Below are 54,809 nucleotides of genomic sequence, written 5' to 3' on the forward strand. Positions count from 1 at the left end.
GGTTGGCACCACACACAACGTTCTTCGGGAATTCCCCGACGAGCTGCCACATGTCCTTGTCGTTGGAGTAGATCGCAACGAGGTGGCCCCTGGCGGCGTAGCGGCGGGCGAGGAGGGCCAGCACGTCGTCGGCCTCGTAGCCGGGGACCTTGATCTGAACCGCCTTCGAGTGCTCCAGGGCTTTTTGGGTGAGGTGGAAGCCGTTGTAGATGCCGGAGTCCGGTGCCTTACGGCCGACCTTGTATCCCGGAAAAATATCGCGGCGGGTCTGGCTTCCCTTTGGACCGTCCCAAACACAGATCACTGGGTCGGGACAGGCGAACACGTCCTGCATGAAGTTGCGTGGCGCCAAGCCGGAGACGTCAGTCTCCAGCTCGACGCGCAGGTACGAGTTCATGTCGTACAGGCGGATCACCCGAAGAACTCCAGGTGACCCTTGGTGAGGTTGATATCCATGCCGGGGGCGTGGAGCACGCCGGCATGGATCGTGCCGATCTGCAAATCGCGTAGCAACACCGTCTTGACGGAGGTGTCGTCGGCGGCGCTCGAAACCAGGGGCTTAGCCGCCGGTTTGGCGACGGATGCCGCCGCCGCCGGCAAGACGGCGGCGAGCCCCAACGCCTTGAGGAAGGAACGGCGCTCCATCACTCGGCCTCGGCCGTCGCCATGCCGAGCGCTTCCTCGTACAGTTCGAGGATGCTGTCCTCTTCTTGGCGCTCCGCCGCGTCGAGCTTGCGACGGGCGATGATCTTGCGCATCGCCTTGGTGTCGAAGCCGGTGCCCTTGGCCTCGGCGAAGACTTCCTTGATGTCGTCGCTGATCGTGGATTTCTCTTCCTCGAGCCGCTCGATGCGTTCGATGAAAGCACGCAGTTGTCCAGCAGCCACGACTTGGCTGTTTTCATTCTCGTCCATGATGTTCTCCGGGAGTTGAAACAAAAAATCGGGCGGGAGTTACCCCGCCCGATCACTAAGCCGGGGAGCTTGGATCAGAGGCCGACCCCGGCTGGAGGGGTCAGCCCACGACCTTGTAGTCGCGGAAGTCGAGGATGCCCCAGGTGTTGCCGTTGGAAGCCTGCTCCAAGTAGCCCACCGTGACCTCGATCGTGTCGCCGGCCGGGTCAGCACCGTCCTTGGTCATCTGCTTCACGAGCTTCGCAAAGCTCTTGAAGCCGGTCGTCGAGAACGAGTGACCGAGGATGGTGCCGGCCGAAACCGTCTCGTCCTTCAGCTTGATGTCGTCCAGGATTTCCATCTGGATGTCAGCGGACTTGTACGGGCGGGCCTTCGGGTCCACCGCACGGGCTTCCGACAGGGCCCGGGCCCAGGTCGCGCCGTCCGTGGTCATCACGCGGTCGTAGGTCTTCCGGTAGGTGGCCGGGTTGCCGTACTTGACCGACTCGCTGTAGCCGACGTCGGACAGGTCGATCCGCGCCCTGAACTCTTCCAGAAGCGGCTTCTTGGCGCCGATCTGCAGGCCGTGTTCGTTCACCTTCAGCCATTCATCGACCACGACGGCACCCGCCATTGCGTCGTCCAGTCCCATCGGGCGTCCGGCAGTGGCGACAGCACCCTGGTTCTGCGAAGCGGCAGCGACGGCGGTGCCGACGTTGTTGTTCGCATTTTCCTGGGGGATGTTGGCGGCGGCGGCGGTGGCCTGGCTGATGGCAGCGTCGATATTGTTCATTCACAGTTTCCTTCGTTTTGCGTTTTCATCACCGCGGCGTGCGGTAGGCTTGAAATAAGAAAGGCCCGCCGAATTGCGACGGGCCTTTTGTTCTTGTCCTAGAGTACCGCGTTCTTTTTATGCGGCCTCTTTCAGCTCTTGTTCTCCTTCTATGTTGTGCTCGTAGAGCTTCAGCACCTCGTGCGTCGGGTCCACCTTGTGAGCGTCCAAGCTCTTCTGGTAGATGATGAACGTGATGCGGTTATCTAGGCTGTCCTCGTAGAGCAGGACCGTGATGCGCAGCGGAGAGCCACGCTTGCCACGGATCGCCCGCCGGTAGGCTTGCAGAACCGTCGTGTCGAGGAAGTCCAGCGAGGCGAAGATCATGTGATCGACCTCCTGGTCACCGCAGAACTGCCAGTTGAAGCCCACGTCGGCCACGGCCGGCGAGGCGATGATGCAGTTCAGGCGGCCCTCACGGAACGCCAAGTCGATTTCGCCTCGTTGCTTAGGCGAGACGTCACCATTCAGGATGTCAGCCTTCAGCCCGTAGGCACGGGCCATTTCCAGGATCCGGTACTGCTGGGGCTTGAGCGCGGCGTAGACGATCAGCGGCTTGCCGGTGCGGGCGTGGTCCTCGAAGTGGATGTCGAGGCGTTCCTCCTTTCCGCAGCGGGAGCCCTTCATGATGTCGATGGTGTTCCCGCTCTCCGGGTCGGACAGATCCGGGAACACGTTCGGATGCTCCATGATCTGGCGAGCGCGGATGAAGCCCACACCTGGCTGGGTGCCGTCGAGGTAGAACTTTTCCAACTCGACGAAGGCTTCGTCCTTGAACTTGTTGTAGATCTCGCGCTGCTTCTCGGACATCTCCACCCACTCGGGGATGATGACCTTGGCCTCCTTGCCGTAAACCATCTCGAAGGTCCGGCGGATGCCGTGCTTGCCGAAGATGGCCGACAGCTTCTCGTGGTTGCGCCACGCCTTGAGCTTCCCGGTGATCGGGTCCTCGATCGAGTGGTAGTAGTAGAAACCCTTGTAGGAGGGGTAGTAGCGCGGCTCGATCACGCGGATCGCGGGGTAGGCGCTGTCCAGGCGGCCGGAGACCAGCGTGCCCGTCATCCCGCCGAAATACTCCATCGGACCCCTGAAGAAGGAGTCGTAAAAGCCCTGCGTGCGCTGCGAAGCATCGCCCTTGTAGCCCTTGTGGATCTCGTCGACCTGGACCGCCTTGACGAACCGCGGCAGTGCTTCCCAGTGGGTCGAGAAGGCATCGAACCCCATCAGGAACACCTTGGTGTTGCCGGGGTTGGCGAGCTCGTACGGCAGCTTGGTCCTGGCCGTGAGCATCCGCCGGTCGATGGTCATGTCCTTGCGGGCCACGCCGGCGGTAAGGAGTGCCTTGAAGGTGACCTTCTGCGAGCCGAACAGCTCGTACTTGCGTCGGGTGTGGTCCCACTCGAGCAACGTCTCTGCGAGCTTCTGTTGGGCGGGTGACAGCGGCCGAAGGCCCGTGACGATCGTCACTTCATCGGGTTTGAAATTCGTGAAGCGGAGGATCTCGTCCCGGTTCTTCTTGAGCAGGGAAAGGGGCATGACGAACGCAGAACCGACGCCATGCTCCTTCCACAGCCACCACTGATATACGCACACCGAAGGGGTCTTACCCGTGCCCGGGTCGGACAGGTTCAGCCACTTCGGGTTGCGGATATAGTAGGCGAGGTCGGCGATCTGGTAATCGCGGAGCGAGACGCCGTCATCCATCGGTCACCTCGTGCAAAGCCTCCAGAGCCGCGGCCATGCGAGACATCGCGGTGCGCGCCGCCTGGACTGCGAAGCCCAAAGCGTCTTCAGGGTTCTCAGCGGCTTCGATGATCTGGATGACATGGTCGGCGATCACGACACCTGGCTGGATCCATGCCGAATACGAGCGGACGGGATAGCCGGCTTGGGGGTCGAACGGCGCGTTGCGGTCCTCGTTGACGTGGATCGTCACGTGGCCTTTTTCCACCGTGTAGTGCCAGCCAAGGTTCTCCCAGATCTTGACCTGCCAGCCGTCGCCCATCCGGGCGGCAAGAGCCTCGGCGTTGCGCTTGGCCGCCACATACCATTCATGGCGACAGAACTTGCCACCACCACACCGGGGCGAGCAGTAGAAGGGGCCGTTTCGTACGGGCACCCAGGCTTTGTCGTTGGTGCTACCCATTGAAGAATTTCTCCGCTGCTGTGAGCACAGCCACGGCGTGCTCAAGATAGATTTTCAGGTGCTGGACTTGCCGGCGCTTGCGGATCAGGAAGGACTCGCGGGCGAGCTCGATGGTCGGGTAGGCCCAGCGCTTGTTGGCGTCCTTCAGGACGAACCGTTCCCGGCTCCAGTCGTCCAGCCAAACGCCCTTCGGCGTCTCGCGGAGCACCCGGAACCGGCGCAGGTGGATGGAGGGCGTGGACGACGAGCTGTCCTCATAGCGATACCATCCATCCTCGACCAAGCCGGGGCTCTCGTAGAGTTGGATTTCGTCGGCGTTCTTGACTGCCTGCTCGAAGAAGAGGAGGTCAGCCATACTTCTTGTCGAGCTCCATGAGCTGTTTGGCGGCGAAATCTTTGAACTCCCAGATGATGTCCTTCATCCGGCTCTGGCTGAGTTCGCCCAACAACTCCATGAGCTCTTTGTAGCCGGTGCAGCATGACGCTATGTGCCCACTGAAGACCGGCTTGATGTCGTTGCCCTTCTCGTGTTCGTCCAGCCAATGGAGTGCCTTGTGGAGCTGCTCGTAGCGGGCAGAGGCCTTGGAGATGGCTTCAGCCTTGTGGCTGAACTCCCGAATGGTCATCATGTCAGTACCCTCGTGCAGGATTGTCGCAGTAGCCCGTGCGATCGCGGTGCTCGTGGAAGCGGTACCAGCCGTCACGGCTGGCGTTTCGGACGCGCCGGAGCTGGCCTTCGAAGCTCTCCAGCTTGCCGGGGATCTCGATGCCCTCGGCGCGCAGATAGGCCCAGCCCTTGTCGGTGAGTATCGGCGCCATGCCCCGGGTGACGTAGCCGGAGCCCTGCAGATAGCCGAGTGAGGCGCCGACAGCGGCGCCCCATCCGTCGATCGCGTCAGGGTCGCCTGCGATGGACCGCAGGACTTTCAGGTCGTGGTCGATCATGAGTTGATCCCCAGGGTGTTTTGGATTTCACGGAGCTTGGCGCGCTGGCCGAGTTCGTAGGCCTGGCGCAAAAGGGAGACGAGACTCTGGATCTGGTACTCAGAGTTGGGGTCTCGCTTGAAACGCTGCTCGCCGTAGGGGGAGTAGGTGCTCAGTGGCCCTACCACGCACTCGTCCCAGTCCTCGTCCTTGGAGGAGGAACTGAGAAAACCATCTCCGTTCCTCTTCCAGTACCTGATCCGGCAGAAGCGATGGTGATCGCTCATGCCACCAACGTGTCCAGCTCGTTGACCAGCTGCCTGACGGTCGGGTCGACCGCGGCGAGCTGCTTGAAGAACTGGAGCTTCGAGTACTCCTTGGCGCGTTTGTCGAGCGCGGCCTCGATCTCGGCGATGCGCTGCTCGCGCTGGGCCGCCGCCTTGTAATCGGTGTCGTCGACCACCTGGATGACGCGCTTGGTCGCCTTGACCGAGCCGTTCGGGAGGATGTCGACGACCTTGACGCAGGTGTAGCCGCCATACGGGCTGTCGACGATGACGTGGTCGTTCACGGCGACTGGGTACGGGCAGAAATAGTGGTACTTCTTCGAGCGATTGTACTCGGAGGTGTGGAAGACGGCGGCGATGACGTTTGACTGTTTCATGTTCAGTGTCCTTTTGAAAGCATGTGCTGTTTGAGCAAATGGGCGCCGTACGCCTCCCAAGGTAGGGACACGAGGTCGGCGATATTCACTTGCCCTAGAGTACTGATTGTTCGTCTCGCCTCCGGCCGGAGGACGAGGGTGGGTTCGCCCTGCAAGACAAGCCGGCGGGGCAGGTAAGGAGCGGCCTCCAGGACCTGATCAACGAACCGCTTGTCCTTGGCCCGCACGCCGGTCAGGACGAGAGGCTGGACATTGGTGTATCCGAGGGATCTGATGATCTTGTCGGGTCGAAAGCTCCAGAACGGAGCGATCGGGAGCCGCGTTGGGCCCGACATCCTGGCGAGTGTCGCGAGGACGATGGAGAGGTCTTGTTGCGAGGTGAACACCGCCTGGTCCCCCATGTTTTGGGGAACGGGTGACATGGCGTCTACCAGCGGGTCGGCGGGAAAGCGGGAGGGATCGACTTCAGCTCTGAGATCGATGCGATGATCGCAGGGGTTCTTGCTCGGCTCGAACGGACTTGGGATCTCAAAATTGAAGGCGGTTGTTATCCTCTCGCCTTGCAGGAGAAAGGCGATGTCGCCCTCCCAGTGTATGCCGTTCACGCTGCCTTCTTGACCTCCTCTGCGAGCTGGACTTCGACCTTCGCCTTCGACGCCCTTGTATAGGTGGTCTCGGTCTTGAGAATTCCAAGCTCGAACAGCTTGGCTTTCAGTTTTCGGTCGGCCGTCTCGAGTTTGACGGGGTCGATCACGATCTCCGAGCCCTTAACCCGGCGCTCAACCGCGGCCGAGACGATGACCTTGCCCTTGCCGGGGATGTCGTAGGTGTCGGCGCCGGCGGGGCGGATGAGCTCCTTGAGCTGCTCGTATCGAGCCTCCAGCGGCTCGATCTTAGCCTTCAGCGACAGCAGTTCGTCGATGGTTGGTTTCAGGTTGTCGTTCATTTCGTTTTCCCAATAAAAAAGCCGGCACTAGGCCGGCTGTTTGATTTCCGTGTTGTGGATGCTCATGAGCAGGGCTCGGAGCCTGGGGTCCTTCTCCAGCGTGATAGCCAGCTGGAACGGGCCTTTGAGCCAGTCTGCCCTGCTCTTGGCGCTGGGGGACGTCCGCAGGCCGCGGACGGCGCCCCAGTAATTTTTCATGCGCTCGTCGATCATGATGCGAATGGTCTCATCAACTCCTCTATCGTGGTGCTCATCACGGAAGCCAGGTTCTGCAGCTCCCGAACGGTGAAGTCGTGGAGCCCGAGCTCCATCTTCCGCACCGTGAGTCGGTTGACCCGGATTTGATCAGCCATCTCCTGGTAAGTGAAGGCGTGATCGATTTCCCGGAACTTGTTGAGGCGGATCCCGATCGAGTGGTGGCCATAGCTCAAAGGCTTCTGGCCGGCGAGGGCCAACCGGCCGCCCCTGCGCCTGCTCGATGTGATTTCGATCCGCTTCGTCCCCATTTCCTTGGCTCGACGCACAAGCTTGACGACCGTGCTGTACGATCGTCCGTACTTGTCCGCGAGCCACCCATAGCTGGCCCCTTGCTGCCAGTCTTCGATGGTGCCTTCAGGCCAGGGCTTTTTCGACCCGGCACCCATTGGTTGTATGGACATATTTCCTCGTTGACCCGAGGGTGTGTTCGACATCGTGCTGCCGAACACACCCGCTATTTCCGACTTTGTCGCTCTTTGGCGATCGGAATGACGAGGTTTTTCAAGAGGCTGCTAGCGATTTCAGGTACTTACACCCGAAAGTCCCCGCTAACTCTTAATCAGCGGGTCCACAGTTCAATCCTGTGCGCACCCACCAAATTCTTCAAAGACTTGGTGGAAAGACCCTGAATAGGCCGGTTCAATTGCCGCGCTCGTTCATCGGCTGCTTTCGCCGCCGGGCCGCCTTTGGCCAGGAGAGATGTAGGATTTTGTAGCTTGGTCAAAGACTACGATTGGCCGCGCCGAAAAACGCGGCTCAGAAACCTGCCGAACCGAAAAGCCATGCCGTTGTCCGCGCTCCGACCGTCGTCGGCATCAATGGCGGCCTTTCCGCCTGAGAAATCGCTGATGAGCCACCAGAAGAAAATCAGAAAAACAACGAGAATTGCGGTGTCGATCGGGCCGTAAGTTGAATATCCACTGTGCCGAAGCACACCAGCAAGCAGCACGGCGATAGTCATAGCAGCGGCAGCCGGGTGAAGCTTTTTCATCCACCAGATCTATTCGAGAATCGCTACAACCGGAAGATGTTACTTCTCCGACACGCCGGCCTCGGCAAAGCTCGCCATCCTCGCATGGCACTCCAGCGCCGAGCGGACGATGTTGACGGCGAGGCAAGCGCCGGAGCCTTCGCCGAGCCGCATGCCGAGGTCGAGCAGCGGCGGCAGGTCGAGCGCTTCGAGCAGGCCGCGGTGACCCGATTCAGCCGAGACGTGGGCGGCGATCGTATGAGCAAGGCCTGTGGAGTGCAGCTTTGCCAAAGGTGCTGCGGCTGCGGTGCAGACGAAGCCGTCAAGCAGCACCGGTATGCCCATGTGACGGGCGGCAAGCGTGGCGCCGAAGATGGCGGCGAGTTCGCGGCCGCCGAGCGCCGCGGCAACCCCCAGGGGGTCGGCAAGAATGGCGGCGTGGCGCTTCAAGCCCGATTCGATGGCAACCACCTTGCGCTCGAGGCCGGCATCGTCGACGCCGGTGCCGCGTCCGGTCCATTTTTCGGCATCGCCGCCGAACAGCGCCGCCGAGATCGCGGCGGCCGGCGTGGTGTTGCCGATACCCATCTCGCCGAAGCAGACGAGATCGAGATCATCAGTCACCGCATCGTAGCCGGCCGAGACGGCGGCAAGAAATGCCTTGTCGTCCATCGCCGGCGTTTGCGTGAAATCGCCGGTCGGATGGTCGAGATCGAGCGGAATGACGTCGAGTTCGGCGCCCGCGATGCGGGCGAGCTGGTTGATGGCCGCACCGCCGCCGGCGAAATTCGCCACCATCTGCACCGTGACTTCCGAAGGATAAGCCGACACGCCTTGCGCGGTAACGCCGTGGTTGCCGGCGAAGACGAAAACTTTCACCCGCTCGAGCCTAGGCATGTCGCGGCCCTGCCAGCGCGCCAGCCACGCGGCGATGGACTCAAGCCGGCCGAGGCTGCCCTGCGGCTTGGTCAACGTGTCCTGGCGGCGAGCGACCGCGCTCGCGGCGGCGTCATCGCCATCAGGCAGGTCGAGGCAAGCAGCGCGCAATTCATCTAGGGATTTGAAAGGCATGGAAGGAAATTCTCCGAAACAGAGTCAGGAAAGGGCTACGGAAGCGACGAGCAGCACCGCGATTTCGCTCACCTGTTGCATAGCGCCGATCGTGTCGCCGGTCTGGCCACCGATCTGGTTGAGGCAAAGCGCGTGGAAGGCGGCAAAGAGCAGGCCGAGCAGGATAAGCGCGGCGATGGCGCCGCCGATTCCAAGCAGGAGGAGCGGGATGGCGCCGAGCACGGCGCCGGCTATGGCGATTTCCCGCGAGACGGTGCCGGCGCCGGCCGAGAGGCCATCGTCGCGCGCCGGCGGCAAGAGATGCATGAAGGCGCCGAATACACCGCGCGAGGCGGCATGGGCGGCCAAGAGGGCGAAGAGGGCCTGTGTGGGATCGACGAATTCCGACAGAGCGCTCCAGCGGATGAGCAGCGACAGCGCCAGCGCCATGGCGCCATAGGCGCCGATTCGGCTGTCGCGCATAATCTCCAGTTTGCGACCGCGCGTGTTGCCGCCGCCAAAACCGTCGGCGACATCGGACAGCCCGTCCTCGTGCAGGCAGCCGGTGGTGACCGCGGTTGCAACCAGGGCAAGGGCTGCCGCCGACCCGATGGCAAGGCCAAACCGTTCCGCCGTGGCAAAGACGATGGCGCCGATCAGGCCGACGACGAGGCCGGCGACCGGGGCGGCCCAGATCGCGGCGGCAAGGCTGCGGCCGCGAAAGTCGATGACGGGCAAGGGCAGCCTGGTGAAGAAGACCAGGCAGAGGGCAACATCGCTGGGGATTTGCCGGGGCGAAAGGGTGACCTTCGGGAACTTCATGCCTCAGCCCCTTGCGATGGCATGGAAGAAGGTGCCGCTGACTTGGCCGCGCCGGTAGCCCGAGGCGCCGATCGGATTGCCTTGCCCGTCGGCGAGGTCGGCCAGGGGCTCGTCATCACCGGCCGCCGTCATCTGCGCATAATGGAATTCGTGCCCGCGGATCAGCGCGCCCCGCGGGCCGAGCGGACAGTCGGCGCGCAGCCGCGCTTCGCGATAGCCGAGGTTCATCTTGCGCTTGGCGAAGCTGGTTGAATGGCCGAGCAGGCCGAGCATTTTGTGCGTTTCGCCAGATGCATCTTCCAGAGCTTCGCCAAGCACCATGAAGCCACCGCACTCACCATGGATGGGCTTCGTCCCGGCGAACCTTGCCGTTCCTTTCCGAAAATTCGCAGCGGCGGCGAGACGGCCGGCGTGAAGCTCGGGATAGCCGCCAGGCAGCCAGCAGACGTCGCAGCTGTCGTCAGGCGCCTCGTCCGCGAGCGGCGAGAACGGAACGATCTCCGCGCCGGCCTTGCGCCAGTAGGCCGCGACGTGCGGATAGAGAAAGGTGAAGGCGGCATCCTCGGCAAGTGCGATGCGCTGGCCGGGCGGCTGCAGCGCATCGTCGAAGCTGCCGGGCTCCGGGGCGAGAGGTGTTGCCAGCGCCATGACGGCGTCGAGGTCGAGCGACTTTTCCGCCATGTCGGCCAACCGGTCGAGATGCGCCATCAGGTCATCATATTCACCGGCCTGGACGAGGCCGAGATGGCGCTCGGGCAAGTTGAGCGTGGGATCGCGCAGGATGGCGCCGACGACCGGCAGGCCGATCGCCTCGATGGCGTCGCCGGACAGCCGGCGATGGCGCTCGCTGCCCAGCCGGTTGAGCACGATGCCCGCCATGCGAACCTCCGGATCGTAGATGGCGAACCCCTTGGCGACGGCCGCTGCCGTGGTCGACTGGCCGGAAACGTCCAGCACCAGCAGCACCGGCAGGCCGTAGAGCCGCGCGAGATCGGCCGCCGAACCGCTGCGGCCCGGCGCGGCCGGAATGCCGTCGAACAGGCCCATGGCGCTTTCGAGGATAACAAAATCGGCGTCGTCGGCGGCATTTACGGCCAGTGCGTTGAGCAGCGACGGCGACATCGCCCAGCTGTCAAGATTGACGCCGGACAGGCCGGTGGCGGCGGTGTGGAAGCCGGGATCGATGTAATCGGGGCCAGACTTGGCGCCGCGTACTTTCAGGCCGCGCCGAGTGAGTGCGCGTAAAATGCCGATGGTGACGCTGGTCTTGCCCGAGCCGGAGCGCGGCGCGCCGACGATGATCGCGCGGGCGCTCACGATGCACCCGCCAGCGCCGCGCGCATGGCGACGATGCCGCCGACGACGATCAGCGCCGGTGCGGACAGGCCGGCGGCGGCGGCTTCCTCGGCGATGGTGGCCAGCGTGGCGACGACGATGCGCTCCTGCGGCGTCGTCGCGGCGACGATCACCGCCGCCGGCGTCGATGGCGCCAGCCCGCCGTCGAGCAATGCGGCCGATATCACAGGCAGATTGGCCATGCCCATGTAGACCACGACAGGCTGGCCGGTGCGCGCGATCGCGGCCCAGTCGAGATCGTCATCGGTGCCGGCGGCATGGCCGGTCGCCAGGATTACCGCCTTGTTGATGCCGCGCATGGTCGCGGGGATGCCGGTGGCGGCCAGCGCGCTGAGGCCCGAGGTGAGGCCGGGCAGGACGCGGAACGGGATGTTTTCCCGCGCCAGCGCCAGCGCCTCTTCGCCGCCACGGCCGAAAATATAGGGGTCGCCGCCCTTCAGCCTGACGACGCGGCGGCCCTGGCGCGCCAGCCGGACCAGCAGGGCGGTTATGTCGTCCTGTTTCATCGAGGGTTTTCCGCCGCGCTTGCCGGCAAAGAAAAGCTCGGCGTTTTCGGCAACCGCGACGACGTCCGGGGAGACCAGCGCATCGTAGACCAGCGCATCCGCCTCACTCAGCGCCGCCAGCACTTCCAGCGTCAGGCAGCCGGGATCGCCGGGGCCGGCGCCGGCGAGCCAGACATGGCCGGGCTCAAGCGTCCGCGGCTTGAAGTTCAGCCGGGCAAGCGCCTGTTGGAGCGCGGCGTTCTCGCCCTTATTTTTGGTGCTGTCGCTCACAATCCGTCCCGTCCGCGAAAACGCCGTTGGTAATGCGCGTCGTACAATGAACTCTCGCCAAAGCCTTCCGCCGCCAGCGAGCGGCCGACGAAGATGATGGCCGTACGCTCCATCGGGTCGGCGGCCAGTTGTGCCTCGATGGTTTCCAGCGTGCCGGTCAGCACGCGCTCGTCCGGCCAGGAGGCACGGAAGACGACCGCCACCGGGCAATCGCGGCCATAGAGCGGCGTCAGCTCGGCGACGATGCGATCGATGGCGTGGATGGCAAGATGAATGGCAAGCGTGGCGCCGGTGCGGCCGAAACCGGCCAGCGTTTCGCCAGGCGGCATTTTTGAAGCGCGGCCGGAGACGCGGGTCAGCACCAGGCTCTGGGCGACTTCGGGAATGGTCAGCTCGCGCCGCAGAGCAGCCGCCGCGGCAGCGAAAGAGGGAACGCCCGGCGTCAGCGTGTAGGGAATGCCGTGCCTTTCCAGCCGGCGGATCTGTTCGGCAACCGCGCTCCATACCGACAGGTCACCGGAATGCAGCCGCGCGACATCATGGCCGGCCTTGTGGGCGGCCAGATATTCGGCCTCGATCTCGTCGAGCGACATCGGCGCGGTGTCGATCAGCTTCGTTCCCGGGGCGCAATGCTGCAGCAATTCGGGCGCCACGATCGAGCCGGCATGGAGGCAGACCGGGCAGCTTGCCAGCAGCCGCGCGCCGCGCAGGGTAATGAGGTCGGCGGCGCCCGGACCGGCGCCGATGAAATGCACGGTCATGCCGCGTCTCCGCTGATGGCGATGGCGCAGGTGACCGGGCCGAGCACGATGCGTGGTCCCAGCAGCCTGGCGCCTTCGCCGGCGACGGCCAGCGCCGATGCTTCGGAAACCGACGGTGTGCCGGCCAGACCCTGCGAGAGGCTGGAGTTGCTGAGCGCCTTCGTCGACGCTGCTTTAAGCGCTGCCTCATCGACGACGATGACGGGAAGGTTGAGTGTGCGACCTGCGGCAGCGATCGCCTGTTCATCTTTCTTGAGCATGGCGGTGGCGAGCGACGAGAGCGCCGTCATCGCCAGCCCGTGCGCTTCGAGCGCGGTTTCTATCGCGGCAAGCACGTCCTCGACGCTTACACCCTTTCGGCTGCCGATGCCCGCGACCATCATGGCTTGATCCAACTCCATTGGGTAACCGGCATCGCCGGCCGCCAGGCCTGCATCGAACCGACAGGCGCGGCGCGGGATATGGCGATGCGGGTCAGATCGCCCCCGAGCTCGGTATGACGGGCAAGAAGCAGCGTCTCCATTTCCAGCGTCACCGCATTGGCAACGAGGCGGCCGCCGGTGCGCAGCGCCTTGATGGCGGCGGCCAGCACGCCGGCGTCGCTGCCGCCGCCGCCAATGAAAATCGCGTCTGGCGTATCGAGCCTTGCAAGCGCCTTGGGAGCGCTGCCTTCGACCACGATGAGTCCGGGAACGCCACACGCGGCAGCATTGTGGGCGATGCGGGCGGCGCGGATCGGGTCGGCTTCGATGGCAACAGCGCGCATCGAGGAATGGGCGAGCATCCATTCGATGCCGATGGAACCGGAGCCGGCGCCAACATCCCACAGCAGTTCGCCGCGCCTCGGCGCCAGCGCCGACAGCGTGATGGCGCGGATCTCATGCTTGGTGATCTGGCCGTCATGGTCGAACAGATGATCGGCGAGGCCTGATGTCAAAGGCAGGATACGCGCATCCGGACCAGATTCAATTTCGAGCGCCAGCACATTGAGCGGATTGATGTTTTCGAGGTTGAACGCATCGGCCCGGGCCGTGCGCAGGTTCTCGTTCGGCCCGCCCAATGCCTCCAGGATCGTCAACCGCGAGGCGCCGAAATCAAGCTCGGTGAGCAGGCGGGCGATTGCCGCCGGTGCATCGCCGTCGGATGTCAGGGCCAGGATACGCGCGTTGGGCTGCAGCAATGGCCGGATCAGGTCGATGGGGCGGCCATGCAACGAGATGGTTTCGATGTCCTGCAGCGCCCAGCCGAGGCGAGCGGCCGCCAGCGAAATGGCCGAGGGCGCGGGAATGACATGCATCTCCCGCGGCTTAACCTTGCGGGCGAGGGTGACGCCGACGCCGTGGAAAAAGGGATCGCCGGAGGCAAGAACGCAAACGCGCTTGCCGGCGAGCGACAGCACGTCGTGCATCTCGGCATCGAAGGGAACCGGCCATGGGCGCGGATCGCCCTTGGCGAATGATGAGACGAGCGCCAGATGCCGCTTGCCGCCAAAGATGATTTCAGCGTCGGCGATCCGCTGCTTGGCCTCGTCGCCGAGACCGGCTACACCGTCCTCGCCTATGCCGACGATGGTGAGCCATTTTTGGTTGGCGCCGCGTAGACTCTTAGCAGGCATGATGACCCACCGCATTCTGATCCTCGGCGGAACCACCGAAGCCCGGCAACTGGCTGGAAAACTGGCAGCCGGTCACTCGGTGACGCTGTCGCTGGCGGGCCGCACCGAAAGCCCGGTGACGCAGGGCGTGCCGGTACGCAGTGGAGGGTTTGGCGGCGCCGATGGTCTGGCCGCCTATCTCAAGGAGACAAGCATCGAGCTGCTGATCGACGCCACGCATCCCTACGCGGCGCGAATTTCCGCCAATGCGGCGCAGGCCGCGCGCATGGCTGGGGTGCCGATCGTCGCTCTGCGCCGTCCCGGCTGGGAGCCTGTCGAGGGCGATCGCTGGACGCAGGTCTATACGACAGGCGATGCCGTGCAGGCGCTTGGACCGGCGCCGCGCCGTGTATTCCTGGCTCTCGGCCGGCAGGAGGTCGCGGCTTTCGAAGCCGCGCCCCAGCACCACTATCTCATCCGCAGCGTCGATCCGGTCGAGCCGAAGCTGGCAGTGCCCGATGCCACCTATCTCCTGGCGCGCGGGCCGTTTCGCGAGGCGGAGGAACACACGCTGCTCCAGCGGCACGGCATCGACATCGTCGTATCCAAGAACAGCGGCGGCGCGGCGACTTATGGCAAGATCGCCGCGGCGCGGGCGCTTGGCCTCGACGTCGTCATGGTGCACAGGCCTGCGCTGCCGGAGATTCCTTCGGCTGCGACCGTTGATCAGCTTGCCGACATGGTCGATCATCTTGTCGAGCCTGCCGCGGAGCGCGGCGTGTAAACCAGCGCCGGCCTGTTACCGCGCCTGATGATCCGGGTTTCCGGCGAACCGATGATGATGCAGGTTGCCATATCCGCCTTGTCGGCATCGGCATCCGCCAGCAGGAACACCTCGATGCGCTCATCGGGCCGGCCTGCGGCACGGCCGAATATAACGGGCGTGGTGCCCGGCAGAATGGCCTTCAGACATTCGAAGGCGCGGCCAAGCTGCCAGGGGCGCGCCTTGCTGATGGGATTGTAAAGCGCGATGACGAAGCCGGCGCCGGCGGCCGCCAGCAGGCGCAGTTCGACCAAGTCCCATGGCTTCAGATTGTCGGACAGCGAGATGGCGCAGAAATCATGGCCGAGCGGTGCCCCGATGCGGGCAGCGACAGCGAGCATGGCGGTGACGCCAGGCACGATTGCGAGATCGATCGCGCGCCATTCGGAGGGGCCGGCTTCGATCGCCTCGCAGACGGCCGCCGCCATGGCGAAGACGCCTGGATCGCCCCCGGAGACGACGGCGACATTGTGACCTTCGGCCGCCTTCGCCAGCGCCTCGTTGGAGCGGGCAAGCTCTTCGCGATTGTCGGAGGCGATGCGGGTCTGGTCCGGGCGCAATTCCAGCCGGTCGAGATAGGGCTTGTAGCCGTAGAAGAAGCTTGCCTCGGCGACGGCGTGGCTCGCCTGCGGCGTCACCTGATCGGCGTTGCCAGGTCCGAGCCCGATGACAGTGAGGCGGCCGCTCATGCGCTACCCGCCGACGCGACAGGGCGTCCGGACCAGCCGGCAACGAGCACAATGGCGAAATAGGGCGCCTTGTCGTCCGGCTTGTCGGTGAGCCGCATCGAGACGCTGCCCGGCATGGTGCCGCGCTCGACATAGACGGCGCGTGTCAGCTTGCCGGTGGCCTCCAGCGCCCGCCGGATTTTGGGCAGGTTGCGGCCGACCTTCATGATGACGGCGGCATCGGTGTCGGCGAGGCGCCGGGTCAGTTCGAACTCGCTCATCGTGCCCGGCAGCACGGTCAGCACGTCGTCGCCCTGAACGATCGGCAGGCCGGTCGCCGACCAGCAGCCCGACATGGCGGTAACGCCGGGAATGACCTCGGTCGGAAAACGATGGGCGAGGCGCACATGCAGATGCATGTAGGAGCCATAGAAGAGCGGATCGCCTTCCGACAGCACGGCGACCATCCTACCGGCATCCAGATGACCGGCAACGGTCTCGGCGGACTCCTCGTAGAAGGCCGATATCTGCGCGCGGTAATCGTCGTGATCCTTGTCGATCTCCGTGGTCACGGGATAGAGCAACGGCAGCTCCAGCATGTCGGGCCGGAAGCGCGTCTCGACGATGGCGCGCGCATTGCTGTTGTTGCCGCGCTTGGCGAAATACGCCACCACATCGGCCTCGGCCAGCGCACGCGCGGCCTTCAGCGTCAACAGTTCCGGGTCGCCGGGACCGGTACCGACGCCGACCAGGCGGCCCCTCGATCCGGTTTTGGGGAGCGCGTTCACAGGCCGGGCCTCGCGAGAGAATTGAGGGCTGCCGCGGTCATGGCGCTGCCGCCAAGCCTGCCGCGCACGATTGCATAGGGTACGCCGTAGGAATTCTGCGCCAGCGCGTCCTTCGATTCGGCGGCACCGACGAAGCCCACCGGCATGCCGATGATGGCGGCCGGTTTCGGCGCACCGTCGCGCAGCTTCTCCAGAAGATAAAAGAGTGCGGTCGGCGCATTGCCGATGGCCACCACCGAACCGGCGATGCGCTCGCCCCACAGGTCGATCGCGGCGGCAGAACGTGTGTTGCCGATCGTCCTGGCGATTTCATGCGTGCGCGGGTCGCGCAAGGTGCAGATCACCTCGTTGCCGGCAGGCAGGCGGGCGCGGGTGACGCCGTGCGAGACCATTTCGGCGTCGCAGAAGATCGGCGCGCCGGCGGCAAGCGCGGCCCGTGCGGCGGAAACGAAATCGCTGGAGAAGACAAAATTCTTGGCGGCTTCCACTTGGCCGCAGGCATGGATCATGCGGACCGCGACATCGGCCTCTGCTTCGGAAAAGCGCGCGAGATCAGCCTCGGCGCGGATGATGGCAAAGGAGCGTTCGTAGATCGCCGTGCCGTCGTGGATGTAGTCGTAGGCGACCATTGTCATTCCTGTCGATAAGCCTCTGCGATGTCGGCCGGCCCCAGCCTCGTCAGGCAGGCGGCGGCGGTCTCGCCCTGATAGCGTGCGCTGCGGATTGCCGCCGCGACGCGGCCGATGCCGCGCGCGGCGTCATAGCCCGGCCTGTAACCGGCAGGAAGGGCCTTTGCCGTCGCGTTCACGACAAGTCCGGCTCCATTTTCGCCGCCGACCACGGTCAGCGCCGCTGGGCCGGGATGCGCGCAACCCTTGGCGCAGCCAGAAACATGCAAGGTGAAGTCAAGACTATCGGCGTTTTCGGTGGCGATCGCCTCGGCAATGTCGCGCGTGGCGATGCGACCCGAGGCGCAAGCCGGCGCGCCGGGACAAGCAGCGATGCGCGTGCGCGGGTCGGTGGGGGCGGTGACGAAGCCGAGGGTGGCGGCTGTTTGCTGGAGGGAAGGATTGGCGGCTGGTGGCTGGCCGAGGAAGAGCAGGGCGCGGCCCGGGGCGAGGCGGATTTCTGACGTCCCGAGGGTGAGAGCGCTTTGAGCGAGGGCGATGAGCCTTTCGGCGGGCATGCTGCCGTAGGGGAGACCGATGCCGAGGGCGCGGCCAGTGTTCAAGTCGAAAACGCCAATCGGCGAGCGAGGGTGCTCTACGGCGCCCCCCTCTGTCCTGCCGGACATCTCCCCCACAAGGGGGGAGATTGGCGGTTCGGGCGCCGGCTCTCCTTCTGCATCCCAGGAAATTGGCAAAGGCGAGCGTGAATGAGCAATCTCCCCCCTTGTGGGGGAGATGTCCGGCAGGACAGAGGGGGGCGCCGTAGAATGCCAACTTGCGAGAGACGCTATTTGCCTCTCCGATAAATCCCGTGTGTGCGCTTCGCGGCCTTTTTCAGCCACCATCCTAAGCGCTGCGACGGCTATGTCTCTAGCGGCATGCGCGTTGACCTTTGCCAACACTTTCGCATTCCGCCCGTCACCGGCAACCGACACCCGCCAGCGGATTCCCGCCTCGGTGCTCACCGCCTTCAGCCGCACGTCGGCCGTCACAGCATCCATCGTCAGTTGCCCGCCACCGTCGACAACGACCGAAACCTTCGGCCCGAGCCGCTGCGACAGCCCGGCGTCCTCGACCGCTTCCCTGATCCGATCAGCCAGCGGCCTGGGGTCGACGATCTCCTGCGGATCGATGCCGGCCAGTGGTCCGGTCTCCACTGGTACGCCAGTGCGGACCACAATGCCCAGCGCATCGACTTCCTTCGCCAGCAGGGTTGCACTTTGCGTGGTCAATCCGCGTATTTGCAAGCTGCCGCGCGCTGTCACTTCCATGATGCCGTTGCCGTGCCGCAGGGCGGATTCTGCCAGTCCGATCAGAAGCTTCGGCGACAATCCTCCGGCGACCGGGTTGAGCCGCACCAGCAGGCCGTCGCCGGTCTGCATCGGCGCCGAAAGGGCCGGGCAGGCGCCGCGGCGGGAGTAGGCGTTCATGCCGCCAACTCCCGTGCCTCGGCAATCAGTGCCGCGAGGTCGTCGTCGATCGAATTGCGCAAGGGATGCCAGAGGCCCCGCCGTCGCGCCGACAGGAGGCGTTCGGCAATGGCTTTTGCGGCGGCCGGGTTTTCGCGCAGGATGAAGGCGCGGACGTCCGCATCGCCGAGATAGGCATCGTGCACGGCCTCTATCAGCGCGCCCGGTATGGCCTGCGTGGTTTCGGCGAAGCCAACCAGCCGGTCGACGGTTTCGGCGAATTCCGAGGCGCCGCGCGGGCCGTGGCGCATCTGGCCCGCTATGAAGCGGGCGTTGACAGCGCGGGCGCGCACGACGCGCGTCACAGCCTCACTAAGTGAACGCGGCTTCGGCCTCTGCGGGTCCGTCGTGTCCAGCACGATAACGTCGGCATTCCTGCCAAGCGCTGCAAGGGCGGCCGAAAAGCCGCCGATAAAGGCGACATCGGCGGAGCCTTCGAGGATGTCGCGGCCGGGATCGTCGCCGGTGTGGACGAGAAGATCGGCCTCGGCGATGCGGTTCTCGAAAGCGCCGGGCGCGGCGATCCCTTCACCGCCGGCGCCGCCATAGGCATGCGATGTGGCATCGAGATAGGCGCGGCCGATTTCCTCGCGCGCCGCCCAGTCGCCGCTCGACAGGATTTCCTCGACGCCAGCGCCGTAAGTGCCAGGCGAGGTGCCAAAGATGCGCGGGCTGATCTTGCCCTCGGCGCGGGTCCTTGCGGCGAGCGGATTTTCCGAATCGTCCTCGTCGCGCGCGGCAACGGCGTTGGCAGCGGCATCGATCAGCGCGATCTGGGTCGGGAACATGTCGCGGAACAGGCCCGATATGCGCCAGGTGACGTCGACGCGCGGGTGGCCAAGCGCTGCCGGCGCCAACACCTCGATGCCGGTGACGCGGCCTGTGGCGGCATCCCATTGCGGGCGGCAGCCCATCAGCGAAAGCCCCTGCGCGATCTCCTCGCCGCCGGTGCGCAAAGACGCCGAACCCCAGAGGTCGATGATCAGCGAGCGCGGCCAGTCGCCATGCGATTGCATATAGGCGCGCACCACTTCCTCGGCGGCAGCCTTGCCGATGTCGTAAGCCGTCGGCGTCGGCATGGCGCGCGGGTCCGATGTGAACAGGTTGCGGCCGGTGGGCAGAACGTCGGAACGCCCGCGCGCGGGCGCGCCGGCCGGGCCCGCGGTGACATGACGACCGTCGAGCGCGGCAAGAAGGGCGGCCTTTTCGGCCTCGGCGCTTTGCCGGCGCATAAGGTCGGGCTCTTCGTCGGGCGCGCGGCCGTAGACATGCAGCCCATCCTTGATAGCGAAATCCTTCAGGTCGCAGAGCCAGGCATCGATGCGGCGCAGGGCCTCGTCCGGCGCGTCGGTGCGGGCAACGCCGGCCTCCGCGGCGAGGCCCGTCGTCTGCGCGGTTTCGACGATCAGACTGGCCAGACGGTCGCGGCGGCGGCGGTCGAGACCGTCAGCCTGGGCGTATTCGTCGACCAGCCGTTCGAGCCTGTGCTGGTTCTCGTCCAATCCGGCGCCGGTCAGCGGCGGCGGCAGATGGCCGAGCGTGACGGCGGCGATCCGCCGCTTCGCCTGCGCCGCCTCGCCGGGATTGGAGACGATAAAGGGATAGATGACGGGCAGGGGACCGGTGACGATCTCGGGGAAGCAGCTTTGCGAAAGCGCAACCGTCTTGCCCGGCAGCCATTCCAGCGTGCCATGCGCGCCAACATGGATGAGCGCATGGACGCCGAGCAATTTGCGCAGCCACAGGCCGAAGGCGAGCAATGCATGGCGCGGCGGCAGCGTCGGGTCGTGATAGTCGGCGCGGCGGTCGGCCGAGCGGCCGCGGTCTGGAGCCAGCGCCACGGTGATGTTGCCGAAGGTCGCGGCGCGGAAGGGGAAGTGTTTTTCGCTTGATGGCGAAGGTTTGCGCGAGGCGCCCCCCTCTGTCCTGCCGGACATCTCCCCCTCAAGGGGGGAGATTGGCGGCAGGACAGAGGGGGGTGGCTCGCGCAAACCTGTCTCGCCTTCGGCTTTGCCCCAAGCTGCTTCTACGGCAGCAATTGCTGCGCCCGGCAATTCCGTTGAGAAGGCAAGGTATTCATCCAACTCCAACCCAGCCTTGCTGCGCTCCAGCGCATCCAGCAACGCACGCGACGTTTGGGGAATTCCCTCAACCGCATAGCCCTGTTCCTGGAGGTCGTGCAGCATCGCCAGCACGCTCGATGGCACATCCAACCCGACCGCATAGCCGGTGCGGCCGGGAGCGCTTGGGTAATCGGGGATCAGGATAGCGACCTTGCGCTCGGCGCGCGGCGTTTCCCGAAGGCTGATGAAGGCCGCGACCCGGTCCGCCACCTGTTCGACGCGATCGGGCTCCGGCCGGTTGGCAAAGGCGCGGTGGCCGAGCGCCGGGTCGGTCTCGCTTTCGCCCTTGAACGAAACGGCGCCGGCGAGGATGCGGCCGTCCAGTTCGGGCAGAACGACATGCATGGCGAGGTCGGCGGGCGCCAGCCCGCGCTGGTTCTTCTCCCATACGTCGCGGCGGGTGGTGGCGACGATGACCTGGAAGACGGGAACGCCGGCGCGGTCGAACAGGGTTTCGACGCCGGGTTCGGCGCCGGACGCGAAAGCGGTCGCGGTGATGATGGCGGCGGGCTTGAGCTGGGCAATCGCGGTTTCAACAAAAGCCAGAGATTCCGGGTCTTTCAGGCTGGAGACGAAGATGGGGACGGGGAGCATGTCGCGCTGCCGTAGCGCCTCGAAAAGCGCGTCGATCGGCGCGACATCGGCGGCGAGCAGCATCGAGCGGTAGAAGAGGACGGGAATCACGGGTGGGTTGACGTTGCCGGCGTCGAGTTCCGTCACACCCCCCTCTGTCCTACCGGACATCTCCCCCGCAAGGGGGGAGATTGCTCTTTCATCGACGATTTCGCCTATCGCGGATGGTCGAGATAAATCCCTGTCCAAGGGGACAGAAGAGGAGCCGGCCTTGATGACAGCCGATCTCCCCCCTTGCGGAGGAGATGTCCTGCCGGACAGAGGGGGGTGTGAAGGATCGTCAACATTCGATAAGTCCGGCTTCTCCACGACTCCGCGCCCCGGCTCATAAAACCCGGCTTTCGGCACGCTAACCGGTTCGGCAAATTCGGCATCAGACCCCGCCAACCGCGCCAGCCTGCGCACCAGCGCGCTCATATTGGCCGGGCCGCCCTGGCGGAAATAATTGAGCAGCCCGTCCAGTTCCTCGCGCGGCAGCGTCGAGGCTTCGATCAGCCTGATATCCTCGTCGTGGCTTTCACCGGGAAGCAGTGCCAGCTTTATGCCGCGCTCACGGGCAACCACGGCCAACTGGTCGCAGCCGTAGCGCCACCACTCGTAACCGCCGAGAATACGCACCAGAATGACTTTGGCGTTACGGGCGACGCTGTCGATCCAGAGGTCGACGGACATGGGGTGGCGCAGGTCGCGCAGCGCGGCCAGCCGCATCGTGGGCAGCCGATCGGCGTCGCCTTTCCAAGCCGCTGCCAGTCCGGCCAGGTCGCTGTCCGTGAAGGACAGCGCCACCATCTCCGCCGGCGTCTGCCGCAGATCGACCGGCTCGGCGAGATCGTCGAGCGAGGCGGATGTGGTGGTGAGGATGTGCATCGCGGTCGGTGTTGCCTCAGCCGGCGAGGATATGCTCGATCGCCGGGCGGTTCAGCCCCTTGAGGCCGATGACGACCAGGCGCGAGCGGCGGTCGTCGTCAGCCGTCCAGGCGCGGTCGTAGTAATGATTGACGCGCGGACCAACGGCCTGGAGCAAAAGCCGCATCGGCTTGCCGCCGACCTCGACGAAGCCTTTCACCCGCAGCACGTTCTCCTGTTCGGCGGCGGTGGCGACGCGCTTTGCCAGGTCGTCCGGGTTGGCGATCGAGGGGATGTCGACGATGAACGTATCGAAGTCGTCGTGCTCGTGGTCGAAGGCGCCGTCATGATGGGACTTGCGGTTCTCGATGTCGTCCTCGACGGCGAGGCCTAGCCCGAGCAGCACGGACGGATCGACCTTGCCATGAGCCGTCGGCACGACCTTCACGGCGCGGGCGGAGTGTTCGCCAATGATGGCGTTGGCGCGAGCCGAACCTGCGGCATCCATCAGGTCGCTCTTCGACAGGATGATGAGGTCGGCGCAGGCGATCTGGTCCTCGAACACCTCCTCGACGGGGTCGTCATGGTCCAGTGTCTGGTCCTGCGCGCGTTGCGCCTGCAGGGCGTCCATGTCGTTGGCGACGCGCCCCTCGGCGAGTGCCGGACCGTCGACCACGGCGATCACGCCGTCGACTGTCACCCGGCTCTTCACCGTCGGCCACTGGAAGGCCTGGACCAGCGGCTTGGGCAGAGCCAAACCTGAGGTTTCGATCAGGATGTGGTCGACTTTCGGCGTCAGCGACAGGATCTGGTCGAGCGCCGGGACGAAATCGTCGGCGACGGTGCAGCAGATGCAGCCATTGGCCAGTTCGACGATGTTTTCCTCCGGGCAGGTGTCGATGCCGCAGCCCTTGAGTATCTCGCCGTCGATGCCGATGTCGCCGAATTCGTTGACGATGATGGCGATACGCTTGCCGCCCGCGTTTTCCAGGAGATGGCGGACCAGCGTGGTCTTGCCGGCACCCAGGAAGCCGGTGACGACGGTACAGGGGACGCGGGAGAGAGTGGCGGCGGAAACTGCGGCGGTCATGATCAGTCCTTCAGCATGTCGAGGGGAGGAATGCGGGCGACGAGGCCGCGCTTGAGGGAATCCGGACGGCCGCGCCACGGAATGAGGCCGTTGGTCGAAGCGGCGAAGAGTTTCGCGCCGGTGACGAGATCGGCGCCGCTGGCGATGTTCAGGTCGCCGAAGACATAACTCCAGCAGCCGTCGCGAAGAATCGCGGCACTGAGACGGCGCTTGCAGTTGCCGAGGCATTCGACGGTGCGGACACGGACATTGTCGGCCGTTGCGGCTTGGCGCGTATCTTGAGCCAAAACTTCGCCGGCGCGGGGATGGGCATCGGAACCGGTCTCGTCGCGGCAGGAAGCGCAGATGATGACAGTGACGCCGGCCAAGGCGTCGCTATCGCCAGACAAGTCGCTATCGCCAGACAAAATGTCCGCTGTTTCAGCCGGGAAACTGCTGTCGCGTTCCAAATCGGGCTCCTTGCCCGGAAAACCCGCCGGGCGATCGGATTCTTATGTCTCAGACGGCAGGTCTCCTGGCTCGCGGGTCATCGCCTTCGTGCCGCCTTCCCGGGACCGTCCCAGTGGTTTTCGGCCTTGGCTCGTCGCTTACAGTTGCGGGGACAGCCGCGGATTTGAAATCGAGATTTCGCACCGCATTCCCTCTTGGCTCCTCCCTTTGCCGAGAGGAGACCGTCTGGAATGGATTTAGGCTCTTGCAGGCGGCGGTGTCAACGCGCGTCTACGACACGGCAATGTCGGCGAGCGGCTGCCCAAGGTCGCCGGCGGGCGTAACCTCGATCCGTTCGAGGCCGAGCCAGCCCTGCATCTGCGTCAATTCCTGGAAGAGTTGCGCGGCGGTTTCAGGCGGCGCGCCGGGCTCGGCATAGGCCGCGTGGACGCGTAGCACGCTGGCCGGCCGGTCGGCCTTGAGGTCGACGCGCGCCACGATCCTGTCGCCGAGCAGGAACGGCAGGACGTAATAGCCGTATTGCCGTTTTTCGGCAGGGGTGTAGATTTCTATGCGGTAGTGGAAATCGAACAGCCGCTCCGTGCGCGAGCGCTCGAAAACGACCGGATCGAACGGCGCCAGCAAGGCGCGGGCCTCGATTTTTCGTGGAATACGGGCCTCCTTATGGAGGTAAGCCGGTTTGTTCCAGCCCTCGACACGCACCGGCACCAGCTCGCCTGTTTCAACCAGCTCCTCCAGCCGGCCCTTCATGTCGGCCGGCGACAGGCGGAAATAGTCGCGCAGGTCGCTTGCTGTCGCGACGCCATGAGCGCGGGCGGATATCCGCAGCAATTCCCGATGCGCGTCCTCGGCTGACGGCACCGGCAGATCGAGGATCGCCTGCGGCAGCACGCGCTCGGGCAGATCGTAGAAGCGTTCGAAGCCACGGCGGTGCGCGGTGGTGATGCGTCCTGCCCAGAACAGCCATTCGAAGGCATGCTTGGCGTGGCTCCAGCCCCACCAGCCGCCGGATCCTTTCTGGCCTTCGAGCGCGGAAGCGGCGATCGGGCCGCGCTCCGCGACCTCGCGGTAGATCTCTTCTATATAGGCGGCGTGCTCACGGCCCCATTTGGCCAGGCCCAGATACATTTCATCGCCACGCTCGGCGCGCTGCATGCGCCAACGCATCAACGGATAGGTCTCGACCGGCAGGAAGGAAGCCTCGTGCGCCCAGTATTCGAAAACCGTGCGCTTGCGCGTGACGGCGGCGTTGTCGAGCAAGGCGAACGGGTAGGGACCAAGGCGCGAATAGAGCGGCATGTAATGAGCGCGCACCACCGCGCTGACGGAATCGATCTGCAGCAGGCCGGTACGCGAGAGCACGCGGGCGAAGTGGCGTCGGTCGGGCGTGCCGGCGGGGCGGGGATCAGTGAACCCTTGGGCGGCGAGCGCGATACGCCGGGCCGTGGCAAGCGAGATCTTTTCCTTCATTCGGATGCGACTCTGATGGCTTGTTGAGCGTCGTTCGGACAGTTGATTCCGGCCATGCTAGCAGGGTTTTGGCGGCAACTCTGTCAGGAGAGAAAAGTGGAGTAAAAAGCGAAGGAAATCAGACAGGAGCGGATCGGACCAGTTTCTTCCCTTATGCCGTCCAGGCCAGTGTTTTGAACAAGGTTTGACTTGCTTCGCCGGAAGCGCTGCGCTAACCCTCGCCGCGTTGCAGCAAAGGCCCCTTAAAACGGTTCAGCGGTTAAACTGTCACGCTTCCGAAATGGGGTCTGGTGCTGTAATCAAAATGGATTGGCGCCAACGGAAAGCCGCAGCATGAACGCACTTCTCAGTTCGTACCTGCCCATCGTCCTGTTTATCGCAGTGGCGGCGGCTGTCGGCGTCGCGCTTATCGTGGCGCCGTTCCTGGTGGCCTACCGCAATCCCGACCCGGAAAAGCTTTCCGCCTACGAATGCGGGTTCAACTCGTTCGATGACGCCCGTATGAAGTTCGACATCCGCTTCTACCTGGTGTCGATCCTGTTCATCATCTTCGACCTGGAAGTGGCCTTCCTGTTTCCGTGGGCGGTGTCGTTCTCGAAAATCGGCATGCTCGGTTTCTGGTCGATGATGGTGTTTTTGGCGGTGCTGACCATCGGCTTTGCCTATGAATGGAAAAAAGGAGCGCTCGAATGGGATTGAGCGACAGTTCCGGCACGCTCGTCGCGCCGAAGCCCAAGGGTCTGATCGATCCCAATACCGGCAGGCCGGTTGGGTCCGATGATCCGTTCTTCCTCGAAATCAACAACGAACTCGCCGACAAGGGCTTTCTCGTCACCTCGACCGAGGCGCTGATCACCTGGGCGCGCAGCGGCTCGCTGATGTTCATGACCTTCGGCCTCGCCTGCTGCGCCGTCGAGATGATCCACACCTCGATGCCGCGTTACGATTCGGAGCGGTTCGGTGTTGCTCCTCGCGCGTCTCCGCGCCAGTCCGACATCATGATCGTTGCCGGCACGCTGACCAACAAGATGGCCCCGGCGCTGCGCAAGGTGTACGACCAGATGCCGGAGCCGCGCTACGTCATCTCGATGGGCTCCTGCGCCAATGGCGGCGGCTATTACCACTATTCCTATTCGGTGGTGCGCGGCTGCGACCGCATCGTGCCGGTCGACATCTATGTGCCCGGCTGTCCGCCGAGCGCCGAAGCGCTGCTCTATGGCATTCTTCTGCTGCAGAAGAAGATCCGCCGCACCGGCACGATCGAACGGTAAATCCATGGCCGCATCCCTGAGCGAACTGTCGACCTATCTCGGCGAAAAATTGATTGGCCGCGTCAATGAAGCAGTGTTCGCCTATGGCGAACTCACCATCCATGTCGAACCGCGCGATCTGATCGAAGTGGTGACTTTCCTGCGTGACGATCCGCGCTGCCAATTCATCTCGGTCATCGATGTCTGCGGCGCCGATTATCCGTCGCGGGCCAAGCGCTTCGACGTCGTCTATCACCTGTTGTCGCCGAAGCAGAACGTGCGTATCCGCATCAAGGTGCAGGCCGACGAGGAGACGATGGTGCCGTCGATCACCGGCGTCTATCCCGGCGCCGACTGGTTCGAGCGCGAGACCTACGATCTCTATGGCGTGCTGTTTTCGGGTCACCCCGATCTGCGGCGCATTCTCACCGATTACGGTTTCGACGGTCACCCGCTGCGCAAGGATTTCCCGCTGACCGGCTTCGTCGAGGTGCGTTACGACGACGAAGCCAAGCGCGTCATCTACGAGCCGGTGGAACTGAAGCAGGAATTCCGCAATTTCGATTTTCTGTCCCCATGGGAAGGCACCGATTACGTGCTGCCAGGGGATGAGAAGGCGAAACAGTGAATAGGGAAGTAGTCAGTAGTCAGTAGGGGAAGAATGGAGCAACGGATCGAATCCTATCGGGACTTGAAGGTGTGGCAATCAGCGATGACGCTTGCTGAAGACTGCTACCGTTACACCAAGGAATTTCCGAAGGAAGAGATCTACGGCATGACCTCTCAGATGCGCCGATCGGCGGTTTCGATCGCAGCGAACGTCGCAGAGGGATACGGTCGGGAAAACAGAGGGTCGTTCGTTCAATTTTTGCGCATGGCGCAAGGCTCGTTGAAGGAACTGGAAACACACATACTGTTGGCGTGCCGGGTGGGCTTGCTGCGAAAAGACAATGAGATTGAACTGCTGCTGCGATGCGAAGAGATTGGAAAAATGACGAGATCTCTTATCCGAACAGTGCAGGCCAAGCAGGCGGAATGAAGCAGGCATTGAGATTGATGATCACTACTCACTACTCACTACTGACTCTTCGCCAGAGGCGCCAGAATGGCTGAAACCTCCGTCCGCAATTTTAACATCAACTTCGGACCGCAACACCCTGCCGCGCATGGTGTTTTGAGATTGGTTCTGGAGTTGGACGGCGAAGTGGTCGATCGTGTCGATCCGCATATCGGGCTCTTGCATCGCGGCACCGAAAAGCTGATCGAGCACAAAACCTACCTGCAGGCAGTGCCTTATCTCGACCGGCTCGACTATTGCGCGCCGATGAACCAGGAGCATGCCTTCGCACTGGCCGCCGAGCGCCTGCTCGGCATCGAGGTGCCGAAGCGCGGTCAGCTGATCCGCGTGCTCTACTGCGAGATCGGCCGCATCATGTCGCACATCCTCAATGTGACGACGCAGGCGCTGGACGTCGGCGCGCTGACGCCGCCTCTGTGGGGCTTCGTCGAGCGCGAAAAGCTGATGGTGTTCTATGAGCGCGCCTCGGGTTCGCGCATGCATGCCGCCTATTTCCGTCCGGGCGGCGTTCACCAGGACCTGCCGCAGAAGCTGCTCGAGGACATCGGCAAGTGGATCGATCCGTTCCTGAAGTCGATCGACGACCTCGATCAGTTGCTGACCGGCAATCGCATCTTCAAGCAGCGCAATGTCGATATCGGCACGGTTTCGCTGGCCGACGCCTGGGCCTGGGGCTTTTCCGGCGTCATGGTGCGTGGCTCGGGCGCTGCCTGGGACCTGCGCAGATCGCAGCCCTATGAATGCTATTCGGAGCTCGATTTCGATATTCCGATCGGCAAGAACGGCGACTGTTTCGACCGTTACCTCGTGCGCATGGAAGAGATGCGCCAGTCGGCGAAGATCATGCGCCAGTGCATCGATCTCCTGCTCGGCAAGGAAAGCGCCGGGCCGGTGTCGAACCTCGACGGCAAGGTCGTGCCGCCAAAGCGCCAGGCGATGAAGCGCTCGATGGAAGCGCTGATCCACCACTTCAAGCTCTACACCGAGGGCTACCGCGTGCCGGCCGGCGAGGTCTATGCGGCGGTCGAGGCGCCCAAGGGCGAGTTCGGCGTCTATCTGGTCTCCGACGGCACCAACAAGCCTTATCGCTGCAAGCTGCGCGCGCCCGGTTTCGCGCATCTCCAGGCCATGGATTTCCTGTGCCGCGGTCACATGCTGGCCGACGTCACCGCCGTCCTCGGCTCCCTCGACATCGTGTTTGGTGAGGTCGATCGCTAAATGTCAGTCCGTCGTCTCGCAGAAGCCAGCGTCCAGCCAGCATCCTTCGCCTTCAACCGGGCGAACGCGGCCGCGGCCAAGCAATGGATCAAGAAGTACCCGAAGGGCCGGGAACAGTCTGCGATCATTCCACTGCTGATGCTGGCGCAGGAGCAGGAAGGCTGGGTCACCAAGGCGGCGATCGAGACGATTTCGGACATGCTCGGCATGCCGCGCATCCGCGGGCTCGAGGTCGCGACCTTCTACACGCAGTACCAGCTGAATCCTGTCGGCACGCGGGCGCACATCCAGGTTTGCGGCACCACGCCCTGCATGCTGCGCGGCTCGGAAGCGCTGATGGACGTGTGCCGCTCCAAGATCCACCATGACCAGTTCCACACCAACGACAAGGGAACGCTGTCGTGGGAAGAGGTCGAATGCCTCGGCGCCTGCGTCAACGCGCCGATGGTCATGATCTTCAAGGACACGTTCGAAGACCTGACGCCGGAACGGCTGGCCGAAATCATTGATCTCTACGATGCGGGCAAGGGGGCCTCGGTGACGCCGGGGCCGCAGAACGGCCGCACCGGCTCGGAGCCGGCCGCCGGCCTCACGACGCTGAAAAGCGAGAAGGCGATCCTCAAGTCGACCCGTGACAGGGAGGCCAGGGAAGCCGCCAAGGCCGCCAAGGCGGCACCCGACGCGATCATCGCGGCGCCGGTGCCAACGCCGGCCGCCACCCCTGTCGCGCCGTCCAATGCCAGCAAGCCGAAAACCGATGCGGCTGAAACCAGCCCGGCGCTGAAAACGCCGTCGCCGGCCAAGGTCGCGTCGGCAACGGAAAAAGCGGCGAGCGTCGCGGCTCCCCGCCACTCGGCGACAAACGCCAACAAGGCGGCGCCCGAGGTCGAGAAAGTTTTGAAGCCGCGCAGCGGCCCCCTGAACAAGGCTGAGCCGGCTTCCGCGTTCAAGTCGCCGGAAACCAAGCTTCCCGCCAAAGCGGCCAAGCCTTCGTTGGAAGACAAGAACCGGCCGGCCGGCATCGCCAGGCCGGCGCTGGTCGACGATCTCAAGCTGATCTCCGGCGTCGGCCCGAGGACCGAGAGCATCCTGCATTCGCTCGGCATCTTCACCTTCGCCCAGGTTGCGTCTTGGAAGAAGGCCGAACGGGAGTGGGTGGACAGCTATCTCTCCTTCCGCGGCCGCATCGAGCGAGACGACTGGGTCAAGCAGGCCAAGGCGCTCGCCAAGGGCGGCGTCGCCGAATATATCCGCGTCTTCGGCAAGAAGCCGGTCTGAGGGACGAACAATGCTTCAGGACAAAGACCGCATCTTCACCAACATCTACGGCCTCTTCGACAAGTCGCTGGCCGGCGCAATGGCGCGAGGCGCCTGGGACAACACGCCCAGCATCGTCGCCAAGGGGCGCGAGTGGATTGTCAACGAGATGAAGGCGTCGGGCCTGCGCGGCCGCGGCGGCGCCGGTTTCCCGACCGGCTTGAAATGGTCGTTCATGCCCAAGCAGAGTGACGGCCGGCCGAGCTATCTCGTCATCAATGCCGACGAATCCGAGCCCGGTACCTGCAAGGACCGCGACATTCTGCGCAACGATCCGCACACGCTGGTCGAAGGCGCCTTGCTCGCCGGCTTCGCCATGGGCGCGGTCGCGGCCTACATCTATGTGCGCGGCGAGTTCATCCGCGAGCGCGAGGCGCTGCAGCGTGCCATCGACGAGGCCTATGAGGCCAAGCTGATCGGCAAGGGCAACACTTCAGGCTACGATTTCGACGTCTATATGCACCATGGCGCCGGGGCTTATATCTGCGGCGAGGAGACGGCGCTGCTCGAAAGCCTCGAGGGAAAGAAGGGCCAGCCCAGGCTGAAGCCACCATTTCCGGCCAATGTCGGCCTTTATGGCTGCCCGACGACGGTCAACAACGTCGAATCGATCGCTGTGGCGCCGACGATCCTGCGTCGGGGCGCGGCCTGGTTCTCATCCTTCGGCCGGCCCAACAATGTCGGCACCAAGCTGTTCTGCGTCTCCGGCCACGTCAACAATCCGTGCACCGTCGAAGAGGCGATGTCGATCCCGTTCCGCGAGCTGATCGAGACGCATTGCGGCGGCATCCGTGGCGGCTGGGACAATCTTCTGGCGGTCATTCCTGGCGGCGCCTCGGTGCCGCTGGTGCCGGCCGAGCAGATCATCGATACGCCGATGGATTTCGACGCGCTGCGCGACCTCAAATCCGGCCTCGGCACGGCGGCCGTCATCGTCATGGACAAGTCGACCGATGTCGTCAAAGCCATCGCGCGGCTGTCCTACTTCTACAAGCATGAGAGCTGCGGCCAATGCACGCCGTGCCGTGAAGGCACCGGCTGGATGTGGCGGGTGATGGAACGGCTGGTGCGCGGCGAGGCGCAGAAGCGCGAGATCGACATGCTGCTCGACGTGACCAAGCAGGTCGAAGGCCACACGATCTGCGCGCTGGGCGACGCGGCCGCTTGGCCGATCCAGGGCCTGATGCGGCACTTCCGCGGCGAGGTGGAGCGGCGCATCGACGAGTTTTCGCGCAACGCGCACCGGGCCGAGCCGGTGTTGGTGGCGGCGGAATAGAGAAGCATTGAATGGCGATAGCCCGGAGCGAGAAGAACGGGGCGGGGCGAACGAAGAAACGACCAGGAGAATTCTATGGCGCCGTATTCGACACCCCACCCGTTGATGCCCAATTTGGACCAGATCGAGAAGATGAACCAGGACCTGACCAGGATGATGCCGAAGGAGATGGCCGGCGCCGTCAACCTTCTGGCGCACCCTGTCGCGGGCGCGGCGGCGATGTCGGCTCTGGGACTTGGGCTCGCCAACCACGCTTTCGGCGTCTGGTTGGGCGCGCTGTCGGGCGCAGCCGAGGCGTCGCAACGCCTCATGCAGCCGCTCATCGAGGATTTCGAGGCGCGCGTGGAACAATTCGAGGATGCGAGCCTTTCATCCACCAGAGCGCGGGCGACGGCCAAGACCCTGATTGCGGAGGCGCAGTCCTTCGCGCAGGAAGTCACCGACATTGCCGCCAGGGAGGCCGCCACCACGGTGCCGGCGGCACAGGCGGGGCGGTCAGCGGACGAGCTTTCGGATGTGCTGCTGCCCGAGGATTTCCGGCAGCCCAAGGCTATCGAGAGGCCGGCGAAGCCTTCGGATCTCAAGAAGATATCGGGCATCGGCCCGAAGCTGGAGACGGTGCTCAACGGGCTCGGCATATGGACGTTCCGCCAGATCGCCGACTGGTCGCCCGAAGAGATCGCCTGGGTCGACGACTACCTGTCGTTCAACGGCCGTATCGTGCGCGACGACTGGATTGCCCAGGCGGCTGTGCTGGCCGCGAAGAAGTGAGTGAAATGCCGGGCGCCGCGTCTGTCGCGCCCGGGAAATGAGATTGCGGGAAATCCGCAGAGGTTTGAGGCGAATGGCAAAGCTCAAGGTCGACGGGAAAGAAATCACTGTACCCGACCATTACACGCTGCTGCAGGCGGCAGAGGACGCGGGCGCGGAAGTGCCGCGCTTCTGCTTCCACGAGCGGTTGTCGATCGCCGGCAATTGCCGCATGTGCCTGATCGAGGTGAAGGGCGGGCCGCCCAAGCCGCAAGCGTCCTGCGCCATGGGCGTGCGCGACCTGCGTCCCGGTCCGAACGGAGAAGCGCCGGAAATCTTCACCAACACGCCGATGGTCAAGAAGGCCAGGGAAGGCGTGATGGAATTCCTGCTGATCAACCATCCGCTGGATTGCCCGATCTGCGACCAGGGCGGCGAATGCGACCTGCAGGACCAGGCGATGGCCTTCGGCGTTGATTCCTCGCGCTATCACGAGAACAAGCGCGCGGTCGAAGACAAGTATATCGGCCCGCTGGTCAAGACGGTGATGAACCGCTGCATCCACTGCACGCGCTGCGTTCGCTTCACCACCGAGGTTGCCGGCATTTCCGAACTCGGCCTGATCGGCCGCGGCGAGGATGCCGAGATCACCACCTATCTCGAGCAGGCGATGACCTCGGAGCTGCAGGGCAATGTCATCGACCTGTGCCCCGTCGGCGCGCTGACCTCCAAGCCTTTCGCCTTCCAGGCACGGCCGTGGGAACTGACCAAGACCGAATCCATCGACGTCATGGATGCCGTCGGCTCGGCGATCCGCGTCGACAGCCGCGGCCGCGAGGTGATGCGCATCCTGCCGCGCGTCAACGAGGCGGTGAACGAGGAGTGGATCTCCGACAAGACCCGCTTCATCTGGGACGGCCTGCGCACGCAGCGTCTCGACCGGCCCTATGTACGCAAGGACGGTAAGCTGGTCCCGGCGAGCTGGGCCGAGGCCTTCACGGCGATCAAGGACGCCGTGTCGAAGACTACGCCCGAGGAGATCGGCGCCATAGCGGGCGATCTTGCCGCGGTCGAGGAAATCTACGCGCTGAAGCTCCTGATGGCCGCACTCGGTTCGAAGAACATGGATTGCCGCCAGGACGGCGCCGCGCTCGACCCGTCGCTTGGCCGGGCAAGCTACATTTTCAACCCCACCATCGAAGGCATCGAACAGGCGGACGCGGTGCTGATCATCGGCGCCAATCCGCGCTTCGAAGCCTCGGTGCTCAACGCCCGCATCCGCAAGCGCTGGCGGGTCGGCAATCTGCCGGTCGGCGTCATCGGCGATGTCGGGGATACACGCTATGACTACGAACTGCTGGGCGCAGGGCCGGAATCGCTCAAGGATCTGGCCGACGGCGATGGCAAGTTCTTCCAGGTGCTGAAGAAGGCCACGCATCCGCTCATCATCGTCGGCCAGGGCGCGCTGGCACGCCCCGATGGCGCGGCGGTGCTCGGCCAGGCAGCGAAGCTCGCCATGGCCGTGAACGCCGCGCGCGCGGACTGGAACGGCTTTGCCGTGCTGCACAATGCGGCTGGACGCGTCGGCGGCCTCGACCTTGGCTTCGTGCCGAGCGAGGGCGGCAGGAACGTCGCCGGCATGCTGGGCGAGACGGACGTGCTGTTCTTGCTGGGCGCCGACGAGATCGACATGGCAAAGACCGGCGGCGCTTTCGTGGTCTATGTGGGCACCCATGGCGATGCCGGCGCGCACCGCGCCAACGTCATCCTGCCGGGCGCTGCCTACACCGAGAAGTCGGGCACCTATGTCAACACGGAAGGGCGCGTGCAGCAGACCAACCGCGCCGGCTTCGCGCCGGGCGACGCGCGCGAGGATTGGGCCATCATCAGGGCATTGTCGGATGTACTGGGCAAGAAGTTGCCGTTTGATTCGCTGCCGCAGCTGCGCGCTAAACTCTACGGCGAATACCCGCATCTTGCCCGCATCGACCAGGTTGCTGCGGGCAATGCCGAGGATATCGCCAATGTGGCGAAGCTTGGTGGACGGCTGAACAAGGGCACGTTCACGTCGCCGGTCCAGGATTTCTACCTGACCAACCCGATCGCGCGGGCCTCTGCCGTGATGGCGGAGTGCTCTGCGCTGGCCAAGAGCGGCTTCAAGCAGGCGGCGGAATAAGCATGGACACCTTCTTCTCCTTCTACGTGCTGCCGGCGCTGATCATCGTGTTGAAGTCGGTCGTGCTGATCGTCGTGCTTCTCATCGCCGTCGCCTACCTGCTCTATGCCGACCGCAAGATCTGGGCGGCGGTGCAACTTCGCCGCGGCCCGAACGTCGTCGGCCCCTGGGGCACGCTGCAGGCCTTTGCCGACCTGTTGAAGTTCGTCTTCAAGGAGCCGGTGATCCCGTCCGGCGCCAACAAGGGCGTGTTCCTTTTGGCGCCGTTGGTATCGGCGGTTCTGGCGATCTCGGCCTGGGCGGTCATTCCGGTCAGCCAGGGCTGGGCCGTCGCCAACGTCAATGTGGGTATCCTCTATGTCTTCGCCATCTCCTCGCTCGAGGTCTATGGCGTGATCATGGGCGGCTGGGCGTCCAATTCGAAATATCCGTTCCTCGGGGCGCTGCGTTCGGCCGCACAAATGGTGTCCTACGAGGTCTCGATCGGCTTCGTCATCGTCACCGTGCTGCTTTGCGTCGGCTCGCTCAACCTGTCCGACATCGTGCTGTCGCAGCAGGATGGGCTCGGCACCAGGCTCGGCCTGCCCAACACCTTCCTCGACTGGCACTGGCTGTCGCTGTTGCCGATGTTCGTCATCTTCTTCATCTCGGCGCTAGCCGAGACGAATCGCCCGCCTTTCGACCTCGTCGAAGCCGAATCGGAACTGGTCGCCGGCCACATGGTCGAATATTCGTCGACGCCGTTCCTGCTGTTCTTCCTCGGCGAATATGTCGCCGTCGTGCTGATGTGCGCGCTGGCCACCATCCTGTTCCTCGGCGGCTGGCTGCCGCCGTTCGACTTCGCGCCCTTCACCTGGGTGCCGGGGGTGATCTGGTTCGTGCTCAAGATCTGCCTGATGTTCTTCATGTTCTCCATGGTGAAAGCGTTCGTGCCGCGTTACCGCTACGACCAGCTGATGCGGCTTGGCTGGAAGGTGTTCCTGCCGATCTCGCTGTTCATGGTGGTGCTGACCGCCGCCTTCCTCAAGATCACGGGGTTTGCGTGATGTCCGCTCTGTCCCAGGCCGCCAAATCGCTGCTGCTGAAGGATTTCGTCAGCGCCTTCTTCTTGTCGATGCGCCAGTTCTTCGCGCCGAAGGAGACGATCAATTATCCGCACGAGAAAGGGCCGGTGAGCCCACGCTTCCGGGGCGAGCATGCCTTGCGCCGTTATCCCAATGGCGAGGAACGCTGCATCGCCTGCAAATTGTGCGAGGCGATCTGTCCGGCGCAGGCCATCACCATCGAGGCCGGCCCGCGCCGCAACGACGGCACGCGCCGTACCGTGCGCTACGACATCGATATGGTGAAGTGCATCTATTGCGGCTTCTGCCAGGAAGCCTGCCCGGTCGACGCCATCGTCGAGGGGCCGAATTTCGAATTCGCGACCGAGACGCGCGAGGAACTCTACTACGACAAGGACAGGCTGCTGGCGAATGGCGACCGGTGGGAGCGCGAACTGGCGCGCAACATCTCGCTGGACGCACCGTACCGCTGATATCGCATGGACAGGGGCGAGGGCCCTTGTCCGGGGATGACCCGAAGCATTTCAGGCAAGGTCATCCCTCAGGACTTCAGAGTTGCCCATGTTTCTTTGCGCCGGGTCTTTCAACCCGGTTGGAACATGGGCTAGGACAACGCGGCTTCGCACCGGAGGCGGAACGAAGCCACAGACACAAACAGGACGAACGTCCTGTTTGGACAGGAACCCGGGGGAACCCCAATGCTGAGTGGACTAGAGGCGGCCTTTTTCTACCTCTTCGCCTTTGTCGCCGTGGCGTCGGCGTTCATGGTCATTTCGTCGCGCAACCCCGTGCATTCGGTGCTGTTCCTGATCCTGACCTTCTTCAACGCCGCCGGCCTGTTCATGCTGACAGGCGCCGAGTTCCTGGCGATGATCCTGCTCGTCGTCTATGTCGGCGCTGTCATGGTGCTGTTCCTGTTCGTCGTCATGATGCTCGACGTCGATTTCGCCGAGATGAAGGAGGGCGCTCTGCAATATGCGCCGATCGGCGCGCTGGTCGGACTGATCCTGGCGGCGGAACTGATCGTGGTGCTCGGCGGCTATACCTTCGCGCCGCAGCTCGCCTCGACGGTATCGAAGCCGATTCCCGATCTCGCGGCGCGCTCGAATACGGCAGCGCTCGGCGACATCCTCTATACGGACTACCTCTACTACTTCCAGATCTCGGGCCTCGTGCTGCTGGTGGCCATGATCGGTGCCATCGTTTTGACGCTGCGCCACAAGGAAGGGGTCAAGCGGCAGTCGATCGCAGCCCAGGTCGCCCGCACGGCGGCGACGGGCATGGAAATCCGCAAGGTCAAGTCGGGCGAAGGAGTCTGAGATGGTCGTCGGCATCGCACATTATCTGACCGTATCGGCGATCCTTTTCACGCTCGGCGTGTTCGGCATCTTCCTGAACCGTAAGAACGTGATCGTCATCCTGATGTCGGTCGAGTTGATCCTGCTTGCGGTCAATATCAATTTCGTCGCCTTTTCGGCGGCTCTCGGCGACCTCGTCGGCCAGGTGTTCGCGCTGTTCGTGCTGACGGTCGCGGCGGCGGAGGCCGCCATCGGACTTGCCATTCTCGTCGTCTTCTTCCGCAACCGCGGCTCGATCGCGGTCGAAGACGTGAACATGATGAAGGGTTGACGGAACCACCATGTACCAGGCCATCGTCTTCCTTCCGCTGCTCGGCTTCCTGATCGTCGGCCTGTTCGGCACTTCGCTCGGCGCCAAGGCGTCCGAATACATCACCTCCGGATTCCTGGTGATCGCGGCGGTGCTGTCGTGGGTTGCTTTCTTCACCGTCGGTTTCGGCCATGGCGAGGTGTTCACCGTGCCGGTGCTGCGCTGGATCCAGTCCGGCGGACTGGAGGCGTCCTGGGCGCTCAGGATCGACACTCTGACTGTGGTCATGCTGGTGGTGGTCAACACCGTGTCGGCGCTGGTCCATATCTACTCGATCGGCTACATGCACCACGATCCGAACCGGCCGCGTTTCTTCGCCTATCTGTCGCTGTTCACCTTCGCCATGCTGATGCTGGTGACGGCCGACAACCTCGTGCAGATGTTCTTCGGTTGGGAAGGGGTGGGCCTGGCGTCCTACCTGCTGATCGGCTTCTGGTACAAGAAGCCCTCGGCCAACGCCGCGGCCATCAAGGCCTTCGTCGTCAACCGCGTCGGCGATTTCGGCTTCGCGCTCGGCATCTTCGGCGTGTTCGTGCTGTTCGGCTCGGTCAATCTCGGCACCATCTTCGCCAATGCGGCGACGTTCATCCCGGCTGAAGGCGCCCCGCAAGGTGCTGCGGTGCTGACCTTCCTCGGCCATGCGCTGGACAAGCAGGCGGCGATGACGATCGTCTGCCTGCTGCTGTTCATGGGCGCCATGGGCAAGTCGGCGCAGGTGCCGCTGCACACCTGGCTGCCGGACGCCATGGAAGGTCCGACGCCGGTCTCGGCGCTCATCCATGCCGCCACCATGGTGACGGCCGGCGTGTTCATGCTGGCGCGGCTGTCGCCGCTGTTCGAGCTGTCGCATTCGGCGCTGACGGTGGTGACCTTCATCGGCGCCTTCACCGCCTTCTTCGCGGCGACCGTCGGCCTGGTCCAGAACGACATTAAGCGCGTCATCGCCTATTCGACCTGCTCGCAACTTGGCTACATGTTCGTGGCGCTCGGCGTCGGCGCCTATGGTGCGGCGATCTTCCACCTGTTCACGCATGCCTTCTTCAAGGCGCTGCTGTTCCTCGGCTCGGGCTCGGTCATCCATGCGGTTTCCGACGAGCAGGACATGCGCAAGATGGGCGGCCTGAGGACGCTGATCCCGACGACCTACTGGATGATGGTAATCGGCACCCTGGCGCTGACCGGCGTCGGCATTCCGGTCACCGTTATCGGCACCGCCGGGTTCTTCTCCAAGGATGCCATCATCGAGACGGCCTTTGCCGGGCATAATTCCGTGGCGGGCCTCGCCTTCGTGCTGCTGGTGATCGCCGCCGGCTTCACCTCCTTCTATTCCTGGCGGCTGATCTTCATGACCTTCCACGGCAGGCCGCGGGCGAGCCATGAGGTGATGCACCATGTCCATGAATCGCCGCCGGTGATGCTGGTGCCGCTGTTCGTGCTGGCGGCGGGCGCGCTGTTTGCCGGCATCATCTTCCACGGTGCCTTCATTGGCGAAGGCTATGCCGAATTCTGGAAGGCGTCGCTGTTCACACTGCCGGACAATCACATCCTGCACGACATTCACGAACTGCCGCTATGGGTCGAGCTGTCGCCGTTCATCGCCATGCTGATCGGCCTGGCGCTGGCGTGGAAGTTCTACATCCGCTCGCCGGAAATGCCGGTCAATCTGGCCGCCCAGCATCGCGGGCTCTATGCCTTCCTGCTCAACAAATGGTATTTCGACGAGCTCTATGACTTCCTCTTTGTGCGGCCGGCCAAACGCCTCGGTTCCTTCCTGTGGAAGACCGGCGACGGCACCGTCATCGATGGTCTCGGGCCTGACGGCATTTCGGCACGCGTCGTCGATGTCACCAACCGCGTCGTCAAGTTGCAGACCGGCTATCTCTATCACTATGCCTTCGCCATGCTGATCGGCGTTGCCGCATTCGTCACCTGGATGATGCTCTGATGACCGCTTGGCCAATTCTCTCGCTGGTCACCTTCCTGCCGTTGGTTGGTGTGCTGCTCATCCTGTTCATCAACGACGACAGCGAAAACGCACGCCGCAACATCCGCGCCATCGCGCTGCTGACGACGACGTTCACCTTCATCGTCTCGCTGTTCATCTGGACCGGCTTCGACAATTCGCAAGCCGGCTTCCAGTTCGTCGAGAAGGTCGCCTGGCTCGATTCCGGCATCTCCTACCATATGGGCGTCGACGGCATTTCGATGCTGTTCGTCATTCTGACCACATTCCTGATGCCGCTCTGTATCCTGGCGTCGTGGGAAGCGATCGAGAAGCGCGTCAAGGCCTACATGATCGCCTTCCTGCTGCTCGAAACGCTGATGATCGGCGTGTTCTGCGCGCTCGACATCGTGCTGTTCTACGTCTTCTTCGAAGCCGGCCTGATCCCGATGTTCATCATCATCGGCGTCTGGGGCGGCAAGCGCCGCGTCTATGCCTCCTTCAAGTTCTTCCTCTACACGCTCGCCGGCTCGGTGCTGATGCTGCTCGCCATCATGGCGATGTTCTACCAGTCCGGCACGACCGATATCCCGACGCTGTTGACGCACAATTTCCCCGCCAACATGCAGACATGGCTGTGGCTCGCCTTCTTCGCCTCCTTCGCGGTGAAGATGCCGATGTGGCCGGTGCATACCTGGCTGCCGGATGCGCATGTCGAGGCGCCGACAGCCGGTTCGGTGATCCTGGCCGCCATTCTGTTGAAGATGGGCGGATACGGCTTCCTGCGGTTCTCCTTGCCGATGTTCCCGCTGGCCTCCGAGATGTTCGCGCCGCTGGTCTTCGCACTTTCGGTCGTCGCCATCATCTACACCTCGCTGGTGGCGCTGATGCAGGAGGACATGAAGAAGCTGATCGCCTATTCGTCGGTCGCCCATATGGGCTTCGTGACCATGGGCATCTTCGCCATGAACCAGGAAGGCGTGCAGGGCGCGATCTTCCAGATGCTCAGCCACGGCCTGGTCTCGGGCGCGCTGTTCCTGTGCGTCGGCGTCATCTATGACCGCATGCACACGCGTGAGATCGCCGCCTATGGCGGCCTGGTCAACAACATGCCGAAATACGCCACCGTGTTCCTGATCTTCACCATGGCCAATGTCGGCCTGCCGGGCACGTCAGGCTTCGTCGGCGAGTTCCTGACCATGCTCGGCGTGTTCCGGGTCAATACCTGGGTGGCGTTCTTCGCTGCCACCGGCGTCATCCTGTCGGCCGCCTACGCGCTTTGGCTCTACCGCCGGGTGATCTTCGGCGCGCTGACCAAGGACAGCCTCAAGGGCCTGCTCGACCTGTCGACACGCGAGAAGGCGATCATCTATCCGCTGGTTGTGCTGGTCATCTTCTTCGGCGTCTATCCCGCTCCCGTCTTCGACGCGACGGCCCAGTCGGTCAAGTCGCTCGTCACCAATGTCACCGCATCCATCGGCGCCGCGCAGACCGCGGCGGCGAACTGACCCAGGGGTTTTGCGAACCATGACGCCGGACCTTCTCTCCAGCCTGTCGCTCTCGACGCCCGAGCTGATCCTTGCCATCGGCGCGCTCGCGCTGCTGATGGTCGGGGCCTATTCGCGCGCCAACACCGCCAACACCGTAACCGGCCTTGCCGTCGCCGTGCTGGTGATATCGGGCGCCTGGCTGATCTTCTCCACCGGGCAGGGCAGCGCCTACGGCAATGCCTTCATCCAGGATTCTTTTGCCCGCTTCATGAAGCTGCTGGCGCTGGTGGGCTCGGCGGTGACGCTGATCATGTCGATGCGCTTCGCCAGGGCGGAGCGGTTCGACAAGTTCGAATATCCGGTGCTGATCCTTCTGTGCACGCTCGGCATGATGCTGATGATCTCGGCCAACGGCATGATCGGGCTCTATCTCGGCCTCGAGCTTCAGTCGCTGGCGATCTATGTCTTGTGCGCGATCAACCGCGAGAACCTGCGCTCGACCGAGGCGGGCCTGAAGTACTTCGTCCTCGGCGCACTATCATCGGGCATGCTGCTGTATGGCATCAGCCTGGTCTATGGCTATACCGGCAACACCGGCTTCCAGGAGATCGCGACGGCGCTGGGCGGCGGTGAGCGCCAGCTTGGCCTCGTCTTCGGCCTGGTCTTCGTGCTGGCCGGCCTCGCCTTCAAGATCTCGGCGGTGCCGTTCCACATGTGGACGCCCGACGTCTATGAGGGCGCGCCGACACCGGTGACGGCTTTCCTGGCGGCGGCACCCAAGATGGCGGCTATGGCGCTGATCGTGCGCGTCACCATGGGCGCGTTCAAGCCGATCGCTTCCGACTGGCAGCAGATCATCGTCTTCATCTCGATCGCGTCGATGGCGCTCGGCTCTTTCGCGGCGATCGGCCAGACTAATATCAAGCGCCTGATGGCCTATTCCTCGATCGGCCATATGGGCTACGCGCTGGTTGGCCTTGCCGCCAACAGCCAGGCCGGCGTGCGCGGCGTCGCCATCTACATGCTGATCTATCTGGTGATGACGCTCGGCACCTTCGCCTTCATCCTCGCCATGCGGCGCAAGGAAGGCAATGTCGAGCAGATCAGCGACCTGGCAGGCCTGTCCTCGACCAACCCGATCATGGCGACGATCCTGACCATCCTGATGTTCTCGCTGGCCGGCATCCCGCCGCTCGCCGGTTTCTGGGGGAAGTGGTACGTCTTCCTCGCCGCCATCAATGCCAACCTCTACGCGCTGGCGATCATCGGCGTGCTGGCCTCGGTGGTGGGCGCCTATTATTACCTGCGCATCATCAAGATCATGTGGTTCGACGAACCGGTCGGCGGCTTCGTGCCGATGGCCAGTGAATTGCGCCTCGTACTCGGTGTCTCCGGCGCTTTCGTGCTGTTCTATGTGCTGATCGGCGGGCCGATCGGCACCTATGCCGAAGCCGCCGCCAAGACATTTTTCTGACGGGATGGCATTTCGGCTGGCTCCAACCTCGGCGTCGGAAGGATTCCGGCTGGAGGCGCATGACAGCGTCGGCTCCACCAATGCGCTGGCGCTGGATCACGCCCGGGCCGGCGACCCCGGCAGATTGTGGGTCGTTTCCAAGAAACAGGAAAGCGGGCGCGGGCGGCGCGGCCGCGTCTGGGCGACACCCGAGGGAAATCTGGCGGCGACGCTGCTCGTCCTCACCGGGGGCGAGCTTCGACTCGCCGCGACGCTCGGTTTCGTCGCCGGCCTGGCGCTGGCCGATGCGCTCGATGCCGTGGTGCCGGCGGGCCGGATCGCCATCGGCCTCGACGGCGGCAAGGAAGGCAAGAACCGTTTCGAGCTGAAATGGCCGAACGACGTGCTCGCCTCCGGCGCCAAGCTCGCCGGCATCCTGCTGGAATCGGCCATGCTGGACGGCGGCCGTTTCGCGGTGGCGGTCGGCATCGGCGTCAATGTTGTGGCGTACCCTGAGGATTTGCCGTATCCCGCGACGTCGCTTCACGCACTGGGTGCGGCATGCGATGCCGAAACGCTGTTCCTGGCGCTGTCGGATGCTTGGAGCGAGAATGCCCGCCTGTGGGACGACGGGCGCGGACTTGCCGCCGTCAGGCGGCGCTGGCTGGCACGCGCGGCAGGGCTTGGCGGCGAGGTTGCTGTCAGAATTGACGGTAATGTGGTGCGCGGGGTGTTCGAGACCATTGACGAGGACTGCCGTTTCGTGATCCGCGACGATGAGGGCTCGGTTTTGACGATCGCCGCCGGCGATGTGCATTTCGGCGCGGTCGCATCCGCCCGGGTATAGTTTTGTTTTTGCGCAATTCCAGACGGAAAACCGTTACAGACTTTTCCCGGAATTGCTTCAATGGCTTGGCCTGAGGGCCAGGAAGGAAAAAATCATGGCGAAAGCGGAAAACGCCGAACTCGTCTTCGTGCCGCTGGGCGGCGTCGGCGAGATCGGTATGAACTTCGCTCTCTACGGCTATGGTCCGCCGAGCGCGCGCGAATGGATCGTCATCGACGTCGGCGTCACCTTTCCCGACGCGGCGCATCCGGGCGTCGACCTGATCCTGCCAGACACGCGCTTCATCGAAGAGAACATCGCCAATTTGCGCGGTATCGTGATCACCCACGCGCATGAGGACCACTATGGCGCGCTGCTGGATATCTGGCCGAGGCTCAAGGCGCCGGTGTGGATGACGCCGTTCAGCGCCGGGCTGCTGGAAGCCAAGCGCCAGGGCGAGCAGGGCGCGCCGAAGATCCCGCTGACCATCTACCGCGCGGGCGAAAAATTCACCGTCGGTCCGTTCGAAATCGAGGCGATCCCGGTCGCGCATTCGATTCCCGAACCGATGTCGCTGGCCATCACCTCGCCGGCAGGCACCGTCATCCACACCGGCGACTGGAAGATCGACCCGGCGCCGACGATCGGACCCAAGACCGACGAAGCACGGTTCCGCGCCTATGGCGACAAGGGCGTGCTGGCGCTGGTCTGCGATTCGACCAATGCAATGCGCGAAGGCGAATCGCCATCGGAAGTCGCGGTCGGCGAGGGGCTGAAAGGGGTTATCCAGGCCGCCAAGGGCCGCGTCGCCGTTACCACCTTCTCGTCCAATGTCGGCCGTATCGTTTCCATCGCCAAGGCGGCGCGCGATGCCGGCCGTCAGTGCCTGGTGCTCGGCCGTTCGCTGAAGCGCGTCATCGATGTCGCCGGCGAACTCGGCTACATGGACGGTCTGCCGGAGTTCATCGCCGAGGAGGATTTCGGCTTCATTCCGCGCGAAAACCTGGTCGTCATCTGTACCGGAAGCCAGGGCGAGCCGCTGGCGGCCCTTGCCAAGCTCTCGCGCGACGAGATGAAGTCGGTGTCGCTGACGGCCGGCGACACGGTGGTGTTTTCCTCGCGTACCATTCCCGGCAACGAGAAGGCGATCCTCGAAATTAAGAACCGCCTCGTCGATCTCGGCATCAAGATCATCGAGGACGGCGATGCGCTGGTGCATGTCTCCGGCCATCCGCGGCGCAGCGAATTGCGCAAGATGTATGAATGGGTACGGCCGCAGATCGGTGTTCCAGTGCATGGCGAGGCCGCGCATCTGGTGGCCCAGGGCTCGCTGATGTCGACGTCGGGCATCGGCCAGGTGGCGCAGGTGCGCGACGGCGACATGCTGCGGCTTGCTCCCGGCCCTGCCACGATCATCGACCAGGTGCCGTTCGGCCGCATCTACAAGGACGGCAGGTTGATCGGCACCGACCAGGCGATGGGCATTCGCGACCGTCGCAAACTGTCCTTTGCCGGCCATGTCGCGGTCAATGTGGTGCTGGACGAGAAGTATGAGCTCGCCGGCGATCCCGATCTCGTCGCAATCGGCGTCGCCGAGGCCGACGCCAGGGGCGAGACGCTGGAGGACCTGATGATCGATGCGGCAATCGGCGCGGTGGACTCCATCCCCCGTCAGCGCCGAAAAGATCTCGATCTGGTGCAGGAGGCGGTACGCCGTGCCGTACGTGGCGCCGCCAACGAAGCCTGGGGCAAGAAACCGCTGGTGACTGTATTCGTCACGCGGTGACGAATAGGGGAATAGGGGAATAAGGCAGTAGGGGAGTAGGGGAGAATGAGCCGTTGCTTTTCTTCTGTCTTGTTTCCCTACTCCCTTACTCCCCTAAAGCGGAGCGCTCTATGCTTGGACGCCTGAACCATGTCGCGCTTGCGGTGCCGGATCTGGCTGCGGCTGTCGCTTGCTATCGCGACACGCTAGGCGCCGAAGTGAGCGAACCACAGGCGCTGCCCGGGCATGGCGTCACCGTGGTGTTCGTCAATGTCGGCAACACCAAGATCGAGTTGCTGGAGCCGCTCGGCGAGGGTTCGCCGATCGCGGCTTTCCTCGAGAAGAACCCGTCGGGCGGCATGCACCATCTCTGCTATGAGGTCGACGATATCCTTACCGCGCGGGACCGGCTCCAGGCGGCCGGCGCCCGGGTTCTGGGCGACGGCAAGCCGAAGACCGGCGCGCATGGCAAGCCTGTGCTGTTCCTGCATCCGAAGGATTTCTTCGGCACGCTGATCGAACTGGAGCAACCATGAGCTGGGTTTCGTTCACCGCACTGTTTTTCGCGACCTGGTGGGTGGTGCTGTTTGCCGTTCTGCCGTTCAGCGTCAGGACGCAGGATGACGATCGTGACGTGACGCTGGGCACGGTGCCTAGCGCGCCGCGCGGACCACATATGCTGCGTGCGGTGATCCGCACCACCGTCGCCACGGCGGTGCTCATGGGCATTTTCTACGGCCTGACGCACGGGCTGGGATATAGCCTCAACGACATCCCGCACATCGTGCCGGAATTCGGCCAGGCCACGGCAAAATAGCAGCATTCAAACCGGCTCTTGCGCTTCGGGCGAGGTCATGCCGCCATTCGGCGCCGGCTCATCTGTTCAGGCTTCAAAAATCATGACGCAGGGTAAGGTGGTTTGGCAACGCATTGCGCTAAGCAGGTGATTGCACAAAAAAAATGCAAGGCACAAGGCCTTGCAATTTAAACGCGTCCGATCTGTTTCCGGTTTCCGGCGGCAGCGAGTAACCGCGCCTAGATCGCATCCTCCCAAGACTTTGACCGCGTAGGAGAACAGATTTTTCTCTGCTCTCTCGGTTATCGGGGCACATTAGCCCAACGGAAATGAAAATGTCACGAAGAATTTTGCCTTGAAACGGGCATTCTCGTGCTGCACTGCACAATAGTACGGCAGGCTTTGCTTGGGAAACCACCAGCCGGGCGTTTTATGCAACCGTGGCTCCTTCGATCGTCCAGCATTCGCGGCGCGCGCGAGGGGTGCTCAAAACGTTTTCATTCCGCGCGCCACGCCGTTCGAAAGGTGAATTTCCGATTTCCGGGTCGATGCGTCCGGGTTCCCATTGCGCCATGAAATGGCTATGAAGCCGGGGCAAGCAAGCCTGCGTCGCACCGATTCTGGCGCGGCCTCCTCATTCACGGACCAGTTCATGCGTTTGTCGCGCTATTTCCTGCCCATCCTCAAAGAGAATCCGCGCGAGGCGGAGATCGTCTCGCATCGGCTGATGCTGCGCGCCGGCATGATCCGCCAGCAGGGGCAGGGCAGTTTTTCCTGGCTGCCGCTGGGCAAACGGGTCCTGGACAAGGTCTGCCAGATCATCCGCGAGGAACAGAACCGCGCCGGCGCGCTGGAAATCCTGATGCCGACCATCCAGTCGGCTGACCTTTGGCGCGAAAGCGGCCGCTATAACGACTACGGCAAGGAGATGTTGCGCATCAAGGACCGCCAGGACCGCGACATGCTTTACGGCCCGACCAACGAGGAAATGGTCACCGAGATCTTCCGCGCCTATGTAAAGTCCTACAAGGACTTGCCGCTCAACCTCTACCACATCCAGTGGAAGTTCCGCGACGAGGTGCGGCCGCGCTTCGGCGTCATGCGCAGCCGGGAATTCCTGATGAAGGATGCCTACTCCTTCGATCTCGACTTCGAAGGCGCGAGAGCCGCCTACAACAGGATGTTCGTGTCCTACCTCCGGACCTTCACCCGCATGGGCCTACAGGCGATCCCGATGCGGGCCGACACCGGTCCGATCGGCGGCGATCTCAGCCATGAATTCATCATCCTGGCCGACACCGGCGAGAGCCAGGTGTTCTGCCATCGCGATTATCTGTCGCTCGGCGTGCCCGGAGCCAACACCGATTTCTCCAACGACGCCGAGATATCAGGCATCGTCAAGACCTGGACGACGCCTTACGCCGCGACCGACGAAATGCATGACGAAGCGGCCTGGGCTGAGGTTCCCGACAGCGACAAGGTTTCGGCGCGCGGCATCGAAGTCGGCCATATCTTCCATTTCGGCGAGAAATACTCCAAGCCGATGGGCGCCAAGGTGACCGGGCCTGACGGCAAGGATCATTTCGCTTCCGGCGGTTCCTATGGCATCGGCCCGTCGCGGCTGGTTGCGGCGATCATCGAAGCCAGCCATGACGAGAACGGCATCATCTGGCCGGAAGCGGTGGCGCCGTTCGACATCGGCCTGATCAACATGAAAGCCGGCGATGCCGATTGCGACCGCGTCTGCGATGAACTCAACGCAGCTTTCACCGCCGCCGGCAAGGATGTGCTCTATGACGACACCGACCAGCGGCCGGGCGGCAAGTTCGCCACCGCCGACCTGATCGGCTTGCCCTGGCAGGTGATCGTCGGACCGCGCGGCGTGGCCGCCGGCGAGGTCGAGATCAAGAACCGCAAGACCGGCGAGCGCGTGACGCTGCCGATCGCCGATGCGAAAAAACGCTTCGGTGCCGCCGCATGAGCGAGGCGGCGGCAGCGAGACCGGCAGGCGCCGGACCGTTTTCCATCTTCGAACGCACGGTGGCGTGGCGCTATCTGCGCTCGCGACGCAAGGAGACGGTGATCTCGGTCATCGCCTCGATCTCCTTCCTCGGCATCATGCTGGGAGTGGCGACGCTGATCGTGGTGATGGCCGTCATGAACGGGTTCAGGGCCGAGCTGCTCACCCGCATCCTCGGCGTAAACGGCCATCTGATCGTGCAGCCGCTGGATTCGCCGCTTGAGGACTATGCGCAGGTCGCCGGCCGCATCAACGGCGTGGCCGGCGTGAAATACGCCATTCCGCTGATCGACGGCCAGGTGCTGGCGCAAGGTAATGTCGGCGGCGGCTCCGGCGCGCTGGTGCGCGGCATCAGGGGCGAGGACCTGGGCAAGATTGCCATCGTAGCCAACAACATCAAGCAGGGCTCGATCGCCGATTTCGACACGGGCGAGGGCGTCGCCATCGGCAAGCGCATGGCGGAGAATCTCGGCCTGGCGCTCGGCGACACGATCACGCTGATCTCGCCGGACGGCGACGTGACGCCGCTCGGCACGACGCCGCGCATGAAAGGCTACAAGATCGCGGCGATCTTCGAAGTCGGCATGTCGGAATATGACGCCTCCATCGTCTACATGCCCTTTTCCGAGGCGCAGCTCTATTTCAACATGGATGGGCGAGCCCAGACGATCGAGATCTATGTCGACAATCCCGATGATGTCGACGCGCTGAAACCGAAGGTGGAAGAGGCGGCGCAGCGACCCATCGACCTCGTCGACTGGCGGCAGCGCAACGAGACCTTCTTTTCCGCCCTGCAGGTGGAGCGCAACGTCATGTTCATGATCCTGACGCTGATCGTGCTGGTGGCGGCGCTCAACATCATCTCCGGGCTGGTCATGCTGGTGAAAGACAAGGGGCACGACATCGCCATCCTGCGCACCATGGGCGCCTCGCGCGGCGCCATCCTGCGCATCTTCCTGATGACGGGCGCGGCGATCGGCGTCACCGGCACCATCGCCGGCGTGCTGCTCGGCGTGGTCATCTGCCTCAACATCGAATCGATCCGCGAGTTCTTTTCCTGGATGACGGGCAAGGTGCTGTTCAATCCGGAGCTCTATTTCCTCAGCCAGTTGCCGGCGAAGATGGATCCGCGCGAGACGACCTATGTCGTCATCATGGCGCTCGGCCTGTCCTTCCTGGCGACGTTGTTTCCGGCATGGCGGGCGGCCCGCCTCGATCCGGTCGAAGCGCTGAGGTACGAATGATGGCGCAGGCCATTATCGAGTTGAAGAGCGTCGAGCGGCACTATGTCCAGGGGCCGCGCAAGCTCACCATTCTGAACGGTGCGGACTTCTCGCTGAAGCGCGGCGAGATGGTGGCGCTGGTGGCGCCGTCCGGCACCGGCAAATCGACGCTGCTGCATACGGCAGGGCTCTTGGAACGGCCCGACGCCGGCGACGTGATTCTCTCCGGCCGGGCCTGCGGCCGGCTATCCGATGACGAGCGCACCTCGATCCGCCGCAACGATGTCGGCTTCGTCTACCAGTTCCACCATCTGCTGCCGGAGTTTTCGGCGCTGGAAAACATCATGATGCCGCAGCTCATCAAAGGGCTGCCGCGCAAGGAGGCGGCCGAGCGCGCGGCGCAGCTGCTCGACTACATGCAGATCGGCAAGCGCGCATCGCACCGGCCGTCCGAACTGTCGGGCGGCGAGCAACAGCGCGTGGCAATCGCACGCGCGGTCGCCAATGCGCCGCTGGTGCTGCTGGCGGACGAGCCCACCGGGAATCTCGACCCGGTCACTGCCTCCTATGTGTTCGAGGCGCTGGAGGCATTGGTGCGGCAATCCGGCCTCGCGGCGCTGATCGCCACCCACAATCACCAGCTGGCAGCGCGCATGGACCGGCGCGTCACCCTGGCCGAGGGCAAGGTGGTGCCGCTCTAAGGGGTACCTCGATGTCCGCTGCGAGATTGGGTTCAACCTTAACAACGTCCAGCGAGATTTCCGCGGGTTTAGTTTGCCTTCGGGGATACTGATCCCTCCGGGAGTCCTCTGGATCAGAACCGCCAGTGAGCCTTCAGTGCGATCAGGGCGGAAGAGATCGCGGTCATCACCAGGATGAGCAGCCAGGGTCACAAAGTTGCGCGAGAGGCGCCACCGGCGGCCTTGCCTCATGCGCTTTCGCCAGCGATCAGCTTGATTGGCGCCTTGGTGTTGCCTCACGTCCATCACTCGGCAGTCGTAGCTTACCCACTATTGTCTCTACTGAGATTGAGGGCAGCAGGCGCTCATCCCATACGCTAACTGACGATAGCGTCGCCGACATCTTCCTGACCTGTTGATAGGTCCCGCGCCGTCAACCTTTTCTTAACCCTGCCGGTTTGATCGCTCGAAAATTCCGGCTGCGGACGGATTCCGCTCGTTGACTTTGAAACAAAATTAGAACAAATTGCGAACATATCAACAACAGGAGAGAGTTATGACCGATCTGGTTCAGGATGTCATCTCGCTGGTTTGCATGAGCACCTTCCTCATTTCCATGGCGATCTGGATCGGAGCCATGTGAGGTGACTGTCTCTGCCGTCGCTGTTCCGGCGGACGAAAGTCCGCTTTGCCGTTAAGCCTTTCTTGCCGCCCATGGCGCTAGGGTGTCGCTCCTGAAAGCAGGAGCGCCGCGTGTCGCCCATCGTCGCCGCCTTCCTCGTCGCCAGCAATCTAGGGCTGATTTTTCTCCTGATGAGCGTGCCGCTTGGTTTGCGCACAATCAGGCTCAGCCGCACGGTCGCGGCCGACCGGCAGCGTCTGTGGCAGGCGCTGTGGCCGCTCGGGAGCAATGCCGGCTGGTCCGGCGAAATCCTCTCGGCAGAGATGCTGGGCGAGGGAGTGGTCCGCACCAGAATGTCCTGGGAGGGCCGGGACGGCCTGCCGATCGAACGCAAGGCCCTGCTCGAGAATGTCGTGCATGGCAGGTGCTTTTCGATGCGCGTCATCGAGGACACGGCGCTCGATCCGTCTTTCTGGGCGCATTATCGGGAAACCGCGCAGTTGGTCTCGATTGGCGAGGCCACCCGGGTTACGCTCACCCAGACCGACCGTTACCGCGGCGTGGCCTTCCTGGCGTTCCGCTATTTCGCCATGCGCCGCGAACTCGCCAAGCTGGATGGCTGGGCCAGGACAGGGCGGTATCGCAAGGGCGGCTGGTTCGAACATCCGCTGAGCCAGCTCGGCTTCGCCGCTCTCTCGGCATTCATCCTGTGGCCGTTCTTCGGGCTTCACCGCGGCGGGCTTGCTCTGGCCGCGATCCTGACTTCCGTTGTCGCCCTGCACGAGCTCGGCCACATGGCGGCATTCCGCCTGATGGGCCATCGCAGGGCGCGCATGATCTTCATCCCGCTGCTCGGCGGCCTCGCCATTGGCGGCCGGCCCTATGACAGCCGTTTCGAAGTTGCGTTCGTGGCGCTGATGGGCGCCGGGTTCTCTGCTTTCCTGGTGCCGTTGGCGATGATGGGCAGCACGTTTGCAAGCGCGGAAGGGCACTGGCTTGCCGCGACATTGCTGGCGACACTGGCGGGCTGTGCTGCCCTGTTCAACATCGCCAATCTGGTGCCGGTGTGGAAATTCGATGGCGGCCAGGTGCTGCGCCAGATCTGCCCGGGGCCGGTCGCGCTGACGCTGGCCTCCTTCTTCCTGCTCTCGGCGTTCCTGGCGCTTGGCTGGCGGGCCGGCTTTTCCATCGGCTTTCTGCTCGCGGCCGGCGCGGTCTTTGCAATCCTCAGCCTTCTGACAGCGGGCAGCGGGGTGAGGCCGCGCCACGAACTGAAGCCGATCCGCACGGCCGACCGTTTCGTCATCGCCGGCGCGCTGCTGGCGGTGTTCGTCATCCACGGTTATGGAGTGCTCTGGGCGTCGGCACGGCTGATCTGAGCTGTCCGGGAAGCGTTCAGCCGGCCTCGCGGGCTGTTTCCAAGGGCAAGGCCGTAGCCGGGCCGAAGACATCCTCGAACGCTGATTTCAGCGCCAGATCGAGATCGGCCATCGTCACCGGCAGTCCGAGATCGACGAGGCTGGTGACGCCGTGGTCCTGCACGCCGCACGGCACGATACCGCTGAAATGGCCGAGGTCCGGCTCGACATTGATGGCGATACCGTGAAAACTCACCCAGCGCCTGAGCCGAATGCCTATTGCCGCGATCTTGTCCTCGGCGGCAGAGCCGTCCGGCAGGGCAGGGCGATCGGGCCGCACCACCCAGACGCCGACGCGATCCTCACGGCGCTCGCCATTGACGTTGAAGGCGGCGAGCGTGCCGATGATCCATTGTTCGAGGGCGGCGACGAAGGCGCGCACATCCTCCCGGCGGCGTTTCAGGTCGAGCATGACGTAGGCGACGCGCTGGCCCGGCCCATGATAGGTGTATTCGCCGCCGCGGCCGGCCGAAAACACCGGGAACCGGTTGGCGTCGATCAGGTCCTCGCTGCGCGCACTCGTGCCGGCGGTATAGAGCGGCGGATGCTCGACCAGCCAGACCATCTCGCCGGCGGCCCCGCTGCGGATCGCTTCGGCGCGCGCCTCCATGAAGGCAAGCGCCTCGGGGTAGGCGGTGAGGCCGGGCTCGATCGCCCATTCGACGGGCGCCGAACCGGTCAAAGGCAGGAACGACGTGGCGATCTGGCTGCGTTCTGGCATGGGATGTCTCTTGTTGTACTCCATATGGCGATATCGGGCCGAAACGTCCAGTTCGCGGTGCATTTTGGCGCTTTGATCCGTTATGGCAATTCCCAGCGATTAAATGCTCGGGGCGCACTTGTTTCGCCGGAAACGATTTGCTACACGCCGCGAGCCGGTCGGTTCCGGCTCCTACCACGTGCGGTCGTGGCGGAATTGGTAGACGCGCAGCGTTGAGGTCGCTGTGGGGCAACCCGTGGAAGTTCGAGTCTTCTCGACCGCACCATTCTCTCTCCCCAGAATCTGATTTGTAGCGGCACCTCCAGCCCTACGGACACCGCGCATTTCGTTTGATATTCCCGCGCGTTACGCCAGTTTCTTTTTGAGCGTCGGATTTTCCCGAAACCGGTTTCCACTTTCGGGTCCGATGTTCTAGACCTGAGATGCACCTTTTCCAGGATTGCAATGGCGGGAGGCGCTGGTGGAAGGCCAGGACGAACGGACGACCGGCGCTGGGGTCGCTGACGAACACCGCGCCGACATCTACGGTGAGGACGGCGCTGTCCTTTCGTCCTTTCTCGCCCAGATCGGCGCGGCGATCGCCGACCGCGATACGCTCACGCTCAAGCGTGAGGTCGACGACCTGCACCAGTCGGAAATGGGCGACCTGATCGAGGCGCTGCATCCCGACCAGCGGCGCGCCCTTGTCGAGCTTTTGGGGGCCGACTTCGATTTTTCCGCGCTGACCGAGGTCGACGAGGCGATCCGCATGGACATCGTCGACAATCTGCCCAACGCGCAGATTGCCCAGGCGGTGCAGGAACTCGATTCCGACGACGCGGTCTACATCCTCGAGGATCTCGAACCGGAGGACCAGGACGAGATCCTGTCGCAGCTGCCGTTTACCGAGCGCATCAGGCTACGTCGCTCGCTCGACTACCCCGAGGAGACCGCCGGGCGGCGCATGCAGACGGAGTTCGTCGCGGTGCCGCCGTTCTGGACGGTCGGCCAGACCATCGACTACATGCGCGAGGACAAGAACCTTCCCGACCGCTTCAGCCAGATCTTCGTCATCGACCCGAGCTTCAAGCTGCTTGGCGCCATAGACCTCGACCAGATCCTGCGCACCAAGCGCTCGGTCAAGGTCGAGGAGGTCATGCATGAGACGCGGCACGCCATTCCGGCCACGATGGACCAGGAAGAGGCCGCGCGGGAGTTCGAGCAATATGACCTTCTGTCCGCCGCCGTCGTCGACGAGAACGAGCGGCTGGTCGGCGTGCTGACCATCGACGACGTCGTCGACGTCATCCAGCAGGAAGCCGAGGAAGATCTCCTGCGCATGGGCGGCGTCGGCGACGAAGAGCTTTCCGACAGCATCTTTTCGACCTCGCGTTCGCGTGTGCCATGGCTGCTTGTCAATCTCCTGACCGCCTTCCTTGCGGCATCGGTGATCGGCCTGTTCGACCACACGATCGAGCGCATCGTGGCGCTCGCCGTGCTGATGCCGATCGTGGCCGGGATGGGCGGCAATGCCGGTTCGCAGACCATGACCGTCACCGTGCGGGCGCTGGCGACAAGGGATCTCGACATCTACAATGCCGGCCGCATCATTCGCCGCGAGATAGGCGTGGGCTTCATCAACGGCATCGTTTTCGCCATATTGATCGGCATCGTAGCCGCCGTCTGGTTCCGCGATGCCAATCTGGGCGGCATCATCGCCGCGGCCATGATCATCAACATGTTCGTTGCGGCCCTTGCCGGCATCCTGATCCCGCTGCTGCTCGACCGCTTCAAGGTCGATCCCGCGGTCGCTTCGGCGGTCTTTGTCACCACGGTCACCGACGTCGTTGGTTTCTTCGCTTTTCTGGGCCTTGCCACGTGGTGGTTCGGCGTCCATTGATCCGGCTCAATTGACTTTTACGTAAATGCCGTGCGAGGCTCGGCGACAGGCAGACTGCGGCCGATTCCGGCAGGTCTGCCGCGGACGGAGAGCAGCAGTCGCCAATCTCCGGCTATGGGGCGAGAATGCGGGAATATTATTCGATCACCGAGCTGACGCGCGAATTCGACGTGTCGACGCGGACGCTGCGGTTCTACGAGGACGAGGGACTGGTGCAGCCGGTGCGGCGGGGCCGCACGCGGCTGTTTCGTCCATCCGACCGACACCTGATCCGGCAGATCATGCGCGGAAAACGGCTCGGCTTCTCGATCAACGAGATCCGCGAAATCATCCAGATGTACAAGGAACCGCCCGGCGAGGTCGGCCAGCTCAAGCTGATGATCAAGCGCATCGAGGAAAAGCGCGAGGATCTGAGGCAAAAGCGCCGCGACCTCGAGGAGACATTGGCCGAACTCGACCAGGCCGAGGAATCCTGCGTTGAGCGGCTGGTGGAGCTCGGGGTTAATACGTAGCGGCCTTCCAGGCAGGACAATCGCTTTAGAGTCGGCGCCGCCCCTCATCGCCCTGCCGGGCACTTCTCCCCGTATAGTGACGGGGAGAAGGGGGCTGACCGTGATCTCGGTCTCTTTCCTGCAACGCTGGTGGCTGGCGAAACCGCTGATGACAGCGCCCCTCTCCCCGTCACTATACGGGGAGAGGATGCCGGCAGGCAGGTGAGGGGCGGCGCCGACATCGACAAATTGTTGGTCTCCGCCACAAATCGGAAACCGTTATCTTCCCGATATGGCTCTGGCAGCCGGCGTTCAGATGCTCAAATCCAGCGCCGCACTCTTTTGGCATAGTCGCGGTATTTTTTGCCGAACTTTGCCGACAGCATCTTTTCTTCCTTTTCCACCGCGACCTTCTGCGTGACGAAGGCGGCGACGAAGGCGAGCGGCAGGAACCAGACCATCCCGGAGATGAAGGCAACGCCGATCAACAGCAGCGTGTTGGCGAGGTACATCGGATTGCGGGTGATGCCGAAAGGACCCGTGGTGACCAAATGGTCCGGCACGGCGTTGGGGTTGAGCGTGGTCTTGGCCCGCGTCATGGTGCGGATGGCGGTGAACCAGAGTGCGGCGACGCCGAACAGCGCCACCCAGCCGGCCGCGTAGAGG

Annotated in this window: 59 protein-coding genes, 1 tRNA gene, 1 pseudogene and 1 riboswitch (2 of these 62 cut by a window edge); of the genes and pseudogenes, 28 read left to right on the plus strand and 33 right to left on the minus strand. The window is 63.8% G+C overall.

Translation table 11 applies throughout. From position 1 onward, the window contains the following. From FJ949_RS09850 to cbiE, 23 genes are all read right to left on the minus strand, one after another. On the minus strand, positions 1 to 415 hold the 5' portion of the coding sequence (locus tag FJ949_RS09850) for a hypothetical protein (RefSeq protein ID WP_140495543.1). 356 nt of this gene lie to the left of the window's left edge; 415 of the gene's 771 nt are visible here — the first part of the coding sequence; it begins with the start codon at positions 413 to 415; the stop codon falls past the left edge of the window. Then, positions 412 to 645, minus strand: coding sequence for a hypothetical protein (locus FJ949_RS09855; RefSeq protein WP_140495544.1), 234 nt, complete (start codon positions 643 to 645; stop codon positions 412 to 414). The genes FJ949_RS09850 and FJ949_RS09855 overlap by 4 nt, the downstream gene beginning before the upstream one ends. Next, positions 645 to 914 carry a DUF2312 domain-containing protein gene (locus FJ949_RS09860; protein ID WP_140495545.1) on the minus strand — a complete coding sequence of 90 codons (270 nt, stop codon included), beginning with the start codon at positions 912 to 914 and terminating at the stop codon, positions 645 to 647. The genes FJ949_RS09855 and FJ949_RS09860 overlap by 1 nt, the downstream gene beginning before the upstream one ends. 100 nt (positions 915 to 1,014) lie before the next feature. Then, positions 1,015 to 1,686, minus strand: coding sequence for a hypothetical protein (locus FJ949_RS09865; RefSeq protein WP_140495546.1), 672 nt, complete (start codon positions 1,684 to 1,686; stop codon positions 1,015 to 1,017). A gap of 117 nt (positions 1,687 to 1,803) precedes the next feature. Continuing rightward, a complete protein-coding gene (locus FJ949_RS09870; protein WP_140495547.1) occupies positions 1,804 to 3,429 on the minus strand; it encodes a DEAD/DEAH box helicase in 1,626 nt (541 codons plus the stop codon). Continuing rightward, the gene (locus FJ949_RS09875) at positions 3,422 to 3,871 is read right to left on the minus strand and encodes a hypothetical protein (protein ID WP_140495548.1); all 450 of its coding nucleotides are present in this window, start codon (positions 3,869 to 3,871) and stop codon (positions 3,422 to 3,424) included. The genes FJ949_RS09870 and FJ949_RS09875 overlap by 8 nt, the downstream gene beginning before the upstream one ends. After that, positions 3,864 to 4,226: a hypothetical protein gene (locus tag FJ949_RS09880; protein ID WP_140495549.1), complete on the minus strand. Its 363-nt coding sequence runs from the start codon at positions 4,224 to 4,226 to the stop codon at positions 3,864 to 3,866. Before FJ949_RS09880 ends, FJ949_RS09875 begins: the two co-directional genes overlap by 8 nt. Further along, positions 4,219 to 4,500 (minus strand): hypothetical protein, encoded by a 282-nt coding sequence (locus tag FJ949_RS09885; RefSeq protein ID WP_140495550.1) that lies wholly within the window; start codon positions 4,498 to 4,500, stop codon positions 4,219 to 4,221. Before FJ949_RS09885 ends, FJ949_RS09880 begins: the two co-directional genes overlap by 8 nt. Position 4,501: 1 nt before the next feature. Next, a complete protein-coding gene (locus FJ949_RS09890; RefSeq protein WP_140495551.1) occupies positions 4,502 to 4,816 on the minus strand; it encodes a hypothetical protein in 315 nt (104 codons plus the stop codon). Beyond that, entirely contained in the window at positions 4,813 to 5,082 is a 270-nt protein-coding gene (locus tag FJ949_RS09895) for a hypothetical protein (protein ID WP_140495552.1), read from the minus strand. Before FJ949_RS09895 ends, FJ949_RS09890 begins: the two co-directional genes overlap by 4 nt. Beyond that, positions 5,079 to 5,459, minus strand: coding sequence for a hypothetical protein (locus FJ949_RS09900; RefSeq protein WP_140495553.1), 381 nt, complete (start codon positions 5,457 to 5,459; stop codon positions 5,079 to 5,081). The genes FJ949_RS09895 and FJ949_RS09900 overlap by 4 nt, the downstream gene beginning before the upstream one ends. A 2-nt stretch (positions 5,460 to 5,461) precedes the next feature. After that, positions 5,462 to 6,064 carry a hypothetical protein gene (locus FJ949_RS09905; protein WP_140495554.1) on the minus strand — a complete coding sequence of 201 codons (603 nt, stop codon included), beginning with the start codon at positions 6,062 to 6,064 and terminating at the stop codon, positions 5,462 to 5,464. Next, positions 6,061 to 6,405: a hypothetical protein gene (locus FJ949_RS09910; RefSeq protein ID WP_140495555.1), complete on the minus strand. Its 345-nt coding sequence runs from the start codon at positions 6,403 to 6,405 to the stop codon at positions 6,061 to 6,063. Before FJ949_RS09910 ends, FJ949_RS09905 begins: the two co-directional genes overlap by 4 nt. 27 nt (positions 6,406 to 6,432) lie before the next feature. Then, a complete protein-coding gene (locus FJ949_RS09915; RefSeq protein WP_140495556.1) occupies positions 6,433 to 6,618 on the minus strand; it encodes a hypothetical protein in 186 nt (61 codons plus the stop codon). Next, complete coding sequence (locus FJ949_RS09920; protein WP_140495557.1) at positions 6,615 to 7,064, minus strand: helix-turn-helix transcriptional regulator; 450 nt, start codon at positions 7,062 to 7,064, stop codon at positions 6,615 to 6,617. Before FJ949_RS09920 ends, FJ949_RS09915 begins: the two co-directional genes overlap by 4 nt. Before the next feature lie 326 nt (positions 7,065 to 7,390). Beyond that, on the minus strand, positions 7,391 to 7,654 hold the full coding sequence (locus FJ949_RS09925; RefSeq protein ID WP_140495558.1) for a hypothetical protein: 264 nt from the start codon (positions 7,652 to 7,654) through the stop codon (positions 7,391 to 7,393). Positions 7,655 to 7,693: 39 nt separating this feature from the next. After that, entirely contained in the window at positions 7,694 to 8,704 is a 1,011-nt protein-coding gene (gene cobT / locus FJ949_RS09930; RefSeq protein ID WP_140495559.1) for a nicotinate-nucleotide--dimethylbenzimidazole phosphoribosyltransferase, read from the minus strand. A gap of 24 nt (positions 8,705 to 8,728) precedes the next feature. Next, positions 8,729 to 9,505 (minus strand): adenosylcobinamide-GDP ribazoletransferase, encoded by a 777-nt coding sequence (cobS, locus tag FJ949_RS09935; RefSeq protein WP_140495560.1) that lies wholly within the window; start codon positions 9,503 to 9,505, stop codon positions 8,729 to 8,731. A gap of 3 nt (positions 9,506 to 9,508) precedes the next feature. Further along, positions 9,509 to 10,822 (minus strand): cobyrinate a,c-diamide synthase, encoded by a 1,314-nt coding sequence (locus tag FJ949_RS09940; RefSeq protein WP_140495561.1) that lies wholly within the window; start codon positions 10,820 to 10,822, stop codon positions 9,509 to 9,511. Beyond that, complete coding sequence (gene cobA, locus FJ949_RS09945; protein WP_140495562.1) at positions 10,819 to 11,637, minus strand: uroporphyrinogen-III C-methyltransferase; 819 nt, start codon at positions 11,635 to 11,637, stop codon at positions 10,819 to 10,821. Before cobA ends, FJ949_RS09940 begins: the two co-directional genes overlap by 4 nt. Beyond that, positions 11,634 to 12,398, minus strand: a complete 765-nt coding sequence (gene cobM / locus FJ949_RS09950) for a precorrin-4 C(11)-methyltransferase (RefSeq protein ID WP_140495563.1) — start codon at positions 12,396 to 12,398, stop codon at positions 11,634 to 11,636. Before cobM ends, cobA begins: the two co-directional genes overlap by 4 nt. Then, entirely contained in the window at positions 12,395 to 12,781 is a 387-nt protein-coding gene (locus FJ949_RS09955; protein WP_140495564.1) for a cobalamin biosynthesis protein, read from the minus strand. Before FJ949_RS09955 ends, cobM begins: the two co-directional genes overlap by 4 nt. Next, positions 12,778 to 14,013 (minus strand): precorrin-6y C5,15-methyltransferase (decarboxylating) subunit CbiE, encoded by a 1,236-nt coding sequence (cbiE, locus tag FJ949_RS09960; RefSeq protein WP_140495565.1) that lies wholly within the window; start codon positions 14,011 to 14,013, stop codon positions 12,778 to 12,780. Before cbiE ends, FJ949_RS09955 begins: the two co-directional genes overlap by 4 nt. A 1-nt stretch (position 14,014) precedes the next feature. On the opposite strand from cbiE, the gene FJ949_RS09965 reads away from it, so the two are divergent. Continuing rightward, complete coding sequence (locus FJ949_RS09965; RefSeq protein ID WP_140495566.1) at positions 14,015 to 14,776, plus strand: cobalt-precorrin-6A reductase; 762 nt, start codon at positions 14,015 to 14,017, stop codon at positions 14,774 to 14,776. Here FJ949_RS09965 and FJ949_RS09970 read toward each other — a convergent pair. The 8 genes and pseudogenes from FJ949_RS09970 to FJ949_RS10005 form a co-directional block, all read right to left on the minus strand. Continuing rightward, the gene (locus tag FJ949_RS09970; protein WP_140495567.1) at positions 14,740 to 15,504 is read right to left on the minus strand and encodes a precorrin-3B C(17)-methyltransferase; all 765 of its coding nucleotides are present in this window, start codon (positions 15,502 to 15,504) and stop codon (positions 14,740 to 14,742) included. The two genes, FJ949_RS09965 and FJ949_RS09970, sit on opposite strands and share 37 nt — an antisense overlap. After that, positions 15,501 to 16,271, minus strand: a complete 771-nt coding sequence (locus FJ949_RS09975; protein WP_140495568.1) for a precorrin-2 C(20)-methyltransferase — start codon at positions 16,269 to 16,271, stop codon at positions 15,501 to 15,503. Before FJ949_RS09975 ends, FJ949_RS09970 begins: the two co-directional genes overlap by 4 nt. Beyond that, on the minus strand, positions 16,268 to 16,900 hold the full coding sequence (locus FJ949_RS09980) for a precorrin-8X methylmutase (RefSeq protein WP_140495569.1): 633 nt from the start codon (positions 16,898 to 16,900) through the stop codon (positions 16,268 to 16,270). The genes FJ949_RS09975 and FJ949_RS09980 overlap by 4 nt, the downstream gene beginning before the upstream one ends. Beyond that, positions 16,824 to 18,369: pseudogene (gene cobG, locus FJ949_RS09985) on the minus strand (precorrin-3B synthase). The gene FJ949_RS09980 and the pseudogene cobG overlap by 77 nt, the downstream one beginning before the upstream one ends. Continuing rightward, positions 18,366 to 22,031, minus strand: coding sequence for a cobaltochelatase subunit CobN (cobN, locus tag FJ949_RS09990; RefSeq protein ID WP_140495571.1), 3,666 nt, complete (start codon positions 22,029 to 22,031; stop codon positions 18,366 to 18,368). Before cobN ends, cobG begins: the two are co-directional and overlap by 4 nt. 16 nt (positions 22,032 to 22,047) lie before the next feature. Then, positions 22,048 to 23,100, minus strand: a complete 1,053-nt coding sequence (cobW, locus tag FJ949_RS09995; RefSeq protein WP_140495572.1) for a cobalamin biosynthesis protein CobW — start codon at positions 23,098 to 23,100, stop codon at positions 22,048 to 22,050. 2 nt (positions 23,101 to 23,102) lie between these two features. Beyond that, positions 23,103 to 23,549 carry a DUF1636 family protein gene (locus FJ949_RS10000; protein WP_140495573.1) on the minus strand — a complete coding sequence of 149 codons (447 nt, stop codon included), beginning with the start codon at positions 23,547 to 23,549 and terminating at the stop codon, positions 23,103 to 23,105. A 37-nt stretch (positions 23,550 to 23,586) separates the two neighbouring features. Continuing rightward, a riboswitch (cobalamin riboswitch) is annotated at positions 23,587 to 23,791 on the minus strand. Between the two features lie 29 nt (positions 23,792 to 23,820). Beyond that, positions 23,821 to 25,020 carry a winged helix-turn-helix domain-containing protein gene (locus FJ949_RS10005; RefSeq protein ID WP_140495574.1) on the minus strand — a complete coding sequence of 400 codons (1,200 nt, stop codon included), beginning with the start codon at positions 25,018 to 25,020 and terminating at the stop codon, positions 23,821 to 23,823. Positions 25,021 to 25,353: 333 nt separating this feature from the next. Between FJ949_RS10005 and FJ949_RS10010 the strand changes: the two genes are divergently transcribed. The 24 genes from FJ949_RS10010 to FJ949_RS10125 all read left to right on the plus strand — a co-directional run bounded on the left by FJ949_RS10010 (position 25,354) and on the right by FJ949_RS10125 (position 51,013). After that, a complete protein-coding gene (locus FJ949_RS10010) occupies positions 25,354 to 25,719 on the plus strand; it encodes an NADH-quinone oxidoreductase subunit A (RefSeq protein WP_140495575.1) in 366 nt (121 codons plus the stop codon). After that, on the plus strand, positions 25,710 to 26,291 hold the full coding sequence (locus tag FJ949_RS10015) for an NADH-quinone oxidoreductase subunit B (RefSeq protein ID WP_140495576.1): 582 nt from the start codon (positions 25,710 to 25,712) through the stop codon (positions 26,289 to 26,291). The genes FJ949_RS10010 and FJ949_RS10015 overlap by 10 nt, the downstream gene beginning before the upstream one ends. A gap of 4 nt (positions 26,292 to 26,295) precedes the next feature. After that, a complete protein-coding gene (locus FJ949_RS10020; RefSeq protein ID WP_140495577.1) occupies positions 26,296 to 26,898 on the plus strand; it encodes an NADH-quinone oxidoreductase subunit C in 603 nt (200 codons plus the stop codon). A gap of 33 nt (positions 26,899 to 26,931) precedes the next feature. After that, positions 26,932 to 27,309, plus strand: coding sequence for a four helix bundle protein (locus tag FJ949_RS10025; RefSeq protein ID WP_032919635.1), 378 nt, complete (start codon positions 26,932 to 26,934; stop codon positions 27,307 to 27,309). A 66-nt stretch (positions 27,310 to 27,375) separates the two neighbouring features. Then, entirely contained in the window at positions 27,376 to 28,566 is a 1,191-nt protein-coding gene (locus FJ949_RS10030) for an NADH-quinone oxidoreductase subunit D (RefSeq protein WP_140495578.1), read from the plus strand. Next, positions 28,567 to 29,844 (plus strand): NADH-quinone oxidoreductase subunit E, encoded by a 1,278-nt coding sequence (locus tag FJ949_RS10035; RefSeq protein WP_140495579.1) that lies wholly within the window; start codon positions 28,567 to 28,569, stop codon positions 29,842 to 29,844. 10 nt (positions 29,845 to 29,854) lie between these two features. After that, complete coding sequence (nuoF, locus tag FJ949_RS10040; RefSeq protein ID WP_140495580.1) at positions 29,855 to 31,159, plus strand: NADH-quinone oxidoreductase subunit NuoF; 1,305 nt, start codon at positions 29,855 to 29,857, stop codon at positions 31,157 to 31,159. A 75-nt stretch (positions 31,160 to 31,234) separates the two neighbouring features. Continuing rightward, positions 31,235 to 31,930 (plus strand): NADH-ubiquinone dehydrogenase, encoded by a 696-nt coding sequence (locus FJ949_RS10045; RefSeq protein WP_140495581.1) that lies wholly within the window; start codon positions 31,235 to 31,237, stop codon positions 31,928 to 31,930. Positions 31,931 to 32,003: 73 nt separating this feature from the next. Then, entirely contained in the window at positions 32,004 to 34,085 is a 2,082-nt protein-coding gene (gene nuoG / locus FJ949_RS10050; RefSeq protein WP_140495582.1) for an NADH-quinone oxidoreductase subunit NuoG, read from the plus strand. A gap of 2 nt (positions 34,086 to 34,087) precedes the next feature. Next, positions 34,088 to 35,131 (plus strand): NADH-quinone oxidoreductase subunit NuoH, encoded by a 1,044-nt coding sequence (nuoH, locus tag FJ949_RS10055; RefSeq protein WP_140495583.1) that lies wholly within the window; start codon positions 34,088 to 34,090, stop codon positions 35,129 to 35,131. Then, positions 35,131 to 35,622 (plus strand): NADH-quinone oxidoreductase subunit NuoI, encoded by a 492-nt coding sequence (nuoI, locus tag FJ949_RS10060; protein WP_140495584.1) that lies wholly within the window; start codon positions 35,131 to 35,133, stop codon positions 35,620 to 35,622. The genes nuoH and nuoI overlap by 1 nt, the downstream gene beginning before the upstream one ends. A 225-nt stretch (positions 35,623 to 35,847) precedes the next feature. Beyond that, positions 35,848 to 36,468, plus strand: a complete 621-nt coding sequence (locus FJ949_RS10065) for an NADH-quinone oxidoreductase subunit J (RefSeq protein WP_140495585.1) — start codon at positions 35,848 to 35,850, stop codon at positions 36,466 to 36,468. Position 36,469: 1 nt separating this feature from the next. Then, a complete protein-coding gene (gene nuoK / locus FJ949_RS10070; RefSeq protein ID WP_019858930.1) occupies positions 36,470 to 36,778 on the plus strand; it encodes an NADH-quinone oxidoreductase subunit NuoK in 309 nt (102 codons plus the stop codon). A gap of 10 nt (positions 36,779 to 36,788) precedes the next feature. Next, the gene (gene nuoL, locus FJ949_RS10075) at positions 36,789 to 38,762 is read left to right on the plus strand and encodes an NADH-quinone oxidoreductase subunit L (RefSeq protein WP_140495586.1); all 1,974 of its coding nucleotides are present in this window, start codon (positions 36,789 to 36,791) and stop codon (positions 38,760 to 38,762) included. Continuing rightward, positions 38,762 to 40,267 (plus strand): NADH-quinone oxidoreductase subunit M, encoded by a 1,506-nt coding sequence (locus FJ949_RS10080; RefSeq protein WP_140495587.1) that lies wholly within the window; start codon positions 38,762 to 38,764, stop codon positions 40,265 to 40,267. The genes nuoL and FJ949_RS10080 overlap by 1 nt, the downstream gene beginning before the upstream one ends. A gap of 19 nt (positions 40,268 to 40,286) precedes the next feature. After that, on the plus strand, positions 40,287 to 41,723 hold the full coding sequence (gene nuoN, locus FJ949_RS10085; RefSeq protein WP_140495588.1) for an NADH-quinone oxidoreductase subunit NuoN: 1,437 nt from the start codon (positions 40,287 to 40,289) through the stop codon (positions 41,721 to 41,723). A 4-nt stretch (positions 41,724 to 41,727) separates the two neighbouring features. Then, positions 41,728 to 42,549, plus strand: coding sequence for a biotin--[acetyl-CoA-carboxylase] ligase (locus FJ949_RS10090; protein ID WP_140495589.1), 822 nt, complete (start codon positions 41,728 to 41,730; stop codon positions 42,547 to 42,549). Positions 42,550 to 42,643: 94 nt separating this feature from the next. After that, positions 42,644 to 44,314 carry a ribonuclease J gene (locus tag FJ949_RS10095; protein WP_140495590.1) on the plus strand — a complete coding sequence of 557 codons (1,671 nt, stop codon included), beginning with the start codon at positions 42,644 to 42,646 and terminating at the stop codon, positions 44,312 to 44,314. Between the two features lie 110 nt (positions 44,315 to 44,424). After that, on the plus strand, positions 44,425 to 44,829 hold the full coding sequence (mce, locus tag FJ949_RS10100; RefSeq protein ID WP_140495591.1) for a methylmalonyl-CoA epimerase: 405 nt from the start codon (positions 44,425 to 44,427) through the stop codon (positions 44,827 to 44,829). Next, positions 44,826 to 45,110: a DUF1467 family protein gene (locus FJ949_RS10105; RefSeq protein ID WP_140495592.1), complete on the plus strand. Its 285-nt coding sequence runs from the start codon at positions 44,826 to 44,828 to the stop codon at positions 45,108 to 45,110. The genes mce and FJ949_RS10105 overlap by 4 nt, the downstream gene beginning before the upstream one ends. A gap of 631 nt (positions 45,111 to 45,741) precedes the next feature. After that, entirely contained in the window at positions 45,742 to 47,070 is a 1,329-nt protein-coding gene (proS, locus tag FJ949_RS10110) for a proline--tRNA ligase (protein WP_140495593.1), read from the plus strand. Next, positions 47,067 to 48,353 (plus strand): lipoprotein-releasing ABC transporter permease subunit, encoded by a 1,287-nt coding sequence (locus FJ949_RS10115; protein ID WP_140495594.1) that lies wholly within the window; start codon positions 47,067 to 47,069, stop codon positions 48,351 to 48,353. The genes proS and FJ949_RS10115 overlap by 4 nt, the downstream gene beginning before the upstream one ends. Further along, positions 48,350 to 49,033 (plus strand): ABC transporter ATP-binding protein, encoded by a 684-nt coding sequence (locus FJ949_RS10120; protein WP_181165304.1) that lies wholly within the window; start codon positions 48,350 to 48,352, stop codon positions 49,031 to 49,033. Before FJ949_RS10115 ends, FJ949_RS10120 begins: the two co-directional genes overlap by 4 nt. 732 nt (positions 49,034 to 49,765) lie before the next feature. Beyond that, positions 49,766 to 51,013 carry a site-2 protease family protein gene (locus FJ949_RS10125; protein ID WP_140495595.1) on the plus strand — a complete coding sequence of 416 codons (1,248 nt, stop codon included), beginning with the start codon at positions 49,766 to 49,768 and terminating at the stop codon, positions 51,011 to 51,013. A 16-nt stretch (positions 51,014 to 51,029) separates the two neighbouring features. On the opposite strand, the gene lipB is transcribed toward FJ949_RS10125, so the two are convergent. Further along, the gene (gene lipB / locus FJ949_RS10130) at positions 51,030 to 51,773 is read right to left on the minus strand and encodes a lipoyl(octanoyl) transferase LipB (protein ID WP_140495596.1); all 744 of its coding nucleotides are present in this window, start codon (positions 51,771 to 51,773) and stop codon (positions 51,030 to 51,032) included. A 180-nt stretch (positions 51,774 to 51,953) separates the two neighbouring features. On the opposite strand from lipB, the gene FJ949_RS10135 reads away from it, so the two are divergent. The 3 genes from FJ949_RS10135 (at position 51,954) to FJ949_RS10145 (ending at position 54,164) form a co-directional block, all read left to right on the plus strand. Then, positions 51,954 to 52,038, plus strand: a tRNA-Leu gene (locus FJ949_RS10135). Positions 52,039 to 52,233: 195 nt separating this feature from the next. Further along, on the plus strand, positions 52,234 to 53,652 hold the full coding sequence (mgtE, locus tag FJ949_RS10140) for a magnesium transporter (protein ID WP_140495597.1): 1,419 nt from the start codon (positions 52,234 to 52,236) through the stop codon (positions 53,650 to 53,652). A 125-nt stretch (positions 53,653 to 53,777) separates the two neighbouring features. Beyond that, the gene (locus tag FJ949_RS10145; protein WP_006203215.1) at positions 53,778 to 54,164 is read left to right on the plus strand and encodes a MerR family DNA-binding transcriptional regulator; all 387 of its coding nucleotides are present in this window, start codon (positions 53,778 to 53,780) and stop codon (positions 54,162 to 54,164) included. A gap of 299 nt (positions 54,165 to 54,463) precedes the next feature. Here the strand turns inward: FJ949_RS10145 and FJ949_RS10155 are convergent, their stop codons facing one another. Then, positions 54,464 to 54,809, minus strand: the 3' portion of a protein-coding gene (locus FJ949_RS10155; protein ID WP_140495598.1) for an isoprenylcysteine carboxylmethyltransferase family protein. The gene runs 131 nt beyond the window's last position; 346 of the gene's 477 nt are visible here — the last part of the coding sequence; the start codon falls outside the window, past its right edge; its stop codon occupies positions 54,464 to 54,466.

Origin of the sequence: Mesorhizobium sp. B2-4-1, assembly GCF_006442185.1 — a bacterium.
In the GTDB taxonomy this organism is placed as follows: domain Bacteria; phylum Pseudomonadota; class Alphaproteobacteria; order Rhizobiales; family Rhizobiaceae; genus Mesorhizobium.

Excerpts from the sequence above, each read along its gene's own strand:
- nuoH (WP_140495583.1), top strand. The coding sequence starts at position 34,088 with ATGGACACCTTCTTCTCCTTCTACGTGCTGCCGGCGCTGATCATCGTG.
- lipB (WP_140495596.1), bottom strand. The coding sequence starts at position 51,773 with ATGCCAGAACGCAGCCAGATCGCCACGTCGTTCCTGCCTTTGACCGGT.
- FJ949_RS10080 (WP_140495587.1), top strand. The coding sequence starts at position 38,762 with ATGACCGCTTGGCCAATTCTCTCGCTGGTCACCTTCCTGCCGTTGGTT.
- FJ949_RS10020 (WP_140495577.1), top strand. The coding sequence starts at position 26,296 with ATGGCCGCATCCCTGAGCGAACTGTCGACCTATCTCGGCGAAAAATTG.
- FJ949_RS10045 (WP_140495581.1), top strand. The coding sequence starts at position 31,235 with ATGGCGCCGTATTCGACACCCCACCCGTTGATGCCCAATTTGGACCAG.
- FJ949_RS09895 (WP_140495552.1), bottom strand. The coding sequence starts at position 5,082 with ATGAGCGATCACCATCGCTTCTGCCGGATCAGGTACTGGAAGAGGAAC.
- FJ949_RS10145 (WP_006203215.1), top strand. The coding sequence starts at position 53,778 with ATGCGGGAATATTATTCGATCACCGAGCTGACGCGCGAATTCGACGTG.
- FJ949_RS10120 (WP_181165304.1), top strand. The coding sequence starts at position 48,350 with ATGATGGCGCAGGCCATTATCGAGTTGAAGAGCGTCGAGCGGCACTAT.
- FJ949_RS09900 (WP_140495553.1), bottom strand. The coding sequence starts at position 5,459 with ATGAAACAGTCAAACGTCATCGCCGCCGTCTTCCACACCTCCGAGTAC.
- cobT (WP_140495559.1), bottom strand. The coding sequence starts at position 8,704 with ATGCCTTTCAAATCCCTAGATGAATTGCGCGCTGCTTGCCTCGACCTG.
- FJ949_RS09870 (WP_140495547.1), bottom strand. The coding sequence starts at position 3,429 with ATGGATGACGGCGTCTCGCTCCGCGATTACCAGATCGCCGACCTCGCC.
- FJ949_RS10030 (WP_140495578.1), top strand. The coding sequence starts at position 27,376 with ATGGCTGAAACCTCCGTCCGCAATTTTAACATCAACTTCGGACCGCAA.
- FJ949_RS10105 (WP_140495592.1), top strand. The coding sequence starts at position 44,826 with ATGAGCTGGGTTTCGTTCACCGCACTGTTTTTCGCGACCTGGTGGGTG.
- proS (WP_140495593.1), top strand. The coding sequence starts at position 45,742 with ATGCGTTTGTCGCGCTATTTCCTGCCCATCCTCAAAGAGAATCCGCGC.
- FJ949_RS09915 (WP_140495556.1), bottom strand. The coding sequence starts at position 6,618 with ATGATCGACGAGCGCATGAAAAATTACTGGGGCGCCGTCCGCGGCCTG.
- FJ949_RS10095 (WP_140495590.1), top strand. The coding sequence starts at position 42,644 with ATGGCGAAAGCGGAAAACGCCGAACTCGTCTTCGTGCCGCTGGGCGGC.
- nuoK (WP_019858930.1), top strand. The coding sequence starts at position 36,470 with ATGGTCGTCGGCATCGCACATTATCTGACCGTATCGGCGATCCTTTTC.
- FJ949_RS10010 (WP_140495575.1), top strand. The coding sequence starts at position 25,354 with ATGAACGCACTTCTCAGTTCGTACCTGCCCATCGTCCTGTTTATCGCA.
- cobW (WP_140495572.1), bottom strand. The coding sequence starts at position 23,100 with ATGACCGCCGCAGTTTCCGCCGCCACTCTCTCCCGCGTCCCCTGTACC.
- FJ949_RS10035 (WP_140495579.1), top strand. The coding sequence starts at position 28,567 with ATGTCAGTCCGTCGTCTCGCAGAAGCCAGCGTCCAGCCAGCATCCTTC.
- FJ949_RS10005 (WP_140495574.1), bottom strand. The coding sequence starts at position 25,020 with ATGAAGGAAAAGATCTCGCTTGCCACGGCCCGGCGTATCGCGCTCGCC.
- FJ949_RS09955 (WP_140495564.1), bottom strand. The coding sequence starts at position 12,781 with ATGATGGTCGCGGGCATCGGCAGCCGAAAGGGTGTAAGCGTCGAGGAC.
- FJ949_RS09965 (WP_140495566.1), top strand. The coding sequence starts at position 14,015 with ATGACCCACCGCATTCTGATCCTCGGCGGAACCACCGAAGCCCGGCAA.
- nuoF (WP_140495580.1), top strand. The coding sequence starts at position 29,855 with ATGCTTCAGGACAAAGACCGCATCTTCACCAACATCTACGGCCTCTTC.
- nuoG (WP_140495582.1), top strand. The coding sequence starts at position 32,004 with ATGGCAAAGCTCAAGGTCGACGGGAAAGAAATCACTGTACCCGACCAT.
- nuoL (WP_140495586.1), top strand. The coding sequence starts at position 36,789 with ATGTACCAGGCCATCGTCTTCCTTCCGCTGCTCGGCTTCCTGATCGTC.
- FJ949_RS10065 (WP_140495585.1), top strand. The coding sequence starts at position 35,848 with ATGCTGAGTGGACTAGAGGCGGCCTTTTTCTACCTCTTCGCCTTTGTC.
- FJ949_RS10015 (WP_140495576.1), top strand. The coding sequence starts at position 25,710 with ATGGGATTGAGCGACAGTTCCGGCACGCTCGTCGCGCCGAAGCCCAAG.
- FJ949_RS10025 (WP_032919635.1), top strand. The coding sequence starts at position 26,932 with ATGGAGCAACGGATCGAATCCTATCGGGACTTGAAGGTGTGGCAATCA.
- FJ949_RS09885 (WP_140495550.1), bottom strand. The coding sequence starts at position 4,500 with ATGATGACCATTCGGGAGTTCAGCCACAAGGCTGAAGCCATCTCCAAG.
- FJ949_RS09910 (WP_140495555.1), bottom strand. The coding sequence starts at position 6,405 with ATGAACGACAACCTGAAACCAACCATCGACGAACTGCTGTCGCTGAAG.
- mce (WP_140495591.1), top strand. The coding sequence starts at position 44,425 with ATGCTTGGACGCCTGAACCATGTCGCGCTTGCGGTGCCGGATCTGGCT.
- FJ949_RS09865 (WP_140495546.1), bottom strand. The coding sequence starts at position 1,686 with ATGAACAATATCGACGCTGCCATCAGCCAGGCCACCGCCGCCGCCGCC.
- FJ949_RS09970 (WP_140495567.1), bottom strand. The coding sequence starts at position 15,504 with ATGAGCGGCCGCCTCACTGTCATCGGGCTCGGACCTGGCAACGCCGAT.
- FJ949_RS09890 (WP_140495551.1), bottom strand. The coding sequence starts at position 4,816 with ATGATCGACCACGACCTGAAAGTCCTGCGGTCCATCGCAGGCGACCCT.
- nuoN (WP_140495588.1), top strand. The coding sequence starts at position 40,287 with ATGACGCCGGACCTTCTCTCCAGCCTGTCGCTCTCGACGCCCGAGCTG.
- FJ949_RS09855 (WP_140495544.1), bottom strand. The coding sequence starts at position 645 with ATGGAGCGCCGTTCCTTCCTCAAGGCGTTGGGGCTCGCCGCCGTCTTG.
- FJ949_RS09880 (WP_140495549.1), bottom strand. The coding sequence starts at position 4,226 with ATGGCTGACCTCCTCTTCTTCGAGCAGGCAGTCAAGAACGCCGACGAA.
- cobN (WP_140495571.1), bottom strand. The coding sequence starts at position 22,031 with ATGCACATCCTCACCACCACATCCGCCTCGCTCGACGATCTCGCCGAG.
- FJ949_RS09980 (WP_140495569.1), bottom strand. The coding sequence starts at position 16,900 with ATGGTCGCCTACGACTACATCCACGACGGCACGGCGATCTACGAACGC.
- FJ949_RS10115 (WP_140495594.1), top strand. The coding sequence starts at position 47,067 with ATGAGCGAGGCGGCGGCAGCGAGACCGGCAGGCGCCGGACCGTTTTCC.
- nuoI (WP_140495584.1), top strand. The coding sequence starts at position 35,131 with ATGTCCGCTCTGTCCCAGGCCGCCAAATCGCTGCTGCTGAAGGATTTC.
- FJ949_RS09925 (WP_140495558.1), bottom strand. The coding sequence starts at position 7,654 with ATGAAAAAGCTTCACCCGGCTGCCGCTGCTATGACTATCGCCGTGCTG.
- cobS (WP_140495560.1), bottom strand. The coding sequence starts at position 9,505 with ATGAAGTTCCCGAAGGTCACCCTTTCGCCCCGGCAAATCCCCAGCGAT.
- FJ949_RS09920 (WP_140495557.1), bottom strand. The coding sequence starts at position 7,064 with ATGTCCATACAACCAATGGGTGCCGGGTCGAAAAAGCCCTGGCCTGAA.
- FJ949_RS10090 (WP_140495589.1), top strand. The coding sequence starts at position 41,728 with ATGGCATTTCGGCTGGCTCCAACCTCGGCGTCGGAAGGATTCCGGCTG.
- FJ949_RS09860 (WP_140495545.1), bottom strand. The coding sequence starts at position 914 with ATGGACGAGAATGAAAACAGCCAAGTCGTGGCTGCTGGACAACTGCGT.
- cbiE (WP_140495565.1), bottom strand. The coding sequence starts at position 14,013 with ATGCCTGCTAAGAGTCTACGCGGCGCCAACCAAAAATGGCTCACCATC.
- FJ949_RS09875 (WP_140495548.1), bottom strand. The coding sequence starts at position 3,871 with ATGGGTAGCACCAACGACAAAGCCTGGGTGCCCGTACGAAACGGCCCC.
- cobM (WP_140495563.1), bottom strand. The coding sequence starts at position 12,398 with ATGACCGTGCATTTCATCGGCGCCGGTCCGGGCGCCGCCGACCTCATT.